The sequence below is a fragment of the Streptomyces sp. P6-2-1 genome (genome assembly GCF_050613165.1).
Classification (GTDB): domain Bacteria; phylum Actinomycetota; class Actinomycetes; order Streptomycetales; family Streptomycetaceae; genus Streptomyces.
This window is the reverse complement of the sequence record NZ_CP192513.1, coordinates 4,872,381-4,929,125: the sequence shown is the minus strand read 5'-3', so window position 1 is coordinate 4,929,125 and position 56,745 is coordinate 4,872,381. Positions and strand designations below refer to the sequence as shown.

Sequence of the window (56,745 nt, the reverse complement as noted above, 5' to 3'; positions counted from 1 at the left end):
GCCGCGCCACCGCGCCGCGAGGCGCGCTCCAGGCGCGCGGGCCACCGCGTCCCGTTCCACAGCTCCCACAGCGCCTCCTCCGCCGTGCCGCCCTTCGCGAGCAGCGCGCGCGTGTCGGCGAGCAGCACGCCGAGCGCGCGCGCCGCCCGCGCGTAGGCGGCGTCGTGCGCGACGAGCCGCTCCGGCTCGGCGAGCGCGCGCGCGAGGAGGACGTCCGAGGGCGGCGGTACGGGGTTGCCCGCCGCGCGCTCCTCGGCGCGCAGCGCCCGCCCGAGCCGCCGCAGATCGGCGGCGTCCATGCCGCACAGGGGCGAGGCGAGGAGGTCGAGCGCGGTCTCGGTCCCGATCCAGGACGGCTGCGGTACGGGGGCGCCCTCCGCCCCACGTACGGGCTCGGTCCCCGCCTCGCGTACCGGCTCGGTCCCCGCCCCGCGTACCGGCTCCCCCTCCGCCTCGCGTACAGGCTCCGGCTCCTGCTCCCGTACGGGCTCCGCCCCCGGCTCCCCTGCCGCATCCGTCTCGCCGCGTGCCTCCGCCTCCGCCGTCACGCGCAGGGCCGTCAGGAGGGGCTGGACCGCCGGTTCGAGGCGGAGCGGGAGTTCATCGCCCGCCGTGTCGATGGGGACCCCGGCGGCCGTGAGGGAGCGGCGCAGCGCGGGAATGCGGGCGCTCGCGCGGAGCAGGACGGCCATGTCGCCCCACGGCACGCCGTCCTCCAGGTGGGCGCGGCGCAGGAGGTCGGCGACGTGGTCGGTCTCGGCGCCGGGGCTCGGGCACGTGAAGACCTCGACGCTGCCGCCCTCGCGGGTGGGGAGTTGTTCGCGGTGGGCGCGGACCGCGGCCGAGGGGAGGCGCGTGAGGGGGATGCGCAGGGTCAGGGCGCGGGTCGCTTCGAGCACGCGGCGTGCCGCGCGGCGCGCGGTGGGCAGGACGGCGACGGGGGCCGGGGCACCGGCCGCCGTGCGGAAGGTGCCGGGGAAGTCGAGAATGCCGTTCACATCGGCGCCCCGGAAGGCGTAGATGGACTGGTCGGGGTCGCCGAAGGCGAGGAGCGTGCGGCCCTGCCCGGCGAGGGCTTCGAGCAGCCGGACCTGGGCGGGGTCGGTGTCCTGGTACTCGTCGACGTAGACGGCGTCGTACGAGGCGGCGAGTTCGCGCGCGACGTCGGGGCGGCGGGCGAGCAGGTCGGCCCGGTGGACGAGTTCGGCGTAGTCGATGACGCCCTGGAGGTCGAGCACGTCGAGGTACTCGGCGAGGAAGGCGGCGGCGGCCTGCCAGTCGGGGCGTCCTGTGCGGCTCGCGAAGCGGTGCAGGGCTCCCGGGTCGAGGCCGAGTTCGCGGCTGCGGGCGAGCACGGCGCGTACTTCGTCGGCGAATCCGCGCGTCGTGAGGCAGGAGCGGAGCCGGTCCGGCCAGCGGACCCGGCCCCTGCCCTCGGCGGCGAGGGCGATCTCGCCCTCCAGGAGTTCGCGCACGGCGAGGTCCTGCTCGGGCCCGGAGAGCAGCCGGACGGGGGAGCCGTCCGGGCCTGCCTCCTGGTGGGCGCGGACGAGGGCGTAGCCGTAGGAGTGGAAGGTCGTGGCGCGCGGGGCGGCGGCGGGGCCGATGCGCAGGGCCATGCGGTCGCGCAGGGCGACGGCTGCCTTGCGGCTGAAGGTCAGGACGAGGAGGCGCTCGGGGTCGGCGCCCGCAGCGACACGGGCGGCGACGGACTCGACGAGCGTCTCGGTCTTGCCGGTCCCCGGGCCCGCGAGGACGAGGAGAGGTCCGGTGCGGTGCTCAACCACGGCCCGCTGATGCGCGTCCAGAGGGACGGGGCCCGGCGGGGTCCGCGGGGTGCGCACCAGCCGGTAGCCGCCCGCGGCCTGCCGCCCGGCCCGTGGGCGTGCGGAGTGCGGCGATGTGCGGGAGGAGGTGCTCACTGTGGTTGGCCGGTTCCGGTGGGGCGGGTGGGGGTTCGACGCTACGTCGCCGCGGGGCGCGGGGCGAGGTCGTGGGGCGGGGACGGTGGTGTGCGCGCACACACGGGTGGTGGCCTCAGCCCTCCACTCCGTGCCACCTCGCCCTCTTCACGTCGATGCGCGGGACGTGGTCCTCGCTCGCCGAGGGGCGCAGCGGGGTGCCCTCCGCGTGGTAGTGGGCGAGGGCGCGGAGTTCGTGGCCCGGCAGGAGGGTGCCGTCGGCGCGGACGACGCGCCACCAGGGCGCCTCGTCCCCGTACAGGGACATGACGCGGCCGACCTGGCGCGGGCCGACGCGGCGCGGGGGCTCGCCGGGGAGGCCGAGGTCCTCGTGCTCGCGGCGCTCCTCCTCCAGCCAGGCCGCGATGTCCCCGTATGTCATGATCCGTCCGGTGGGGATGCGCGCGGCGACGTCGAGCACCCGGTCGACGTACGGAGGCGGGACCGGGGGGCCGGGGTCGTGCTGCTCGCTCATCCCGCCCATCCTGCCGCACGCCTCCGACAGCCGCGCACGGCGCCGACACGGCGCGCGGGAGGGTGTCCCGGGGTGCGGGCCCGGCTGCGTACGCTCCCGAATTGCACCCTGATGCCCCAGGGTGCTGTCAGGCCGTGCCACCATCGTGCGGGCGGTGACAGGTGATCCCGAACCGACACGTACAAGAGACTTCCGAGACCCCGAGGCGGCAGAGCGTGCGATCCGAAGAGCCGGACAGCTCTGCCGGCGTGTCTCCCCGCGAGGACCGCGCCCCGCACGAGCCCGCCCCGCACGATTCGGCCCCGCACGAGCCCGCCACGCACGAGCCCGCACGCGAGCCCGGGCAGCCCGGCGGTGGCGCGGACGCGGAGGACACGCGGGACGCGGAGGACGCGGAGGACGCGGAGGACGCGGACCGCCCCGCGCCCGTGCACCTCGGCAAGGCCCCCGCCAAGGAGCACGCGCCCCCCGCCGCGGGCGCCCACCCCTCCCCGGCCCCCGGGCCCGAGGTCGTGCACGCCGACCAGGTCGAGGGCGACGAGCCGCTGCTGCCCGCGCGCGTGCACCGCCCGCTGGACCTGCTGCGGCTGTGCATCGGCGTGCTCGCGCTCGCCGTCGTGCTCGGCGTCGCGGCCTTCGCGCACGGGACGACGTCCGGGCTCGAACAGGACATCAACCGGGGCACCGGCGAGGCACCCGATCTGCTGATCAAGTTCGCCGGGCTCGCCTCCAGCATCGCCGTCCTTCTCGTGCCCGTCGCCTTCGCGATCGAACGGCTCGTCAAACGGGACGGGCTGCGCATCGCGGACGGCGTGCTCGCCGCCGTGCTCGCGCACGGCGTGACGCTCGCGACGGACCTGTGGGTCGCCGACTCCGCGCCGCAGTCGATCAAGGACGCGCTCACGCAGCCGTCCCCCGCCGACATCCACGTCCTCACCGACCCCGTGCACGGCTACCTCGCCCCCGTCATCGCCTACATGACGGCCGTGGGGATGGCGCGCAGACCGCGCTGGCGCGTCGTGCTGTGGGTGGTCCTGCTCCTCGACGCCTTCGCGATGCTCGTCGTCGGCTACACCACGCCGTTCTCGATCGTCCTGACCGTGCTCATCGGCTGGTCGGTCGCGTACGGGACGCTCTACGCGGTCGGCTCGCCGAACGTGCGCCCCACCGGGCGCACGCTGCTCGCCGGGCTGCGCCACGTCGGCTTCCACCCGGTCTCGGCCGCGCGCGCCGCCGAGGACGCCGAGGAGGCCGAGCGCGGGCGGCAGTACTTCGTGACGCTGGAGGACGGGCCGCCGCTCGACGTCACGGTCGTCGACCGCGAGCAGCAGGCGCACGGCTTCTACTACCGCGCCTGGCGCCGCCTGACCCTCCGTACCGTCACCACCGGCCGCAGCCTCCAGACCCTGCGCCAGGCCCTCGAACAGGAGGCGCTGCTCGCCTACGCGGCGATCGCGGCCGGTGCCAACGCGCCGCGCCTCATCGCGACCTCCGAGCTGGGCCCCGACGCCGTCATGCTCGTCTACGAGCACACCGGGGGCCGCAGTCTCGACGCGCTGCCCGACGAGGCGATCACCGACGCGCTCATGCGCGACACCTGGCGGCAGGTCCAGGCGCTCCAGTCGCGGCGCATCGCGCACCGCAGGCTCACGGGCGAGGCGATCCTCGTGAACCAGGCGGGCACGGTGATCCTCACCGACCTGCGCGGCGGCGAGATCGCCGCGGGCGACCTCGTGCTCCGGATGGACGTCAGCCAGCTCCTCACCACACTCGGGCTGCGCGTCGGCGCCGAGCGCGCGGTCGCCACGGCCGTCGACGTGCTCGGCCCCGACAAGGTCGCCGACGCGCTGCCCCTGCTCCAGCCCATCGCGCTCTCGCGCTCCACGCGCGCGACCCTGCGCCGCCTGAGCCGCGAGCGCGCGCAGCGCGAGCGGGAGGCGGTGCTCGCGGCCTCGGAGGCGCGCAAGAGGGCCCGTACGGAGGCCGGGGAGGCCGTGGAGAGCGGGCGCAAGGCGGTCCGCGCCGCGAAGCAGGCCGAGAAACGCGCCCTCGACGAGGCCCTGGACGAGGCACGCGAGGAGGACCTGCTCACCCAGATCCGCCACGAGGTGCTGCGCATCCGCCCCCAGGCCCCGGTCGAGCCGGCCCGTCTGGAACGCATCAGGCCGCGCACGCTCGTGACGTTCATCGCGGGCGCCATCGCGGCGTACTTCCTGCTCGCCCAGCTCAGCAAGATCAACTTCAGCCAGATCATCGACAACGCCCAGTGGGGCTGGATCGTCGCCGCCGCCGCGTTCTCCGCGCTCAGCTACGTCGCCGCGGCGATGAGCCTGCTCGGCTTCGTGCCCGAGCGGGTGCCCTGGCCGCGCGCCATCGCGGCACAGGTCGCCGGGTCCTTCGTGAAGGTCGTCGCGCCCCCGGCGGTCGGCGGGCTCGCCCTCAACACTCGCTTCCTCCAGCGCGCGGGCGTGCGCCCCGGGCTCGCGGTCGCGAGCGTCGGCGCCTCGCAGCTCTTCGGGCTCGCCTCGCACATCCTCCTGCTGCTGCTCTTCGGCTATCTGACGGGGACGGAGAACGCGCCGACGCTCTCGCCGTCCCGCACCGTGATCGCCGGTCTGCTCACGGCCGCCGTGCTCGTCCTCGTCGTCACCGCCGTACCGTTCCTGCGCCGCTTCGTCGTGACGCGGGTGCGCTCGCTCTTCGCCGGGGTCGTGCCGCGCATGCTCGACGTGCTCCAGCGGCCGTCGAAGTTGTTCACCGGGATCGGCGGGATGCTCGCGCTCACCGGCTGCTTCGTGCTGTGCCTGGACGCCTCCATCCGGGCGCTCGGCGGTTCCTCGACGCACGTGAGCCTCGCGAGCGTCGCCGTCGTCTTCCTCGCGGGGAACGCGGTCGGCTCCGCCGCGCCGACGCCGGGCGGGGTCGGCGCGATCGAAACGGCGCTCTCGCTCGCGCTCGCCGGACTCGGCGTACCGCTGTCGATCGGTCTCCCCTCCGTCATCCTGTTCCGCCTCATGACCTTCTGGCTGCCGGTCCTGCCCGGCTGGATCTGCTTCAACCAGCTCACCAAGAAGGGCGCCTTGTAACGGAGCGCCCGTCACGAAAAGGGGCGGCACGCGGGAGGTACCCGGCCCCGTACGGGCTCACCCGCCCGGCCCCCGCCCCGCGCGCCACCCCCGTACCACCCCCAGGATGGGTCCCATGCCTCACTCCCTCCCGCCCCGCCGCCCCTCCCGCCGCACCCGGCCGCGCGCGGTGACCGCCGCCCTCCTCGGGCTGAGCCTCGCCGTGTCCCTCGCCGCCTGCTCCGGCGACGGCGGCGACGACGGACCGGCCCACGGCGCGAGCGGCAGTGACCCGCGCGGCCAGTCGCTGAGCTGGAAGAGCTGCCCGGCCCCCGACCAGGCGCAGGGCACCGGCGACAAGCCGTCCCCGCTCCCCGGCGGCACGCAGTGGCAGTGCGCGACGATGCGCGCGCCGCTGGACTGGAAGGACCCCGAGGGCCGGTCGTTCGACCTCGCGCTCATCCGCGCCAAGGCGAAGGACCAGGGCAAGCGCATCGGCTCGCTCGTCTTCAACTTCGGCGGCCCCGGCGGCTCGGGCGTCGCGACGCTCCCGGCCTTCGGCGACACGTACGAGACCCTGCGCACCCGCTACGACCTCGTGAGCTTCGACCCGCGCGGCGTGGGCCGCAGCGCGCCCGTCGCGTGCGAGAACGACAAGCAGCTCGACCAGTACTTCGCGCAGGACAACACCCCCGACGACGAGGCCGAGCGCAACGAGTTCGTCACGGGGACCAAGAACTTCAACGCCGCGTGCGAGAAGAACTCCCGCGCGATCCTGCCGCACGTCTCGACGACCGACGCCGCGCGCGACATGGACCTCCTGCGGCAGGTGCTCGGCGACAAGAAGCTCCACTACTTCGGCATCTCGTACGGCACCGAGCTGGGCGGCGTCTACGCCCACCTCTTCCCGAAGAAGGTGGGCCGTGCCGTCTTCGACGCCGTCGTCGACCCGACCGAAAACAGCGAGCAGGGCTCCCTCGGCCAGGCGAAGGGCTTTCAGCTCGCGCTCGACAACTTCGCCGACGACTGCGTCAAGCAGGGCGAGGACTGCTCCATCGGGAACAGCCGTGACGCGATCGAGAAGCGTGTCGCGAAGCTTCTGAAGGACCTCGACAGCAAGCCGCTGCCCGGTCTCGGCGACCGGGAACTGACCCAGTCGGCAGGCACCGGCGGCATCGCGCAGGCCCTGTACTCCAAGGACTACTGGCCCTACCTGCGCGAGGGGCTCCAGCAGGCCTACGACGGCGACGGACGCGTCCTCATGGCGCTCTCGGACGCGATGAACGGCCGCAACGAGGACGGCAGCTACTCCAACATCACCGCGGCGAACGTCGCGATCAACTGCGCCGACGACAAGGAGCGGTACACGATGGCGGACGTCGAGAAGAAGCTGCCCGCGTTCCGCAAGGCGTCCCCGCTCTTCGGCGACTTCCTCGCCTGGTCCCTCGTCAGCTGCACCGACTGGGCCGTGCCGGGCGCCGCTTCGCACCCCGACGTCTCGGCCCCCGACGCCCCGCCCATCCTCGTCGTCGGCAACACGGGCGACCCCGCGACCCCTTACGAGGGCGCGGCGCGCATGGCGAAGGAGCTGGGCAAGGGCGTCGGCGTCGAGATCACGTACAAGGGCCAGGGGCACGGCTCCTACGACAGCGGCGACGCGTGCGTGCGCAAGGCGGTGGACGGCTACCTCCTGAACGGGACGGTGCCGAAGTCGGGGACGGTGTGCGGGTGACCTTCGGAGTGTGACGTCCCGCTGACTGTCGGTGGCGGCTCGTACGATGGCGGGCACTGCGTCAGGGCGGCGCGGTGCCCGCCGGGTCGTCGCGCGGGAACGGGGAAGGGGAGCGGTACGTGCGGGGTGCGGGGGCGGTACGGCGGTACGGGGACGGCGCGGCGCTTCGGGGCGGGGCGGGCGCGGCGCTTCGGCGGGCGGCGGGCGGGCGGCGCGGGGGGCTCGTGGCCCTCGTGCTCGCGCTGCTCCTGGTGCTGAGTGGCTGCTCGGGGGGCGGCACGCGGGGTGACCGGGGGAACGCGGGGCCGGGCTCCCCTTCCGCGTCGCCCGCCCCGTCCCCCTCCCCCACCGGCTCCGCGTCGCCCGGGCTGCCCCGCGCGCTCACGGGGCAGAAGCTCGCGTGGAAGGAGTGCGGGGCGACCGAGGGGTACGCGGCACCGGGGCGCGCGTGGCGGTGCGCGCGGCTGACGGTGCCCGTGGACTGGGCGGAGCCGGAGGGGAAGACACTACGGATGGCGGTCATCCGCAGCGCGGCGACGGGCGAGCGGCGCGGCTCGCTCGTCTTCAACTTCGGCGGCCCCGGCGGCTCGGGCGTGAGCCTGCTGCCGCTCTTCGCACCTGGGTACGGGACACTGCACCGCGCGTACGACCTCGTGAGCTTCGACCCGCGCGGGGTCGGCGGCAGCGCGCGGGTGGACTGCCGGGACGACGCGGCCGTGGCCCGCGCCGAGCGCACCGTCGACCTCACCCCGGACACCCCTGCCGAGGAGCGCGCCTTCCTCGCCGACGCGAGCGCCTTCGGCAAGAGCTGCGCGCGGACGACGGGGGCGCTGCTCCCCCAGCTGACGACGGCGAACACCGCACGCGACCTCGACCTGCTCCGTACGGTCCTCGGCGAGGCGAAGCTCGACTACTTCGGCGTCTCGTACGGGACGGAGCTGGGCGGCACGTACGCGCACCTCTTCCCTGGGCACGTGGGCCGCATGGTGCTGGACGCGGTCGTGGACCCGGCGGCGGACACGGTGGAGCACGCGAAGGGGCAGGCGCGCGGCTTCCAGCGCGCCCTGAACAACTACTTCCGCTCGCTCGACGAGGACCCGAGGACCGGCACGGCGAAGGTCGCCGGGCTGCTCAAGACGCTCGACGCGCACCCGCTGCCCGCGGGCAGGGGCCGCGCGCTGACCGAGTCCCTGGCCGTCACCGGGCTCGTCTCCCCCCTGTACAGCGAGGCCTCCTGGCCCCAGCTCACCCGGGCGCTCGACGCCGCGTACGCGGGCGACGGCGGACCGCTCCTGGCGCTCGCCGACTCCTACAACGACCGCGACCCCGACGGCCACTACGGCAAACAGGCCCAGGCCCAGCGCGCCATCTCCTGCGCCGACGACAGCACCCGGCCCACGGCGGCCCAGGCCCGCGCCCGGCTCGCCGAGTTCCGCGCGATCTCCCCGGTCTTCGGGCCCTTCCTCGGCTGGGACACGGCGGGCTGGTGCCACGACTGGCCCGCCGAGGGCGAGCGCACCACCCCCGAGGTCTCGGCGCCCGGCGCCCCGCCGATCCTGGTCGTCGGCAACACGGGCGACCCCGCGACGCCCTTCGAGGGCGCGGCCCGCATGGCGAAGGAACTCGGCGAGGACGTCGGCGTCGAGCTGGTGTGGCACGGCGAGGGCCACGGGGCGTACGGCAGCGGGAGCGCGTGCGTGGACGACACGGTGGACGCGTACCTCGTCCGCGGAAAGGTCCCCGCGGCGGGCAAGGAGTGCCGCTGACGCGCGGCACCGCCCCGGGGCGGTGCCGGTGAGCCCGCGACGCGAAGCGCCCCCCGCCCGCCTTGAGGGCGGAAGGGGGGCGCCTGGTCGGTCGCGTCCGGGGTGACCCGCTCCCGGTCAGTAGACGGGCTTCTCCGGCTCGATCGCGTTGACCCAGCCGATGACGCCGCCGCCCACGTGGACCGCGTCGGCGAAACCGGCGGACTTGAGGACCGCGAGAACCTCCGCGCTGCGGACGCCTGTCTTGCAGTGCAGGACGATCTTCTTGTCCTGCGGGAGGCCCTGGAGGGCGTTGCCCATCAGGAACTCGTTCTTCGGGATCAGCCGGGCGCCCGGGATCGAGACGATCTCGTACTCGTTCGGCTCGCGGACGTCGATGATGTCGATGTTCTCGCCGTCGTCGATCCACGCCTTGAGCTGCTTCGGCGTGATCGTCGAGCCCGCGGCCGCCTCCTGCGCCTCGTCGGAGACGACGCCGCAGAACGCCTCGTAGTCGATCAGCTCGGTGACCGTGGCGTTCGGGCCGCAGACCGCGCAGTTGGGGTCCTTGCGGACCTTGACCTCGCGGTACTTCATCTCCAGGGCGTCGTAGATCATCAGGCGCCCGACGAGCGGGTCGCCGATGCCCGCCAGGAGCTTGATGGCCTCGGTGACCTGGATCGAGCCGATCGAGGCGCACAGCACGCCGAGGACGCCGCCCTCGGCGCAGGAGGGCACCATGCCGGGGGGCGGGGGCTCCGGGTAGAGGCAGCGGTAGCAGGGACCGTGCTCGGACCAGAAGACGGACGCCTGCCCGTCGAAGCGGTAGATCGAGCCCCAGATGTACGGCTTGTTCAGCAGCACACAGGCGTCGTTGACGAGGTACCTGGTCGCGAAGTTGTCGGTGCCGTCGACGATCAGGTCGTACTGGCTGAACATGTCCATCACGTTGTCGGCTTCGAGCCGCTCCTCGTGCAGGATCACGTTCACGTACGGGTTGATGCCCTTGACCGTGTCGCGCGCCGACTCGGCCTTCGAGCGGCCGATGTCGGCCTGGCTGTGGATGATCTGGCGCTGGAGGTTGGACTCGTCCACCTCGTCGAACTCGACGATGCCGAGGGTGCCCACCCCGGCGGCCGCGAGGTACATCAGGGTCGGCGAGCCGAGACCGCCCGCCCCCACGGCGAGGACCTTGGCGTTCTTGAGCCGTTTCTGTCCGTCCATCCCGACGTCCGGGATGATCAGGTGGCGCGAGTACCTGCGGACCTCATCGACGGTGAGCTCAGCGGCTGGCTCGACCAGGGGTGGCAGCGACACGGCAACTCCGTTGGTCGGTTTTTCGGAAGACTGCTTCTGTCCGTAACAGTGCCACGGCGCTTTTCATTCCGAGACACCCCGTCCGGTCCGCGAGACGATTTCGTCCCAGTAGCCGGGCAGGGCCGCGAATACCCCGATTCCTCCCTCCTCTTGGGGCTCGGGCGGGCAGCGGTCGGTGACCGCCACGGTGCCCGCGCCCTGCCAGCGGGCGAGCCGCAGCGCCTCCTCGACGCGGGTCGCCGGGACCGAGTGGACGAGGTGGCAGAAGCGCTCGGCGGGCAGCTCGGCGGTCCACTCGGGGGGCCGCGACCAGCGATAACGGCTCCAGGGCCCGGTAAAGGTGACGAGTTGGGCCGCGAGGTCCGCGTAGCCGGGGTGCGGGGGGACGCCGTGGCCGAGGACGACGTGGGCGGGGCCGAGCGCCCGCACCCGGGCGAGCAGGCGTGTCACGGCGGGCAGCCACCGTGCGTCGGCCGGACAGCGGTGCACGTAGTAGCCGTCGACGCGGTACCAGTCACGCCAGGCGCGGGCCTGGGCGAGGACGAGGTGCGGGTTCGTCGCCCCGTACGCGAGGTCGAGCCGCCCGAGGACGAGCGCGGAGCCCGGCCCGCGCCGCCTGCCCGCGTTGCTGATCCGCCCGGCGGCGAGCAGGCAGTCGGGATCGGGCCGCTGCCCCGGCCCGTTGTCCACGTCGAGGACCGCCCAGTGGACGGCCGCGTCCTCGCGCAGCGGCTCGGCCCACTCGCCGGGCGCGAGGAGCGGGTGCGGGAGCGCGGGCAGCGCGAGGCGCACGGGGACGCGGGCCGGGGCGGGCACGGCCGGGTGCGGGGCCACGGCGGGAAGGGCGGGGACGGGGAGCGCGGGGGCGGGGGGCGGCGCGCCCTGGGGGTCGGCGGCCGCCGCCGCGCCCTGGGGGTCGGCGGGGGGCGGCGGGCCCTTCCGCACGAGGGGCGCCGTCCCGCCCTGGCGCCGCTCGCCGTTCACCGGGGGCTTCGCGGGAGCGGTCCTGGGAGCGCTGGCCGGAGCGGCCCTCGGAGCCTTCGCCTGAGCACTCCTCGGACCGTTGGTCTGCGCACTCCTCGGACCGTTGGTCTGCGCACTCCTCGGACCGTTGGCCACCGGGCCACTCCTCGGAGCGTTCGCCGGGGCGCCCCCCGGTGCCTTCCCCTGCGCCCCCTCCCCCGCGACCTCCGCAGATACGTTTCGGCGCGCGTGCCGACCGCGCACGTCCCTCCGCTCGTTTTTCACGCGACCGCCCCCTCCCCCCGGGCGGAGCCACCGGCGCGCGCGCCGCTGGGTTCCTGCCCGGGGGAGACGGTCCGGCCCGCGAAAGGATTCGGGCCGGTCACATCCGGCATGCCGCCTCCATCCAGATGTCGGCGAGCGATTCCTCCAGGTTGATGCGGGGGCGCCAGCCGAGCCGGTCGCGCGCGGTGCGTACGTCGGCCTGCTGCCAGGGCCCGCAGCCGTCCGGGTAGGGGTGGGGCGCGGCGGGCGCGGAGAGGGTGTGGTCGGAGTCGCCGCGCGGGTGGCCGATCGCGGGCCGAAGCGGCCCGTGGCCCGCGTGGTGCTCGCGGATCGGGAGGCCGGGGCCGAAGCCGGGGGGCGAGTCGAGTTCGTGGAGCGTGCCGTTGAAGCCGGCGACGCGGGCGAGGATGCTCGCCGCCTCGCGCAGCCGTACGGCGCGCCCCGAGCCGATGTTGACGACGCCCTGCGCGGCCGAGAGCGAGGCCGCGTGGACGGCGCGCGCGACGTCCCGTACGTCGACGAAATCGCGCTGCACACCCAGCCCGCCGAGCTTCAGCTCGGTGTCCCCCGACTGCATGGCGCGCCGCATCGCCTCGGCGAGCCGCCCGAGCGGCGAACCCGCGGGGGTGCCGGGGCCCACCGGGGAGAAGACGCGCAGGACGACGGCGTCGAGCCCGGAGCCGAGGACGAGTTCGGTCGCGGCGAGTTTGCTGACACCGTACGGACCACCGGGACGCGGCACCGCGTCCTCGGCGGTCGAGGAGCCCGGCTGGCTCGGCCCGTACTCGGCGCCGCAGCCGAGCTGGACGAGGCGCGCGCCGCAGCCGCTGCGCCGCAGTGCCTCGCAGATCGTCGCGACGGCGACGGTGTTGTGCCGGGTCAGGTCGCGCGCCCCGCCCCGCACCGTACCGGCGCAGTTGACGACGACGCCGGGATGGACGGCGTCGAAGAAGCGGGTGAGCGCCCCCGGGCTGCCCGTCGCGAGGTCGAAGCGGACGTCGGCGTCGTCGCCGCGGCCGAGGACGGTGAGCTGGACGGCCGGGTCGGCGAGAAGGCGGTCGGCGACGAAGCGGCCGAGGTAGCCGCCGGCTCCGATCAGCAGGACCCTCATCGGGCACCTCCGGTGGTGGTGAGGGTGGGGCTCATGACGCGTTCTCCTTCGGGCGTGGTGCCGTGGGTCGGTTCGGCCCGCGGTGTCGGCGCCGCGGGAGGGGGAAAGGGCTGAGGGGTCACCGGAGTTCTTCCCGCGCGCAGGCGTCCGCCGGGGCGGCGCTTCGCGCGTACGCGGAGGCGCGGGAGAGGGCGGGGACCGTGCGGACGAGGAGCGTGAGGACCGCGAGCGAGCAGGCGAGCGCGGGGACCGCGCCCGTGCCGCCGAGCGCGGTGAGGCGTTCCACGGGCGTCGCGAGCGCGGCGGCGCCGGGGAGCCGGGAGGCGAAGAGCGAGGCGAGCGCGAGGAACTGCCCCGCGCAGGCGATGAGGAGCGCGGTGCGCGCGGCCTCGGCCCTGCCGTGCTGGACCATGAGCCTGGCGAGCAGCAGGAGCGCGCCGAGGCTCCCCGCCGAGAGGAGTCCCGTGGCCTGGTGCAGGGTCGCCGCGCTGACGCCGAGGAGGCCCCACAGGGTGCACAGGTAGAGGGCGAAGAGCGCGAGCAGGAGCGGCCACACGGAGGCGGCGAAGTCGTCGAGGCTGCGGCTGCTGCCCAGGCGCCTGCGCGCCCCGCGCCGGAAGGCGCGCACGCAGGCGGCGGCGGGCACGAGCGAGGCGAGCAGCGCGAGCAGCGGGGCGGTGCGCGGGGCCCAGGCGCCGTCGGGGCCGCCGCTGAGCGCCTGCGAGATGAGCCCTTCGCCGTAGAGGGCGGCGGCGAGGAGGAGCAGGACGTACGCGGCGGTGCCCGGGGCCGCGGGGAAGCGGCTGCCGAGCGGGCCCCTGCGCAGGCAGGCGCGGAGCGCGAGGAGGACGGCGGCGCCGGTGCCGACGGCGAGCGCGAGACGGGGTCTGCCCGCGGTGTGCGGCCAGGCGGCGAGCCCGGCGGCGGCGAGGAGCGCGGGGAGCGGGAGGAGGAGCAGCCTGGCCGGGGTGCGGGGAGCGCGGGTGCGGGCGGCGGCGGCCGGGGGGTGGAGTTCGGCGGCGGCGTGGTCCTCGGTGTGCGGGACGCGCGCGTACATCTCCTCGGCGAGGGCGAAGACGTCGCGGTGGCGGTAGGCGCGCGCGGTGCGTTCCGTGACGCCGCGCGCTTCGAGTCCCGCGGCGATCTCCAGCGGGTCGACGGCGTCGGCGCACAGGTCGTGGTGGATGAGCATGAGGCTCTTGACGGGGTCGACGGCGGAGGACATGGGCTCCGGCTCCTGGGGTGCGGGCGTGTCGTCGGCCGTGCCCGTCGGTGTGCGGGTCGGGCTGCTCATCGGGTGGTCTCCATAGCGCGCTCGGTCGTGGTCAGGTCGCCCGCGGCCCAGGACGCGGTGCGGGCGCCGGGGACGGCGAGGAGGGGCGGGGCGGGGTGCGGTGGTGCGGTGAGGTCGTGGTAGATCGCGCGGAAGGCGGCGATGTTCTGCTCGACGGTGAAGAGTTCGAGGGCGCGGGCGCGGGCCGCAGCGCCGAGCAGGGCGCGGTGCTCGGGGTCGCGGAGCAGGCCGAGGCAGGCGGCGGCGAGCGCGGCCGGCTCGCGGGGCGGGACGACGACGCCGGTGCCGCCGACGACTTCGAGCACGGCGCCGACGTCGGTGGAGACGGTGGCGCGGGCGCAGAACATGGCCTCGACGAGGCTGATGGGGAAGCCTTCGGCGGTGCTGGAGAGGACGACGGCGTCGGCGCCCGCGTAGACCTCGGCGAGGTCGGGTCCGAAGCCGGGGCCGCCGCCGGACTCGCCGCCGGGGCCGCGGTCCGTGCCCGCGTCCGTGCCCGCGTCCGTTCCCGCGTCCTTCGCCCCCGTGTCCCCCTCCGCGTCCGCTTCCGGCACGGCGAGGTCGAAGCGGACGGGGCAGGGGCGGCCCTCCGGGTCGGCGGGGAAGAGCGTGGCGGTCAGGGCACGGCAGGAGTCGAGGTAGGTGCGGGCCGCTTCGTCATCGGCGGTCCCGACGAGGCGCAGCGTGGCGCGCGGCTCGGCCTCGTGCACCGTCGTGAAGGCGCGCAGGAGTGTGTGCAGGTCCTTGGCGGGCTCGATCCGCCCGACCCAGACGAGGTCCCAGCCGCTGCGCTCGGTGCCGGTCCGTGCGGGCGCTCCGGGCGGCGGTACGGGGGGTGTCCCGGGCTCCGGCGCCGCGTCGGCGCGGGCGTAGGCCCGCCCGAGCACGGGTGCGCGCCGCTCGCCCGCGTCCCCCGTGCCCCGGAACGGGCGTGCGGGGCGCCCGCCGAGCGGCTCGACCTCGCCCGGCACGTACGCGATCCGGACCTCGACGGCCTCGGCGGGGCGCGTCTCCGTGCCGGAGGGGGTCGCGTCGGCTCCGGGGGCGGTCTTCCCCGTACGGGCGGAGGCGCCCGTACCCGCCGCGGCGCGGCCCGCGTCCGCCGCCGTGCCGCCCGCGTCCGCCGCGGTGCCGGCCCCGTCGCCCGTGTCCGCCGCGGTGCCGTGCGGCGACGCCCCCGCGACCCCGGCGAAGCGCTCGGCGTCCATCCCCGGGTACACGGTGCGCAGCTTCTCGGGGTCGGCGCCGCAGCGCTCCTGCCAGCGGCGGGCGTGGGCGTTGCCCGGGGTGATGAGGGAGGCGGCGCGGTAGACGTCGGCGGCGAGGGCGCGGTGGAAGCCGCCGAGCACGGCGCGGACGGGGGCGCCGAGGGTGCGGGCGGTGGTCCTCTCGTCCTCGTCGAGGTGGCGGGCGCCGTCGAGGTAGAGGGTGCGCAGGCGGACGCCGTACTCGGTGACGAGGAGCGGGACGCCGTGGAGGTGGTGGGCGAGGAGGCCGGGGAGCGCGGCGATGCCGCCGGTCGTGGCGTGGCACAGGCCGACGCCGCCGAGTCCGTCCGCGTCGTACCAGTCGAGGGCGAGCGGGCGCAGCGCGCGTTCGACGAGGTCGGCGATGAGGAGGAGGTCGGGGACGCGGGCGCGGCGGGCCGCGGGGACGGCGCCCGTGGCGCGGCAGGCGCTCTCCAGGACGCGGACGGCGGCCTCGGAGCGCAGCAGTCCGGAGAGCGGGCCGTGTTCCTGGGCGAGCGCGGTGAGGCCGAGGAGCGCCTCGGCGAAGGGGCTCGTCACGGGCGGTGCGGGCGCGGGGGGCCCGGCGGGGGCGGTGGACGATGTGGCGGCGATCCCGGCGAGCGCGGTGAGGCCGAGGAGGCCGCCGGGTGATGTCGCGGGGGGCGGGGCGGCCGGCGCGGGGAGCGGGGGCGGGGTCGTGGCCGCGCACGCGGTCGTCGCGAGCGCCGCGAAGTGCTCCAGGGCCTCGCGGCGCACGCGGCGACCGGGGCGCGGCCCGTCGTCGGGGGCGTCCCACAGCGCGGCGGTGCGGACCCGGTGGACGTGCTCGGGCAGGCGGACCCAGCCCAGGTCCTCCTGGCGGCTGCCGCGGCTGAAGGCGTAGACGTCGAAGGCGTACGTGCCGAGACCGCGCACGAGGCGGTCGCACCAGAGTCTCGCCTCGCCGTTCACGTACGGATAGCCGCCGTCGGTCAGCAGTCCTATGCGCACGAGCGCGCACCCCCGATCTCCCGTTCACGGGGCCGCCCTTCGGTCGGCGACCCACAGCGGGACGAAGGTATGCGCAGGTATGGGGGGTCCGGCGGACGGTTGTCCGTCGGACCACCGGAAGGGGTGAAGAGTCGTAACCATTCCCGGGCGGGGGCGTTTTAGGGGCGCGAAAGCGGGGGTACGTGCGCGCGAGGCCCGGCGCGAGACCCCGCGGGCGCCCCTCGCGAGGCGCCCGCCACTGCTCCGTTCGGCGGCGTACGGCGACGTCCGCCGCCCCGGCGCGGGGTCAGACCGCCGCGGCCTCCTCCGCGTGCCCTCGCGCGCGCTCCGCGCGCCTTCGCGCCCGCCGTCGCGCCGCGTCGGCCGGGTCCAGGACCGGGACCGCGTCGAGGAGCCGGCGCGTGTACGGGTCGGCCGGCTCGCCGTAGACGCGGGAGACCGGGCCCTCCTCGACGAGCTTCCCCGCGCGCAGCACGAGGACGCGTTCGCTGACCTGGCGGACCACGGCGAGGTCGTGGGCGACGAAGACGAGGGCGAGGCCGAGTTCCTGGCGCAGTTCGTCGAGCAGCGCGATGACCTGGGCCTGCGTCGTGACGTCGAGCGCCGAGACGGCCTCGTCGGCGAGGAGGACGGCGGGTTCGGGCGCGAGGGCGCGGGCGATGCCGACGCGCTGGCGCTGGCCGCCGCTGAACTCGTGCGGGTAGCGGTCGTACTGGGCGGGGTCGAGGCCGACGCGGGTGAGGAGCCCTTCGACGCGGGCGCGGATCGCGGCCTCGTCGCGGTCGCCGCGGGCGCGCAGCGGGTCGGCGATGGACTCGCCGATGCCGCGGCGCGGGTTGAGCGAGGACGCGGGGTCCTGGAAGACCATTTGCACGGCGGGGCGGCGCCCTTCGCGCGCGGCCGCCGCGCCCCCGTACGACACCGTGCCCCCGCTCGGTTCGAGGAGCCCGACGAGCATCCGCCCGAGCGTCGTCTTGCCGCTGCCGCTCTCGCCGACGATGCCGATGCTCTCGCCGGGCCGCACGGTGAGCGAGACGCCTTCGAGCGCGGTGACCGCGCGCGGCCCCCGCCCGTACACCTTGGTCAGCCCGCGTGCGGTGAGGAGTGGTTCGCCCTCGGATTCGAGACTGCGGGCGACCGGCCCGTCGAGCCTGGGGACGGCGCCGAGCAGGGCGCGCGTGTAGGGCGCGCGGGGCGCGCCGAGTACCTCGCGCACCGGTCCGCGCTCCTCGACACGGCCCTGCTTCATGACGATGACGTCGTCGACGCTGCCCGCCGCCACGCCCACGTCGTGCGTGACGAGGACGAGCCCGAGCCCTTCGTCGGTGCGCAGTTCGTGCAGCAGGTCCAGGATCTGGGCCTGCACGGTGACGTCGAGCGCGGTCGTCGGCTCGTCGGCGACGAGGAGCCGAGGGGCGCAGGCGAGCGCCATCGCGATGAGGGCGCGCTGCCGCATCCCGCCGCTGAACTCGTGCGGCCTGGAGCGGGCGCGCCTGGCCGCGTCGGGGATGCCGACCCGGTCGAGCACGTCGACGGCGCGGGCGCGCGCGGCCCGCCGCGAGGCGCCGCTGTGCAGCCGGGCGACCTCGGCGATCTGGTCGCCGATCGCGTGGTACGGGTCGAGCGAGGACAGCGGGTCCTGGAAGACCATCGCGACGGTGCCGCCGCGCAGTCTCCGCACGTCTCCGTCGGAGGCGGTGAGTACGTCGGTCCCGGCGACCCGTACGCTGCCGCCGACCTCGGCGCCCGTACCGCGGTGCAGGTCCAGGAGGGCGTACGCGGTCGCGCTCTTGCCCGAGCCGGACTCCCCCACGATGCCGAGCGCGCCCCCGGCGCGGAGGCTGAAGGAGACGTGGTCGACGGCGCGCAGCGCCCCGAAGTCGACGGTGAGGTCGCGTACATCGAGCAGAGGCTCGTCGGAGACGGTCATGCGAGGGTCACCCGTCGGTCGGCCACCACGTACAGGACGTCCGCGACGGCGTTGGCCAGGACTACGAAGAAGCCGATCACCAGGACGGCGCCGACGACGACCGGCAGGTCGGAGACCTGCACGGCCTGGACGAGGGCGCGCCCGAGCCCGGGGATGCCGAAGAGCGATTCGGTGAGGGTCGCGCCGCCGAACATCGTGCCCACGTCGAGCGCGCTCATCGCGATGACGGGGGCGAAGGCGCCGCGCAGCGCGTGCCGCACGACGAGGGAGCGCTCGCTGACGCCGTAGGCGCGGAAGGTGCGCACGTGGTCCTCGGCGAGGGTCTCCAGCATCGCGCTCCGCGTGAGGCGCGCGTACTTCGCCGACTCGATGAGCGCGAGCGAGAACCAGGGCAGCACGAGGTTCCACGCCCACTGCTCGGGGTCCTGCGAGAACGGTACGTACGTCGGGAAGGGCAGCCACTGGAGCGTCGAGCAGAAGATGATGATGAGCACGAGCCCGATCACGAAGACGGGCGTCGCCGTCCCGGCGAGCGTGATCCCGGTGAGGACGCGCTCGGTGGGCCGCCCGCGCCGCCAGGCGGAGAGAATCCCGGTCCCGACACCGAGAATCAGCCACAGCACGAAGGCGCCGACGACGAGCGAGCCCGAGACGGGCAGCTTGTTCGCGATGAGCGTCGTGACGGGCTGTCCGCTGCGGTACGACATGCCGAGGCAGGGCGCGCCGCAGTGCTCGCTGCCGGTCCCGGTCGAGTAGTCGCGGCCCGCGAAGATGCCCTGGAGGAAGTGCCAGTACTGGGCCCATACGGGATCGCCGAGCCCGAGCCTGTCGTGCACCTGCGCGACCTGCGCGGGCGAGCAGCGCGGGCCGCAGATGGTCTGCGCGACGTTGCCGGGGATGACGTAGAAGAGGGCGTAGACGAGGGCGGAGAGCAGGAGCAGCACGAGGAGCGCGCCGACGAGCCGCCGGATCAGGAAGCGGGTCATCGGGCGTCACCTTCGTCGTCGCGCGGGGCGGGTACGGCGGCGGGCGCTGCGGTACGGGGGGCCCGGGCCGCGTCCTTCGTACGGTCGCCGCGCAGCCGGTTCCGCAGCTTCCGCGTCCCCGTCGCGAGCCGCGACTCGGCGCGCGGGTCGAGTGCGGTGCGGACGCCCTCGCCGAAGACGGTGAGCGAGAGGACCGTGAGGAAGAGCAGCCCGGCGGGGAGCAGCAGGTAGGTGGGCGCGGCCTGGTACCACGTGTTGGCGTCCGTGATCATCTGCCCCCACGAGGGTGTCGGCGGGATGATGCCGACGCCGAGGAAGGAGAGCCCGGCCTCGGTGATGATGTTGCCGGGGAAGAGCAGCACGGTGTAGCCGATGACCGGCGCGGCGAGCGAGGGCAGCAGTTCGCGGCGCGCGATGCGCCACGTGCGCCAGCCGCTCAGGCGCGCGGCGGCGACGTAGTCGAGCGCGGCGAGCGACTTGGCCTGCGCGCGGACGATGCGCGAGGTCCCCGTCCAGCCGATGAGGCCCATGATGAGCGCGAGGAGCACCGCACGGGGCAGGAAGCCGGGGGCCACGGCGAGCAGGGCCAGCGCGAGGATGTTCATCGGGAGGGCGACGGTGATGTCCGTGACGCGGCTGATGAGCTGGTCGACGAGCTTGTTGCCGAGGGCGGCGGCGAGGCCGAGCCCGACGCCCAGTACCACCTGGATCGTGGTCGCGAAGAAGGCGATGCCGAGCGAGACGCGGGCGCCGTAGACGAGGCGCGCGAAGAGGTCGCGGCCGGTCTGCGGTTCGACGCCGAGCCAGTGGCTGCCGCTCACGCCGCCGAAGGAGCCGATCGGGACGCCGCCGGTGGCCGAGTCGACGAGCGAGGGGTGGTACGTCGTCGGGTCCTGGCCTTCGAGCGCGGTGAGCAGCGGGGCGAGGACGGCGACGAGGACGAGGAGGAGGACGACGCCGGCGGCGAGGAGCGCCGAGCGGCGGGCGCGCAGGCGTCGCCAGAAGGTGCGGGCCCCGGGCGCGGGCCCGGCGGGGGCCCCGCCGCCACCGGCGGTGAGGAGTGCTTCGGACATGGTGAGGGGTACCGCCGTGAGGGGGGATCGGGGGCCCGGGCCGGGTGGACGGACCGGGGCGGGGGACGGGTCCGGGGGCGGTACGGACCGGTCGCGCCGGTCCGTACCGCCCCCGCGTGCGGCCTTACTTGACCGCGACCTGCGAGATGTCGAGCACGCCCGTCCAGTCGCTGATCACGACGTTCTTGACGTCGGTGCCGACGAGCCGCTTGTAGACGGGGTGGAAGAGCGGCACGGTGAGGGCCTGCTCGCCGATCTTCTTGTCGAGCGCGCCCCAGCGCTTCGCCGCCTCGTCGAGGTCGGTGACCTTGTTGATCTCGTCGATCTCCTTGTTGACCGAAGGATCGTTCAGGCGGCCGGAGTTGAAGTTGTAGCCGTCCTTGACGATCTGGCGGCCGTCGAAGATCGGGCCGAGGAAGGGCCCGCCGGAGGGCCAGTCGGCGCCCCACCCGGCGAGGAAGGCGCCGGGCTCGGTCTTCACGCTGTAGACGGTGTCGCTGTAGTCGCTGGAGTCGAGGCCCTTGAGCGTGACCTTGATACCGGCCTTGGCGAGCGCGTCCTGGAGCGCGGTGGCGACCTCGGGGCTCGTCGCGAAGTTCTTCGCGTTGTTGTGGTAGAGCGTGATGGTGAGGCCCTTGGGGTAACCGGCCTCCTTCAGCAGCTCCTTGGCCTTCTGCGGGTTGCCGCTGTCCCCGGCGGGGAAGGGGTCGTACTTCGTGTAGCCGAAGGACTTCTGGTCGGGCAGGAAGGTCGTGGCGGGCTCGGCGAGCGCGGAGCCACCGGCCGCGTTGACGACGGAGGTGCGGTTGACGGCGTAGGCGACGGCCTCGCGGACCTTCGGGTTGTCGAAGGGCTTCACCTTCGGGTTGAAGGCGAGGTAGTTCGTGTAGCCGAAGTGCCCGGTGCCGACGCGCGAGGCGAGCTTCTTGTCCCCGGTGACCTTGGCCAGCTCGGCCGGGCCGAGGTTGGTGTCGGTCGTGATCGCGGCGGCGTCCTTGCCGACACTGGCCGAAAGTCGCTGGTTGATGACGGCCGAGTCGAGGCCGGAGCGGACGTCGATCTTGTCCGGGTAGGCCTTGCGCTGGTCGTCGGTGGCCGCGGACCAGTTGCTGTTGCGCGCCAGGGTGATGCGCTCGCCGTCGTTCTCGTTCGTCACGACCTTGTACGGGCCCGAGGAGACGGGGTGGTTCTCGTACTTCGTGCCGGTGTCCTTCGCCTTGGGCACGGGCGCGAACTGCGTCTGCGTGGCGAGGAAGGGGAACTCGCCCTCGGGCTTGTTGAGGTGGAAGACGATCGTGAGGTCGTCCGGGGTCTCGATCGAGTCGAGTCCCTTGCCGCTCTTGTCCTTGTAGGGGCCCTGGTAGTCCGCGCCGCCGATGAGCCAGTCGCGCAGGTACGGGGCGCCGCCGGACAGCTCACCGGCGAAGGAGCGCTCGATGCCGTACTTGATGTCGGCGCTCGTGATGGGCGAGCCGTCCTCGTACTTCAGGCCCTTCTTGAGGTGGTACGTCCACACCGTGGCGTTCTTGCTCGGGGTCCCGGTGTCCGTCGCGAGGTCGGGCACGACCTTGGAGCCGGCGGCGCCGTTCTCGCGGGCGCGCGTGGTGAGGGTGCGGAAGACGAGCGAGGGGATGTTGCCGCCGCCGGAGGTGTAGAGCCTGGCGGGGTCGAAGTCGGTGGTGGGCTGCGCGTTGAGGACGGTGAGGGTGCCGCCCTTGTGCGGGGCGCCGCTCGCCCCCGTACCGCCGCTCTTGGCGGTGTCCGAGGAGCCGTTGTCGTCGGGGCCGCAGGCGGCGAGGCCACCGGCGAGGACGAGGCTCACGACGAGCGCGGCGGCCCCGCGCGTACGGACGGATCTGCGGGCGGAGCCGGGCAGGGGGTGACGGGACATGCGGAATTCCTTGAACGAGCGGCACGCACGACGGGCCGGAGTGGGGGCGCTCCGGGGGTGGTTGCGAGCGGCCGCGCGCCCTGGCACGGGGCAGGGCGACGGGGGTGCGACCCGGAGCGTTGCGAGAGAAGCCGGCGCGGGGCCGCGGAAGGGACGGCGGGCGCCGGGGGAACGCTGGGGTCAGCTACAGATGATGTCGGCCACGCACAGCGCGGTGACACCGATGAGCGCGAGCTCAAAGGCGTACTGCGGCGTGATGCGGGCGTTCGACATGCGAAAAAATATGATCGATAGACGAACGGGTGTCAAAGCGAGAACGGTCACATTCGGGCCACCCCGGGCCGGGCGCCCCACCTGCCCCCGGTCAACTCTTCGGGTAGGGCCAGGGGTTGGGCAGGCAGGTGATGCCGTCGTGATCGAGGAATTTCGTCTGCTGCTGCATGACGGGCGCGAGCTGTCCGTTCCGGGTGCAGCTGACGTGGTTGTGCCCGAGCCTGTGCCCCACCTCGTGGTTGATCAGCATCTGCCGGTACGGGTGGATCGCGTCGCCGTACGTCGTCGAGCCCTGCGCCCAGCGGTAGGCGTTGATCATGACGCGGGGGGTCGCTGCCGAGTCGCAGGAGACGTTGTCGACGGTCGTGTCGAGGCCCGACTTGGCGCACCAGTCGGCGGTCGTGCCGGGGCTCGCGAGGGTCACGACGAAATCGGGCCTGCCCTTGGAGATCCGCTGGAAGGCGCGTTGTTCCTGGTGGGCCCAGCTGCGGTCGTCGTTGAGGGTCTTCTGCACGGCGTCGGCGAAGAGCTGTCCGTCGAGCCCGAGCCCGTCCTCGACGTCGACGCGGTAGCTGAGCAGCTGCGCGCCCTTGCGCGGGGCCCGCGCGCTGCCCGGCACGGTCGTGAAGGTGCCCGGCCCCTTGGCGTCGGCGGCGAGCGGGTACGTGCGGCCCATGAGTTCGTCGTACGTGGGCGGTGCCGACGGCGAGGGGCGCTCGCTCGGCACGGAGCGCTTGGCGTCCACCGAGGGGTGCGCGGCCCGCGCCTTCGCGTCGAGCGGCGCGGCGCCCTCGTGGTGCTGCCCCGAGACGACGACGGCCAGACCGAGCGTGAGCACGGCGGCGCAGGCCCCGGCGATGAGCCGCCCCCTGTGGCCGCCGCTCCCGGTCCCCGGCGCGGGCGCGGGGGGCTCGCCCTCGCCGTCACCGGAGGCGGCGCCGGGGGACGGCGGGGCCGCGGGCTGCGGGGTGCTGGGCTGCGGGGCTTTGGCGCGCGGCGTGAAGAGGTCGACGTCGTCCTCGTCGCCCGCGCGGGGCGGGGCGCCCTCGGCGCGGGCGGGGGTGGCGGGCGCGCCGAAGGGCCGGTCGAAGGCGTCGAGGTACTCGCGCCGGGGGCCACCGCCGTACGTGTCCCCCTGCTCCCCCGCGCCGAGCAGCCCCTCGCTCGGCCCTGGCCGCGCGGACTCGCCGGCCTCGGGGTGCGGGCCGCGTGCGTGCGGGACGGCGGGCGGCAGGGGCTGACGCAGGCCCGCGCCACCGGTCGCCGGGCGCTCCGCGGCCCCGGGTGCCGGTGGCCGCGCGGGCTCGGGGGCCTGTGCCCGCCGCGCCGCCTCGGGCGCCGGTCGCCGCGCGGCGACCGGGGCGCTCCGCTCGGGGGCCTCGCGGGGCCGCGCGCGCGGGACGTCGGGGGCAGGCGCGGCGGGTGCCGTGCCCGGCGTGCGGTCCTGCGGGTTCGGCGGACGGCGGTGTCGTCCCACGCGGTCCCTCGGCTTCCTGTCTCGCGCTGTCGTCTCGCTGTGTTCCCCGCCCGGCACCCGTGCCCGGCGTTCTGCCACCTCGTCCGGCGGTCCGTCCGCGGAGCGCCCTGCTCCCCCGCAACCTACGCGCCCCCGCCCGCCTCGTCCGCCCCGCTCAGGGCAACGTACGCGCCGTACGGGGCGAAATCGCCGTATTCACGGAAAGCTCCCCCCGCCCGGCAGGGAGCACGCTACCCGGCGCGTTCAGTCGGCCCGCCCGCTCCGTGCCACGTGCTCACGGATCGCCCCCGCGACGGCCTCGGGGTATTCCATCATCGCGACGTGCCCCGCGTCGGGCAGGGTCAGCAGCCGGGAATCGCGGAAGGCCCTGACCGCCTTGCGGGCCATGCGGTACGAGACGAGCTGGTCCCTGCCGCCGTAGACGAGGAGCGTGGGGGCGAGGACGCGCTCGGCCTGCCGCCACAGGTTGTACTGCCCGCCGAGCGTGTACGCGTTGACGATCGCGCGTGCCGAGCGGGTCATCGCGTCCCAGAAGTACGGGAGCGTCAGGCGCCGCTCCATCTCGGCGACCGCCTGCCGGAACCCGGCCTCGTCGACGCGCCGGGGATCGCCGTAGCAGAGCGCGAGCACGCCCCGTACCCGGTCCTCCGCCGTCCAGTCGCGCGAGAGGCGGTTGAAGAGCGCGGTGACACCGGGGACCGCGAGGAGCCCGGTGGGCACGGCGGTGCGCTGCACCCGTATCTCGGGCAGCGCGGGCGAGACGAGCGTGAGGGTGCGCACGAGGTCGGGGCGGGCCGCGGCGACCCGCGTGACGATGGCGCCGCCCATCGAGTTGCCGACGAGGTGCACGGGACCGCGCCCGCGCGCCTCCAGGAGCGCGACGACGGAGCGGGCCTGCGCCGAGATGCCGTAATCGCCGTCGTCGGGCGGCGGGGATTCCCCGAAGCCCGGCAGGTCGAGCGCCTCGCCTTCGAGGTCGTCGCGCAGCAGCCGCAGGAGCGCCGACCAGTTGAGCGAGGAGCCGCCGAGCCCGTGCACGTACAGGGCGGGCGGCAGCCCCTCGCGCGGGGGCGGCACGGAGCGCACGGCGAGCGTGCGCCCCGGCAGGTCGAGGGTGCGCAGCTCCTCACCGGGGGCGAGGGGGACGGAGCCGACCCGGGGTTCGGCGGCTGCGGGCAGGGAAGACGGTTCCGGGGACACGCGGTCATGTTACGAGAGGGTCACGCACCGGGAGCCTGTGCGGGCGGTCACACCCGGGTACGTAAGGGACGTACCCTGACAACCAGGACGAAGCACCGCGGTCCGTGCTCCGCCCGCCCCGTGCCACCCCGGCCCGAAAGGCGAGTGCCATGACGATCGATCCGCAGGACCTGGGCGCCGAGGAAACTCCGGCCGACCCGGAGGAGCCCGAGACGTTCGAGGAGGAGTACGACCCCGAGGCCGTCGTCGACTCCGACGTGCCGGCGGAGGCGGAGGAGGCCCGCTCGCCGCTGGAGCGGAGGGAGGGCGAGCCCGTGGACGAGGGGGACCGCGTGGAACAGGAGCTGATCGTGGAGGAGGACGAGGAGGAGTACCGCTGACGGCGCCGCCCGCACCGGGAACGCCCGGGCGGGCCCCCGCCACGACAGGCGCCGCGCGTCCCCGTACCGCCGTACCCTGCCCAAACCCGTCCGTACTGTTCCGACACCGCCCTGACCAGCACGAACCCCGTGTCCGACTGGTGAAAAGCTGCCGCAAGGCGCGCACAGGGCGGTTACCGAAAAGTACGATGGCGGGCGCGGGCACCGTTCCGCGAAGGCAACGATCCTGGGAGGCGGCGTGAGCGCCATCGAGCAGACAGAGGCAGCACGCCCGAGGGGCACCCGGCTGCCGCGCCGCGCGCGCCGGAACCAGCTCCTCGGCGCGGCGCAGGAGGTCTTCGTCGCGCAGGGCTACCACGCGGCGGCGATGGACGACATCGCCGAGCGCGCCGGGGTGAGCAAGCCGGTCCTCTACCAGCACTTTCCCGGGAAGCTCGACCTGTATCTCGCGCTGCTCGACCAGCACTGCGAGGCGCTGCTCCAGGCGGTGCGCACGGCGCTCGCCTCGACGACCGACAACAAGCAGCGCGTGCGGGCGACGATGGACGCCTACTTCAGCTACGTCGAGGACGACGGCGGCGCCTTCCGGCTCGTCTTCGAGTCGGACCTCACCAACGAGCCCGCGGTGCGCGAGCGCGTGGACCGCGTGACGGTGCAGTGCGCCGAGGCGATCTGCGAGGTCATCGCCGAGGACACCGGGCTCTCGCGCGACGAGTCGATGCTGCTCGCCTCCGGGCTCGGCGGCCTCGCGCAGGTCGTGGCCCGTTCCTGGCTGCACAGCGACCGCAGCGTGCCGCGCGACACGGCGGTCCAGCTGCTCGCCTCGCTCGCCTGGCGCGGCATCGCGGGCTTCCCGCTGTACGGGAGCGAGCAGCAGGCGCAGGGCGACTGAGGGGGCGCGGCGGCGCGGCACGCACGGCGCGACGCCGCGCGCGCCGCGCGTGTTCGCTCAGGGCGTGCCGGGCTCCGCTCAGCGGGGTCCCCTCGCCGGGCTAATGTGGGGCGCGTACGGCGCGCTGTGTCGCGCACATCGGTGACCGTCGGAGGGACATAGCCGTGGAGGTCAAGATCGGCGTGCAGCACGCGCCGCGCGAGATCGTTGTGGAGAGCGGGCAGAGCGCCGACGAGGTCGAGAAGGCCGTGGCCGACGCGCTCGGGGGCACGTCCCCGCTGCTGAGCCTGGAGGACGACAAGGGCCGCAAGATCCTCGTCCCCGCCGCGAAGCTCGCGTACGTGGAGATCGGCGAGTCCACTCCCCGCAAGGTCGGCTTCGGCGTGGCCTGAGCCCGGAGCGCCCCTCGGCGGGCGTGACAAAGGCGGTCCCCCACGGGGGGCCGCCTTTCTGCGTGCTGGGGGGCGCCCCCCGTGCGATCGGTCGCCGTGTGCCCCGGCGGGGTACGCGTCAGGATCGAGGCGTTCGCGGTCGACGGGCTCGACGACCCGGTCCGCCGTGGCACCGCCCCGCTGCCGGCCCGCCTCCCGCACGCCCGGCCGGGCCGCGAAGGGACGGGGATCATCGACGCGGTAGGCGCCGGTGCGACGGCGGCCGCGTGCTTCACCGGGACCCTCGTCACCGTCGGCCGGCTCGACCCGCGCCCGGCCCCCGCCCGTCCGGCCCGGTCGCGGGGCACCGGTGCACGGGCTTCGGGCACCCGCTCGGCCCGGCCGTCGACAGGCGGTTCCCGCTGGACGACGTCGTCGCGGCCGACCGCTCCCCGGCAGCGGCGCAGCAGACCCGGGGAAGAACGTCGGGACCGGGTCGGCCTCCGCCCGGCGGGCGACTTCTCGAACCCCTGTTCCCCGAGGCTTCACGCGGTTGGGCCCTACCCGCGGGGGTAGGACGGCTTCGACCGAATTGCCCTGTCGCCACCGGGAGGACCGGATGATCGTGGAAGCAGTGGGGGCCGCCGCGCTGGGCCTCGTGCTCGCCGCCCTGACGCTGCACCGGCTGCCCGGGCGGCTGCCGCATCAGGCGCTCGTGTACGCGACGGGCGGCGTGGGCGGCCTCTTCGGCGCCTTCGTGGCGCACAGCTCCCTCGGCCCAGGGCACCTGCCGCTGACTCTCCTCGCGGCGACCGCGCTCACCGCGGCACTGCTCTCGCTCCTGCCCCGCCCCGAGTCCCTCGCCGCCGAACGACCACGCGAGGGCGCCCCCGCCTGAGCGGCCGGAAAATGGCCGAAAACCGTCAGGAGGGCGAGGCCGTCGCCCCGCCCGGGGTCCCTGCCTTCACGCTCTCGCCGCGCCCGTCCTCAGGACGCCAGCCCCAGCGCCGCCATCCGCTTCGTGTGCGCCTCCGTGATCCGCGAGAACATGCGGCCCACCTCCGCGAGGTCGAAGCCGTCCGCCAGTCCGCCGACGAGCATCGTCGAGAGGGCGTCGCGCTCGGCGACGACCCGCTGGGCCTGCGAGAGCGCCTCGCCCATCAGGCGGCGCGCCCACAGGGCGAGCCGGCCGCCGACGCGCGGGTCCGCCTCGATCGCCGCGCGGACCTTCTCGACGGCGAAGTCCGCGTGCCCCGTGTCGGCGAGGACCGTGAGCACGAGGTCCTTCGTGTCCGTGTCGAGACGCACGGCGACCTCGCGGTAGAAGTCGCTCGCGATCGAGTCGCCCACGTACGCCTTGACGAGGCCCTCCAGCCAGTCCGAGGGCGCCGTCTGCTGGTGGAAGGCGTCGAGCGCGGTCGCGAAGGGCTGCATCGCCTCGGCGGGCTCGGCGTCGATCTCGGTGAGCCTGTCGCGCAGCTTCTCGAAGTGGTGGAACTCGGCGGAGGCCATCTTGGCCAGCTCCGCCTTGTCCTTCAGCGTCGGGGCGAGCTTCGCGTCCTCGGCGAGGCGCTCGAAGGCGGCCAGCTCGCCGTAGGCGAGGGCGCCCAGGAGGTCGACGACCGCGTCCCTGTAGTGCGGCTCGACGGAGCTCGCGGCCCAGTCGCGGGCGGTGGTCGCGGCGGCGGTGTCTGGCGTCTCCATGAGCGCACAATAGCCCGCCCCAGGGGGCGCGCACCCGGGCGGCCGACAGGTGTGATGACCACTACGTGTGGCCTTCGGCCGACACGCCTGCGGGCTTTGGGGGTATGGTGGTAAAGGAGCCCGCCGAATATGCCCATATGTTCAGCGGGTGTACCGAGGATGCCCGGTCGGTGGCCCGATCGGCTCCGACCCGACAGCCCTCCCGGCCGCTCGCGCCCCCGGCGCGCACGACTGTCGAGGGGCCCTCAGCGGTATGAGCGCTGTGAGCGTGGGCAGAGGTCCCGCGACGCGACCCGGCCCGTCCCCGTTACACGGCCGGCGGTCCGCGGCACGGTCAAGACCCCTCATGCTTCCTCGTACCGCCTTAACGAAGAGGCAACATCCTGACTACGCAGACTTTTCGGGACCTGGGGATTCTCCCCGAGACGGCCGAGGCGCTGGAAGCCGTCGGCATCGTCTCCCCCTTTCCCATCCAGTCACTGACCCTGCCCGTCGCCCTGTCCGGCTCCGATGTGATCGGCCAGGCCAAGACCGGGACCGGCAAGACGCTCGGCTTCGGCCTCCCGCTCCTTGAGCGCGTGACCGTGCCCGCCGACGTCGAGGCCGGCCGCGCGACCCCGGACAAGCTCAGCGAGGCCCCGCAGGCCCTCGTCGTCGTGCCGACCCGCGAGCTGTGCACGCAGGTCACCAACGACCTCCAGACCGCCGGCAAGGTGCGCGACGTGCGCGTCCTCGCCATATACGGCGGCCGTGCCTACGAACCGCAGGTCGAGGCGCTCAAGAAGGGTGTGGACGTCGTCGTCGGCACCCCGGGCCGTCTCCTCGACCTCGCCGGTCAGCGCAAGCTCGACCTCAGCAAGGTGCGGGCCCTCGTGCTCGACGAGGCCGACGAGATGCTCGACCTCGGCTTCCTGCCCGACGTCGAGAAGATCGTCGCGATGCTGCCCGTCAAGCGGCAGACGATGCTCTTCTCCGCGACGATGCCGGGTGCCGTCGTGGCGCTGGCGCGCCGCTACATGTCGCAGCCCACGCACATCAACGCGACCTCGCCCGACGACGAGGGCGCCACGGTGGCCAACACCGAGCAGCACGTCTACCGCGCGCACTCGATGGACAAGCCCGAGATGGTCGCGCGCATCCTCCAGGCCGACGGCCGCGGGCTCGCGATGATCTTCTGCCGTACGAAGCGGACGGCCGCCGACATCTCCGAGCAGCTCCAGCGCCGTGGTTTCGCCGCGGGCGCGGTGCACGGCGACCTCGGCCAGGGCGCCCGTGAGCAGGCCCTGCGCGCCTTCCGCAACGGCAAGGTCGATGTGCTCGTGTGCACCGACGTCGCCGCGCGCGGCATCGACGTCGAGGGCGTCACGCACGTCATCAACTACCAGACGCCCGAGGACGAGAAGACCTACCTGCACCGCATCGGCCGTACGGGCCGCGCGGGCCGCTCGGGTACGGCTGTCACGCTCGTCGACTGGGACGACATCCCGCGCTGGCAGCTCATCAACAAGGCGCTCGGCCTCGGTTTCCCCGACCCCGCCGAGACGTACTCGACCTCACCGCACCTCTTCGAGGAGCTGAAGATCCCGGCCGGCACGAAGGGCGTGCTGCCGCGCAGCGAGCGCACCCGTGCCGGGCTGGACGCCGAGCAGGTCGAGGACCTGGGCGAGACGGGCGGCCGCGGCAAGCGCGGTGGCTCCGCTCCCGCGGGCGGTCGCGGTGGCGCCCGTACGGAGGGCCGCAAGGACTCCCGTACGGAGGAGAAGGCCGAGGAGGAGCGCGAGCCCAGGGCCCCGCGCCGTCGCCGTCGCACCCGCAACGGCGAGCCCGTCGCCGCCACCACGGGCGAGCAGGGCACCGAGGCCGCCGGTGACGGCGGCGACGAGGCGCCGCGCAAGCCGCGCCGCCGCCGTACCCGCTCGGCCGCCACCGCCGTCGCCCGCCCGGGCACCGAGGTCCCCGAGCAGAAGCGGGCGGCTGAGCCTGTCGCCGCGGCCGCCGCCACGGAGTCCGGCGAGGGCGCGGGCGCCGCGCGCAAGCCGCGCCGCCGGACGCGTACGCGCCGCCCCGCGGCCGATACCGCCGAGGACTGAGGCGGGCGCACGGCCGGAAGACCGTGACCGCACGAACGACCCCGGGACCTGCGCGAAGGTCCCGGGGTCGCGTGCTGTCCGCGCCGGGCACGCCTCCCCCACCGGCCCGCGACAAGCCGGGCGCCGCCCGCTAGCCTCCGTCCCATGAGCAGGCCGCCGACCTTCGTCCCTCCGCCCGGCACAGAGCGTCTCGTCCTCGCGACCGCGCGCGGGGACTTCGCCGCGCTCGCGACCGGCGAGGCGCGGGCGCCCGCGGCGCTGCTGCTGCCCGGCTTCACCGGGAGCAAGGAGGACTTCCTGCCGCTCCTGCCCGCGCTCGGCGCCGGTGGGTACCGGGTCGTGGCGGTCGACGGCAGGGGGCAGTACGAGACCGAGGGCCCCGACGCGCCCGAGGCGTACGCGCCCGAGGAGCTGGCCGCCGACGTGCACGCGCTCGTGGGGGCGCTCGGCGGCCGTGCGCACCTGCTCGGGCACTCGCTCGGCGGGCTCATCGCGCGCGCCGCCGTCATCGCCGAGCCCGCCCTCTTCGCGAGCCTCACGATCATGTCCGCCGGGCCCGCGGCGACCTCGCGGGGGCAGATCGAGAAGCTCGCGCTGCTCTCGCAGGCGCTCGGCGCGATGGAGAAGGGCGCCGTGTGGGAGGCGATGGCGGCCCTGGAGTCGCCGGAGGCCGCCGAGGTCGCCGCGCGCCCGGTCACCGAGCGGGACCAGCGGATGCGGGAGCGGTGGCTCCGGACGCGTACCGTGCAACTCCTCACCACGGGAAAGCAGTTGGCGACGGAGCCGGACCGGGTCGCCGAGCTGGCGGCGAGCGGCGTCGCGGTGCACGTCGTGTCGGGCGAGAGCGATGACACGTGGCCGGTGGAGTGGCTGGACGCGATGGCGCTGCGGCTCGGGGCGCGCAGGACCCGCGTCGCGGGCGCGGGGCACTCGCCCAACACGGACCGCCCGGAGGAGACGGCACAGGCGCTGCTCGCCTTCTGGGACACGCACTCCGCGGCATGACCTCCGGGACGCGCACCCGACGACGTGACCTCCGGGACGCTCACCCGACGACGTACCTTCCGGGACACGCGCCCGGCGGCGTGAGGCGTATCCCCGCCGCCCCGCGCCTCAGCCCCGCACCCCCGTCTCGGGTCCGCTGTCCGGCGTCGGGAAGAGGGTCCGCACGTGCTCCCAGAAGCCGTCACGCAGGGCGCGGCGCAGGTCCGGCTGGGCGCGCAGGGAGTACTGGAGGAGCGCCTCGGCCTCGATGAGGAGGTCCTGGTCGACCGGGCCGGGGAGGTAGGGCCCGGGCAGGAGCGCGGCGAGGGCCTCGGGGCCCTTGGTGCTGTACCAGGTGACGGCGACGCGCTTGCCGACGAAGTGGACGTCGTCCCAGGTGGGGCGGGGGACGACGGCGTCGTCGAAGGTGACGACGGTGCGGCGGTTCACGTACGGCTTGAGGAAGGCGAGGTCGAGGGTGCGCTGTGTGTCGACCTCCCACAGGAGCGGGTCCGCCTGGTTGCGCAGGCCCTCGGGGGCCTCGATGCCCCACAGGTGGACGCGCGCGCCGAAGTCCTGCGCGGCCTCGACGGCGGGGACGAGGTCCTCGTCGCCGCCGAGGAGGACGGCGTCCCCGATGGCGCGGTGCCGGGCGAGGGATTCGAGGTCGCCGCGGATGAGGGAGTCCACGCCCTTCTGCTGGTTGTTGGCGTTGAGATTGCCGAGACGCACCTTGACGTCGGGCAGCTCGGCGATGGACTGTTGTTCGGCGGTGTGGATACGGCGCCGGGCGCCGTCGTACCAGTAGACACGCAGGAGTCTGCTGTGCGGGAAGACGTGGCTCGCGCAGTCGACGAGCGCGTCGATCAGGCCCTGGGCGTCGAGTTCGAAGCCCTTGCGGTCCTCCGTACCCGCGGCGAGCCGTCCGGCAGCCGCGTAGAGATAACCGGCGTCGACGAAGATCGCGTGCGTCGCGGCCCCGGCGAGTTCGCCCGCGATCTGGGCGAGGAGCCGGTCGATACGGTCGATTCGGGCGCCGATGTCCACGGATTCCTGGTTCATAGGGGGCTCATTGTCCCGATCGGCGCGGGGCGCGCACAACCGCGCGGGGTGGTGCACAGGTGCGCGCGGGGAGCGAGGAGACGTGACGGCTCCGCCTGTCAAGTACTTAGGGCGCTGAAAGTTTTCCTTAGCCAAGGGAATGTTTGCTCAGGGCAACTCGTTGTACCCATTCGGAGCGGGGTTACCTCAGTTCTCGCAATCCACTCGTAACGGACGGGCAACTCCCGCTTCCGCGTACGAGGGCGAAACTGGGTCCAGACCCTCGCATCACAGTTCTCCGTTGGAGGATCACCCGGACGAAGGGAGAAGCCCCATGCGCTTCGAGATCATGCGCCTCGACGACGTGAACGGTTCCGCAGTGGACAGCACGATCGTGGACGCGGCCTCCGTCAACCGGATCGTTCAGCAGGCGGCCGAGATCGGTCAGCGGCTCTACATCCGCCCGGCAGAGGCTCCGGCTTCGTAACGCCGTTTTCCCGCGACGGCCTCCGCACGGCCGCCGCACCTTCGATGATGACTCGGGGCCCCCGCCCGGCAAGCGCCGGACGGGGGCCCTCGTGCGTACGGGGGCTCAGGCGCCCTTGATGACCTGCGTGACCCCGTTGATGATCTGCTGGACGGCGATGGCCGAGAGCATCATGCCCGCGAGGCGGGTCACGAGGACGACGCCGCCGTCCTTGATGATCCGGATGATGACGAGCGAGTACCGCATCGTCGCCCACAGCACGAGGTGCATCGCGACGATCGCCGACCACACCGAGATCTGGGTGCTCACCGAGTCGGCGTGCTGCACGGCGAGGATGACCGAGACGATCGCGCCGGGGCCCGCGAGGAGCGGCATGCCGAGCGGGACGAGGGCGACGTTGACGTCCTTGGTCTGCTGGGGCTCGTCGGTCTTGCCGGTGAGCAGGTCGAGCGCGATGAGGAGGAGCAGCAGTCCGCCCGCGATCATCAGCGCGGGCACCGAGACGTGCAGGTAGTCGAGGATCTGCTGCCCGAGGATGCCGAAGACGACGATGACGCCGAAGGCGACGCACACCGCCTGGAAGGCCATGTGGCGCTGCATCTTGGCGGGGCGCCCCGCGGTGAGGGCGAGGAAGATCGGCGTGATCCCGGGCGGGTCCATGATCACGAAGAGGGTCAGGAAGAGGGAGCCGAAGACGGCGAAGTCGAACACGTGGGGCCTTGCGGGAGGTTCCCCGGCGCGCTTCGGGCGCGGCGGGGGCGGGTGTACGGGGGGGTGGTCGGGCGTGCGAGGGGCGCGTACCAAGCACCCTGAACCATGACGAAGCGCACGCCCCGCGACGCGCCGCCGGGCCCCGCCCCGTACGGCTACGGGTGCGGGGCCGGGTGGCGGCGCGCGCGGAGGCCGGCCGCGCCCGGGCGGGACGGCCGGAAGAAGGGGGGTGGTTCAGGCGGTGCGGGCGGCTCCGCCGGCACCGGGGACGGGGAAGGCGCCCGTGGAGCGGCGGATGATCTCGCCGTAGACCTCGGGGTCGGTCGTGCGGGCACCGAGCGCGAGGGGCTTGCGGGTGCCGTGGTAGTCGCTGGAGCCGGTCGCGAGGAGGCCGAGCCGGTCGGCGAGCGCGTGGGCGCGCGCGGCGGTCGCCGGGTCGTGGTCGGGGTGGTCGGCCTCGATGCCGTCGAGCCCGGCGGCGGCGAGGCCCGCGATGGCCTCCTCGCTCAGGGTGCGTCCGCGCGAGGCGGCGAGCGGGTGGGCGAGGACGCTGACGCCGCCCGCGGCCTTGACGAGGCGGATCGCGTCGGCGGGGTCGAGTTCGGCCTTGGGCGCGTAGGCGCGGCCGCCGTCGCCGAGCCACTGGGGTGTGAAGGCGTCCGAGACGGTGTCCACGACGCCGAGTTCGACGAGTGCGGACGCGAGGTGCGGGCGGCCCACGGAGCCGCCGTCGGCGATGCGCGCGACCTGCTCCCAGGTGATCGGCACGCCGAGCGCGCGCAGGCTCTCGACCATCGCCTTGGCGCGCGGCACGCGGTCGTCGCGGATCAGCTCGCGGGCGGCGAGCAGCTCCGGCTCGTCGGGGTCGAAGAGGTACGCGAGGAGGTGGACGCCGATGCCGTCGAGGCGGCAGGAGAGTTCCGCGCCGGGGACGAGCGTGAGGGGGCGGTCGAGTGCCGCGAGCGCGGCGGCGGCCTCGGCGTGGCCGCGTGTCGTGTCGTGGTCGGTGAGCGCGAGGACGTCGAGCCCGGCGGCGGCGGCCGCGGCGACGAGTGCGGCGGGGGTGTCCGTGCCGTCGGAGGCGGTGGAGTGGGTGTGCAGGTCGACACGCACGGCACGGGCTCCTTCGGGGCGGGTTCGGTACCGGCGGGCGGGCCGGTACCGGGGAAGCGGGAAGCGGGCGGGCCCGGGATCGCCGGGCGCGTTCCAGGATAAAGCCCGCGTGAGGGGTACGAGTCCGCAGCGGCCCGCTCGGCGGGCGCGGCCCCCGCCCGCTCAGGGGCGGGGCCCCTCCAGGAGGGAGCCCGTGAGCGCCCCGTACGGCAGGAACTCCAGTTCGGACGCGGCTTCGCGGAGGTCGGCGAGGACGAGTTCCTCCGGGTTGAGCGCGGCGGTGCCCTCGGGCCGCGTGATGAGCCACAGGCGGGTGTCGCCGGCGTCGCCGATGAGGACCGTGCGGTCGGGCGGGGCCTCGGCGAGGCGCCACAGGGTGACGGCGGCCCCGGCGGCGAGGGCGGTGCCCGCGGCGGGTTTTCCCTCGTCGGCGGCCGCGGCCGTCACTCCGGCGAGGTGGGCGCCGAGGCCGAGCCCGGGACGCTCGGCGACGAGGAGGAGTTCGCTCGTGCCCTGCGGGCCCGGGCCCGCGCAGGCGAGGACCGTGGCGAGGGCGCCGGTGCGGGCGTCGCCCGCGGAGGTCGCGCCCGTGTAGAGCCAGCCGACGGGCAGCGGCCACGGCATCCACACCGGGACCTTCGCGCACCGCAGCACGGCGGCGAGTTCCTCGGGTCCCGGCGGCAGCGCGGGGCGCAAGGGGGGCACGGGGCCGTGCGCGGGGCAGCACCAGTCATCGGCGAAGAGACCGGGCGCGCTCACCCGGCCACCGCACCGCGGACAACGGACGTCCCCCCTCATGCGGCCCACGGTCCCCGCCGCACGTGCCTCCGTCAAGGTCCGAGGTCGTGACCCGGCCACTCGCGGACGGGGGTGCGGCAAGCGTGGGCGCGGCTGTCGCGGGCCCGGCGGGGCCGCGGCCGCCGTACGGATACGAGGGCGAAGCCCCGCGCGCCCGCGCAGGGCGGTCCGTTCAGTCCAGCGGTACGCCGCCCCGCAGCGGGTCGCGCAGGTCCGTGCCGTGCGCGAGCCACTTCTCCTGGAGGGCCTGCGCGCCGTGGACGCGTTTCCAGGCGGCCTCGTGGGGGGTCATGGGGAGGAGGGGGAGGAAGGCGACCGGATCGTAGGGGGCGTCCAGGTCGAGGGTCGCGACGAGGCCGCCCGGCTCCGCGACGAGCACCGAGGTGAAGGGGGCGCCCGGCCACAGCGGTTCGCCCACGTCGAGCGAGGCGCCCGGCGCGATCACGACACCCTCGACCTGCGGCGAGGCGGCGAGCACCGCGAGGGGCCGCAGGACCTTGTCCGTGTCGGCCCGCCCCGCCCGTACCGAGAGGACGAGTTCGGCGCGCGGGCCCTTGACCGGGTCGGCGAGGAAGGCTGCGGGGTCGTTCATCGGCGCCGCGGACATCCCGAGCGTCGCGTACCGCACGAGCGGTGCGGCGGCCTCGTGCGTGTCGAGGAAGCGCAGCACCTCGATGCGTTCCGCGCCGAGGAAGGTGATGCCCGCGCGCGCGTCGCTCGCGCCGAGCGCGCTGCTCAGCCGGGCCTCCACCAGGGCGCGTACGTCGGTTGCCATGCCCGCGACTGTACGCGGCGGGGCGGCGCGCACGCCGGGTGGGCGGGCGGGAAAGGGCAGGTCGGCGGGTGGGAAGGAGCGGCCGGGCGGGCAGCACGGAGCGGCCCGTCGCGTAAAGGCCGCGTAGGCAAGGCGTATCGCGCGGGCAAAACGGGGATTGACAGGGCAGCCGACTGCTAGGCTTGGCCGCTGGTCAGGGCAGCGCGCAGAAGCACGCTCTCAGCCCGGCCGCTGTACTCCCGGAGTATCGGGTCACCCGTCCCTTACGAGGGACCGGCCGGAGGAGGTGGGGCTCATGGACCGAAGTCGACCGTGCAGTACCACCCGCTCTTCCGTTTGACGGTGCCGCGGCCCTCTCCTGGGGCCCGGCCCGGAACTTGAGGCCGTACATACCCGGGTCCCACGGGGGTAAACGCCTCTTCCCCTTCCGTTCTCACCGCTGATCGCGGGGCACACGGAAGAGCACTTCGTCACCGCCTGATCCCCCCTCCCGCCCGCCCGGGAGACCCCATCAGCAGCGCAGACCGCGCACCGCTTTCTCGCGGTGCTCCCCGATGTGCGGACGTGCCCGGTGCGGCGCACGTCCCCGTTTCGGGAGGTTCCGCCCGGCTCGCCCGGTCGCGCACGAAGGAGCAGCACCATGTCGATGATCCCCAGCCTGCGTGCCGTGGTCCGCCCCTCCGCCCGAAAGGTGCCCGCCCCCCACGAGACGGACCGTCACCCCCAGGTGCCCTCGGCCGTCGTGGACTGCGCCGTCTACCGCGAGGGCCGCCGGGTGCCCACCCCGCACACCCTGACCCCGCACGCGGCCGTCGAACTCGTCCGGCTCGGCGGCGGCTTCGCCTGGATCGGTCTGCACGAGCCGAGCGAGGCCGAGTTCGCGGGCATCGCCGCCGAGTTCGGGCTCCACCCGCTCGCCGTCGAGGACGCCGTCCACGCCCACCAGCGCCCGAAGCTGGAGCGCTACGACGACACGCTCTTCACCGTCTTCAAGACCGTGCACTACGTCGAGCACGAGGAACTGACAGCGACGAGCGAGATCGTCGAGACCGGCGAGATCATGTGTTTCACCGGGCGGAACTTCGTGATCACCGTGCGGCACGGCGGCCAGGGCTCGCTGCGCGGCCTGCGCCACCGCCTCCAGGGAGACCCCGAACTCCTCGCGCACGGCCCCTCCGCCGTCCTCCACTCGCTCGCCGACCACTGCGTCGACGGCTACCTCGTCGTCGCCGACGCGCTCCAGGACGACATCGACGAGGTCGAGACGGAGGTCTTCACCGCGCCGGGCAAAGGAGCCTCGCGCGGGGTCGACGCGGGCCGGATCTACCAGCTCAAGCGCGAGATCCTGGAGTTCAAGCGGGCCGTCGCCCCGCTCCTGCGGCCCCTGCACCTGCTCAGCGAGCGCCCCATGCGGCTCATCGACCCGGACATCCAGAAGTACTTCCGCGACGTCCACGACCACCTCGCCCGCGTCCACGAACAGGTCGTCGGCTTCGACGAACTCCTCAACTCCATCCTCCAGGCGAACCTCGCCCAGGCGACCGTCGCGCAGAACGAGGACATGCGCAAGATCACCTCGTGGGCGGCGATCATCGCGGTGCCGACGATGATCTGCGGCGTGTACGGGATGAACTTCACGCACATGCCGGAGCTGCGCTGGACCTACGGCTACCCGATGGTCCTCGGCGCGATCCTCGTCATCTGCCTCGGCATCCACCGCACGCTGAAGCGCAACGGCTGGCTCTGAAGGCTTTGAAGGCTTTGAAGGCGAGGGGACGGGGGGCCGTGCGCGCGGTGGTGGCTACGCTGCTCGTATGACTGCCGCAGCCACCCCGCTCGACCGCGCCCTCGTCGAGGAAGCCGCGAAGAAGTCGTCCCTCGTGTGGGTGAGGGGCGAGGGCACGGACCCCGCCCGCGCGCTGTGGCACGTGTGGCACGAGGGCGCGGTGCTCCTCGTCGGGGACGGGCCGGGCGAGCAGCCGCTCCCCGGGCTCACGGCGGGCGGCGGCGCGGAGGTGACGGTGCGGAGCAAGGACAAGGGCGTACGGCTCGTGACCTTCCGGGCCGCCGTCGAGGAGATCGCCGCGGGCTCCCCCGCGTGGGACGAGGCGGTCGCCGAGCTGAAGGGCAAGCGGCTCAACGCGCCGGACGCGGAGTCGATGCCGGAGCGCTGGGCCCGCGAGTGCCGGGTGCTGCGCCTCGTTCCCGCGTACGAGGCGGGGACGCTGCCCGCGCCCGATTCCTCGCTCGCCGCTCCCCCGCCGCCGAGCCCCGCGTCGACCCGGGTCACCCGCCCGGCCCCGCTCCCGAAGCTCGTCTTCGGGCGGAAGCGGAAGAAGAAGTGACCACCCCGGCGTAGACACCCCGGGCCCGGCACGCCCACCGGCCCCGGGCACCCACCCGGCGGGCCACCCGGCGCGCCCGCCCAGCGGGCCACCCAGCGCGCCCGCACCGCCCGCACCACTCACCCCGCCCGGCCCGCTCACCCCGCCGCATCCCACTCGCCCACCCGACCAGGCGCCCTCCGCCGCCCCGCGTCCTCACGTCTGCGGCAGCAGCCCGTCCCCGTAGTCCACCGTCTCGTCGAGGCCGGGTTCCTTCAGGTCGAGCGCCGCGTTCCAAGCGCTCAGCGCCACCGTGCCCGCGTCGCCCGCCCTGCGCAGCTTCAGCGGGTAGGGCTCGCCTTCGAGCGAGACGTCGACGCGCGCGCCCGCGCCCTTGTCGCCCGCCACCCGTACCGTGCGGACCCCTCCGCTCTCGCCCCGCCCTGCCGTGACGAGTTCGCCGCCGAGCCCGAGCAGTCCGTCGAGCAGCGTCTTCTTGTCGGTGAAGAGGCTCAGCCGCTTGTACGAGGGGTCCTTGGGCGGGACCTTCACGTACTTCTTGTCGAGCTTGCCCGCCGCCGTCTTCGCGCTCCCGCCGCCCTTCGCGTCCTGCGCCTCGTGCTCCCAGAAGGCGGCGTCCGCGCGGAGGTAGAGGTGTTTCTCGACGCGCAGCAGGGAGAAGCTCGCGCCCTTGGTGCGGACCGTGCCCGTGCCGCCCGTCGCGGTCAGGCGCATGTCGAGCGTGTAGGTGTGGCCGCCGCTGATGAGGTTGCCCTTGAGCCGTACCGAGCGCGCGCCGTTCGCCGCGGCCGTGGTCTTGCGGTGGATCTGCTCGGCGGAGAGCTTGCCGACGCCGTTGGTGCCCTCGTCCGGGTCCTTGCCGCAGGCGCTCACCCCGCCGAGGAGGGCGGCGCACACAGCGCCCGCGAGTACGGTCCTGGTCGGTCGGGTCAGGGCGCGGGGGGTCACCGGAAGACGAGCCTCTCGTCGGGGGGCGGGGACACGGATCTTGGGCCCGCAGCGTACCGGGGCCGCCGGAGTCCCCCGTACCGGAGTCCCCGCGTCCGTCCGGCCCAGCGGTCCGGCGGCCGGGGACCGCAGCGGTTAGCCTGATTCCGCCCAGTAAATGATGACGTGTCGGGATGTGCGAAGGAGGTGGCCGGTGGCCGGTGGCGCTCCGCGGATCTTCGTCTCGCACCTCGCCGGGATGGCCGTCTTCGATCCGAACGGCGATCAGGTGGGCCGTGTGCGGGACCTCGTGGCCACGCTCCGGGTCGGGCGGCGCCCGCCCCGCATTCTCGGACTCGTCGTCGAGCTGCCCACACGGCGGCGGATCTTCCTCCAGATGACGCGGGTCTCGGGGATCGAGTCGGGGCAGGTCATCTCGACGGGCGTGCTCAATGTGCGCCGCTTCGAGCAGCGGGCGGCCGAGCGCCTCGTACTCGGCGAACTCCTCGACCGGCGGCTGCGGCTCGTCGAGACGGGCGAGGAGGTGACCGTGCTCGACGTCTCGGTGACGCAGCTCCCCGCACGGCGCGAGTGGGAGATCGACCGCGTCTTCGTACGGAAGATGGCGGCCGCGCGCGGCCGCCTCCCGTGGAAGGGGGCGGGGCGGCGCGGCGGCGAGACGCTGACCGTCGAGTGGTCGGCGCTCACCGGGTTCTCGCTGGAGGAGGAGGGGCAGGGCGCGGAGAACCTGCTCGCGACCTTCGACCAGCTGCGCCCCGCCGACCTCGCGAACGTCCTGCACCACCTGTCGGCCAAGCGCCGCGCCGAGGTCGCCGACGCGCTCGACGACGACCGCCTGGCGGACGTACTCGAAGAGCTGCCCGAGGACGACCAGATCGAGATCCTCGGCAAGCTCCAGGACGAGCGCGCCGCCGACGTCCTGGAGGCGATGGACCCGGACGACGCCGCCGACCTGCTCGGCGAGCTGCCCGAGGCGGAGAAGGAGCGCCTGCTCACGCTCATGCAGCCCTCGGACGCCGCCGACGTGCGGCGGCTCATGGCCTACGAGGAGCGCACGGCGGGCGGGCTCATGACGACGGAGCCGATCGTGCTGCGCCCCGACGCGACCGTCGCCGAGGCGCTGGCCCGGGTCCGCAACCCGGACCTCTCGCCCGCGCTCGCCGCGCAGGTGTACGTGTGCCGCCCGCCCGACGAGACCCCGACGGGCAAGTACCTCGGCACGGTGCACTTCCAGCGGCTGCTGCGCGATCCGCCGTACACGCTGGTCAGCGGGATGCTCGACGACGACCTGCTGCCGCTCGCGCCGCAGGCCCAGCTGCCCGAGGTGGCGGGGTTCTTCGCCACGTACGACATGGTCGCCGCGCCCGTCGTGGACGACTCGGGCGCGCTGCTCGGCGTCGTCACGGTCGACGACGTGCTCGACCACATGCTCCCCGAGGACTGGCGCGAGACGGAGTACCAGCTCTCGGGCGAGGTCCCCGAGGACCGTGCGGCGCGGACGGGCGAGGCCCCGGCCGCGCGGGCGGCGCGGGGCGGCGAAGGGGACACCGGGCCCGGGGAGGCGGGGCGGCATGGGTGAGCAGGGCGGCGCTGACCGGGACAGGGAGCAGCAGGTCGAGGCGGTGCGGGACCGGCTGCACGAGCTGCGCGAGCGGCGCGGGCAGGCGCGGCGGCGGCACGGCGAGGCGGAGGGGCAGCGGGAGCGGCGCGAGGGCGCGACCAAGGAGCGGCCCCCCGGGCGCGCGCGGCCCCGGCTCGACGTGCCGCGCGCGCCGCGCAGGCGGCTCCTGCCCGACTACGACCCCGAGTCCTTCGGGCGCGCTTCCGAGCGCATCGCGCGCTTCCTCGGCACGGGCCGGTTCATCGTCTGGATGACGGTCATCATCATCGTGTGGGTGGTGTGGAACATCGCGGCGCCCGACGCGCTGCGCTTCGACAGCTACCCCTTCATCTTCCTGACGCTCATGCTCTCGCTCCAGGCCTCGTACGCGGCCCCGCTGATCCTCCTCGCGCAGAACCGCCAGGACGACCGCGACCGCGTCAACCTGGAGCAGGACCGCAAGCAGAACGAGCGGTCCATCGCGGACACCGAGTACCTCAGCCGCGAGATGGCGAGCCTGCGCATGGGGCTCGGGGAGGTCGCCACGCGGGACTGGATCAGATCGGAACTCCAGGACCTCATGCGGGACTTGGAGGAGCGCGGGGCGATCGAGGAACGGACGGCGGACGAGGCGGAGCGCGAGCGGCGCTGAGCAGGGGCGGCAGGGGGCGCGCGGGCGGGGCCGTACGTGGCGCGTGGAGTGGGGCCCGTACGCGGGCGCCGGGCAGGACCGTACGGCGGGGCGGGGCCCGTCCGGGAGGGCGCCGCGCCCGGCCCGTGTTCCCGTACCGCCCGCCCCCCGCCGCCTGAGGTGACGAAGGCGACGCGAGGCCCTGTCGGGCGGGCCCGCGCGGCGCCGTACCATCGGGTACATGGCTTCCGACACGCCCACACTGCCGAGCGAGGACGCGATCCAGGCGGCGCTCGCGACGGTGAACGACCCCGAGATCCACCGGCCCCTGACCGAGCTGGGCATGGTCAAATCCGTGGAGATCGCGCAGGACGGCGCCGTCGCGGTCACGGTCTACCTGACCGTCTCCGGCTGCCCGATGCGCGACACCATCAACGAGCGGGTCACGGCGGCGGTCGGCGCGGTCCCGGGGGTCACCTCGGTCACCGTCGGCCTCGACGTCATGAGCGACGAGCAGCGCAAGGAGCTGGCGACCGCGCTGCGGGGCGGCCAGGCCGAGCGCGAGGTGCCCTTCGCGAAGCCCGGTTCGCTCACCCGCGTCTACGCGGTCGCCTCCGGCAAGGGCGGCGTCGGCAAGTCGTCCGTGACGGTGAACCTCGCGGCCGCGATGGCCGCCGACGGCCTCAAGGTCGGCGTCGTGGACGCGGACATCTACGGCCACAGCGTGCCCCGCATGCTCGGCGCCGACGGGCGTCCCACGCAGGTCGAGAACATGATCATGCCGCCGTCCTCGCACGGCGTGAAGGTCATCTCGATCGGGATGTTCACGCCGGGCAACGCGCCCGTCGTGTGGCGCGGCCCGATGCTGCACCGCGCGCTCCAGCAGTTCCTCGCCGACGTGTACTGGGGCGACCTCGACGTCCTCCTCCTCGACCTCCCGCCCGGCACGGGCGACATCGCGATCTCCGTCGCGCAGCTCGTCCCGAACGCGGAGATCCTCGTCGTGACGACCCCGCAGCAGGCCGCGGCCGAGGTCGCCGAGCGGGCCGGTTCGATCGCGGTGCAGACGCACCAGAAGATCGTCGGCGTCGTCGAGAACATGTCCGGGATGCCGTGCCCGCACTGCGGCGAGATGGTCGACATCTTCGGCACGGGCGGCGGTCAGCTCGTCGCCGACGGCCTGACCCGTACGACGGGCGCGCAGGTGCCCGTACTCGGCGCGATCCCGATCGACGTGCGCCTGCGCGAGGGCGGCGACGAGGGCAAGCCCGTCGTCCTCTCCGACCCCGAGTCCCCCGCGGGCAGCGCGCTGCGCACGATCGCGGGCAAGCTCGGCGGGCGTCAGCGCGGCCTGTCGGGGCTCTCACTGGGCATCACGCCGCGCAATAAGTTCTGAGCGCCGCCGGTGGTACGGGAACGGGGCGCCCTCCGCACGGAGGGCGCCCCGTTCCCGTGTCTCACAGGTACGCGTCCAGGTCCTCGACGCGGCTGAAGGCGAGCCCGTACGCGCTCATCCCGCGGCCGTAGGCACCGAGATGGACGCCACTGTCCCCGGCGGTCCCGGCGAGGACCCAGCCGTACTCGGACTCGCGGTAGTGGAAGGGCGTCGGGCGGCCGTCGACGGGCAGGGTCAGGCTCGACCAGACCTCGCCTTCGAGGTCGTCGGCCAGCTCCCAGGCCGCCTCCGTCTGCTGCTCCAGCCAGTCGTCGCGCAGCGTGTGGTCGATCTGGCCCGGCCAGGTGACGGTGAGCAGCCCGGCGCCGGCGAGCCAGGCGGCCGACGAGACCGTCGTGGCCTCCAGCATCCCGGTGCCGTCGGCCGTGCGGCGTCCCTCGTGGGCGGCGACGGTGACGACCGCGGCGAAACGTTCCTTGTCCGCTCCGCCCTCGGTCCGTACCGAGGGCTCCTCGCCGTGCCCGAGCGAGCCGTGCTCGACGGCCCCGTCCCCCGCGACCGCCGCCTGCATCAGCCAGCGCGGCCCGGTGTACGCGGCGTCGAGGCCGTACCAGGGGAAGGCCGCCCTGCGGTAGAGCGCGTCGTCACGCCGGGATGCCGGTCGCGAGGGGCGTGCGCCCTCCGTGCCCTGTGGCTGTCCGTCCACCTGACTCGTGGTCTCCATCGTCGTGGCCGCCTCCTCGCTGTTCCCGGGGCAACAACCCCGACACGGCAGGATAGCCACCCCTCGCCGCGCGCACGTCACACGGCGGAGCGGAACCACGCGGGCGGCGGATGCGGGGACCGAGGGGCGGGGCGAGGGCGCGGCGGGCGCGGGGGCCGCGAATGGCGGTACGGGGTGCGGCGGGGCGGGGGACGGCACGGCACGGCGTGGCGCGGTACGGCGGGCCGGGTGGCGGCGGTGACGGCGTACGGCTCAGCGGCCGTGGGCGGCTCACCGGCCGTGGGCGGCTCAGGTGGCGTCGATGTCGTACGGGGGCGGGGTCGCGGCGGCGGGCTCGGGGCGCTTCGTCAGGTCGGCCTTCGCCGGGCGCTTGGTGAGGTCCGTCCTGTTGCCCGGCTCGGCCTTCTTGCTCAGGTCGGTGAGCGAGCGGCTGTCCTTGGCGACCTCGTCGTCGTCCTCGGCGTCCCGGCCGTGGACGGTGTCCGCCAGCTCGTTCATCTCCTTGCGGAAGTCGAGGCTGGAGCGGATCTCGGAGAGGCCGTACTCGTCCTCGCCCTTCGCGAGCTGCTTGCGCACGAAGTTCTTCGGGTGCAGGTCCTCGAACTCGAAGTCCTTGAACTCGGGGCCCAGCTCACTGCGGATGTCGTTCTTGGCGCTGTCCGTGAACTCCCTGACCTTGCGCAGCACGCGCATGCCGTCCTGGATCATCTTCGGCAGCTTGTCCGGGCCGAAGATGATCACGCCGAGCACGACGATGGTCAGTACCTCGAAAAACCCCACGTCATTGAACACCTGAGAACTCCTCGCGCCGTCCCCGGCGAGCGGCGCGTCCACCGCACGTCCCCGGGCCTGCTCCACGGTACCCGGCGCCTCCGGCGGACGGTACGGTGCCGCCGCCCCCGTTTGCCGCTGTGGCCCCAGGAACCCCCCGGGGTTCGCGGAAGCTTGGCCGAGGCTTTGCCCGGGCGCCCTTGCCGGTGACCGGGTCAGTCGCAGGTGACCGGGTCAGTCCTCCGCCTCCAGCGTGAGCGTCACCTCATGCGCGCGTCCCTCTCGCACGTACGTCAGGCGCAGGCGGTCGCCCGGGCGGTGGGCGCGGACGCGGACGATCAGGTCCTCGGTCGACGTGACCGGTTTGCCGTCGGCCGCTGTCACCAGGTCGCCGGGGGCGAGGCCCGCGCGGTCCGCGGGGCCGCCGGGGGTCACCGCGTCCTCGTCGCTGCCGATGAGGGCGCCGTCCTTGTCCTCGCGGGAGTCCAGCGCGACTCCTATGACGGGGTGGGCGACGCGGCCGTGGTCGAGGAGTTCGCCCGCGACCCAGCGGGCCTGGTTGACGGGGATCGCGAAGCCGAGCCCCACGCTGCCCGCCTGTCCCTCGCCCGTGCCGCCCGCGGAGCGTATGGCGCTGTTGACGCCGATGACGTGCCCGGTCGCGTCCAGGAGGGGGCCGCCGGAGTTGCCCGGGTTGAGCGGGGCGTCGGTCTGGAGCGCGTCGACGTAGGAGATGCCGCCCTGTTCGCCCTCGCCCGCCGCGGTCACGGGGCGCTCCTTGGCGCTGATGATCCCCGAGGTCACGGTGTTGGGCAGGTCGAAGGGGGAGCCGAGGGCCACGACGGGGTCGCCGACCTGCACGCCCTCGGAGTCGCCGAGCGCGAGCGGGGTCAGGTTCTTCACGCCGCGCACGCGGACCACGGCGAGGTCGTAGCCCGCGTCCCTGCCGACGACTTCGGCGCGCAGGGTCTGGCCGCCCGAGAAGGTCACGGTGAGCGCGCCCCCGTCGGCCGCCGGGGCGACGACGTGGTTGTTGGTGAGGATGTGGCCGCGCCCGTCGAGGACGAAGCCGCTCCCCGTCCCGGCCTCGCCCGCGCCCGAGGCGCGCAGCGTCACGACGCCGGGCAGCGAGCGCGCAGCGAGATCGGCGACGCTCCCGGCGGGCCGCTCGGGCCCGGCCGCGGGATCGGGCAGGACGAGCGTGCGGGCGCCGCCGTCGCGTTCGTACCGCGCGCCGAGGTAGCCGCCGAGCGTCCCCGTGACGAGCGCGGCGAGCGCGACGGCGACGATCACGCCGCGCCGCCGGGCCCGCGTACCGGGCTCGGCGGGCTGCTCGTACGGGGACTCGGGGGCGGTCCCCCACGGGTCGTACCTGGCCCAGGGCTCCACCGGGCCACCGTCCGCACCGGCACGGCCACGCTCACCGAGATCCATGCTCTCCCGCATCTCCACCCACCGGCCGCTCCCTCCACCGGGACCGGCGCACAAGGAAATTGAACCAGGTCGGAGGGCCCCCGAACGGCCCCGAGAACGGACACCCCCGAGCACCCCATCACCCCGCCCCCCGAACGCCCCCGGCCCCGCCCGGAGAAGACGCCCCACCCTCTGGGGCCGACAGGAGCACCCCCGGGGCCCGGGGAGAGGACCGGGGCGGGGGACGGGGCTCGGGCCCGGGGAGGGGACCGGCGGGGGCGACGGGCTCGGACCCGAGGAGGCAGCCGGGCCGGGGAGACCGGCTCGCGGCCGAGGAAGGAACCCGGGCCGAGGAGACCGGCGCGGCGAGGGGACCGGGTTCGGGAAGAGAAGACAGGCACTGCCCCGGGGAGGGAGCCGGGCCGGGGGGACAGGCTCGGGCTCGGGCGGCGGGTCGGCCCGTAGGCGACGGGCTCGGCTTCGCGAAGACGGGCCCGGCCCACGGGCGGAGGGCACCGGGACCCCGCGGGGCCGTGCCACCAGGCGTGCGGGGGACGTGGCACCGGTGGTACGGGAGCCCCCGTGGGCACGCGGGGCCTGGCGCCGGACGCAGATCGCACCCGCCCGCAGTACGCACCAGGCGGGAGCCGACCACCGGCCACCGGCCGTGGGGCGCGGGGCGGGCCGTTCGCCGGAGGGTGCCACCCCGGCAGGGCGGCTTCCGCTCCCGCAGGGCGGGGCGGCGAACCGGCCGGGGGGTCAGTCGTCGGCCGCTGGGCGTTGCGGGGAGGGCTGCGGGAACGGGTTCCTGTTGGTGGCGCGGGCCAGGAGGGGGCTCGGGAGTGCCGCGCCGCCCTGCGGGAGCGCGAAGGCCGAGTAGGGGGCCGCGACCGGGAGCGCGGGGGTGCCGGGCAGGAGGGGGGCCGCGAGGAGGAGGGGACGGACGGGACCCGTACCCGTACCGGAGCCGCCCGCGCGGTTGCCGAGGAGGCCCGTGGCACGGCGGCGCGCGGACTCGCCGGGCTGCCCCACCGCGCTCGGTGCGCGCTGCGGGGTGACGCTGCTGCCGCGCGCCTCGGGCACGTCCCCGGTGGGGGCGCCCGAGGAGACCCCGCCGAGGGCGAGCGCGGCGAGCGAGACGGCGCCCGCTGCCGCGTAGGCGAAGCGGCGCCCGCGCGAGGACGTACGGGTGCTCTCGCCGCGCAGCGGGGAGGACACGGGGAAGGGCGCGACGGGGCTCAGTACGGGGGCGAGCGCGGGCCGGGTCAGGGCGGCGACTGCGGCGCGTCCGGCCGTGGGGCCGAGCCGTCCGGCCGCTCCTGCGGATTCCGCGGGGCCCGTGGGGCCTTGGGCGAAGCCGAATCCGGTTCCCCGGCCGCTCGCGAAGGGCGAGAAGCCGCCGGGTCCGTGTTCGTATCCGTGGTCAGGGCCTCCGGGAAGCCCTTGAAGACGCTCCAGAAGAGCGGGCGGCAGCGCGGGGGCGGCCGCCTGGGCGAAGGCACTCTTCAGCCGCCGCTGTTCATCGGCATCGGCCTTGCACCGGGGGCAGGTGGCGAGGTGGGAGAGGACTCGCTCACGGGCATCGTGATCCAGCTCACCGTCCACGAAGGCGGCGAGGCGGTCACCGAGGTGCTGCTCGGAGAGACAGCGCCGGGCGGCTGGGGGACGTGATCCGCTCACGCGCTCGCGCTCCCCCCTCCCAGCGCGGGCACCGGGCTCCTCAGCAGCCCGCGCCGCTCGGCGCGCGCCTCGGGGGAACGGTGCTTGAGGGCCTTGCGGAGCTGGGAGCGGCCCCGGTGGATACGGCTCCGCACGGTGCCGAGCTTGACGTCGAGGGTCGCCGCGATCTCCTCGTACGACAGCCCCTCGATGTCGCACAGGACGACAGCGGCCCGGAACTCGGGGGCGAGGGTGTCGAGCGCCTGCTGCACGTCGGCGTCGAAGTGGGTGTCGTGGAGGACCTGCTGCGGCGAGGGCTCACGGCTCGGGAGCCGCTCGGCCGCGTCGTCGGCGAGGGCGTCGAAGCGGATGCGCTGCTTGCGGCGGACCATGTCGAGGAACAGGTTCGTCGTGATGCGGTGCAGCCAGCCCTCGAAGGTGCCGGGGGTGTACGTGGACAGCGAGCGGAAGACGCGGACGAAGACCTCCTGCGTGAGGTCCTCGGCGTCGTGCTGATTGCCCGTGAGGCGGTAGGCGAGGCGGTAGACGCGGGCGCTGTGGGTGCTGACGATCTCCTCCCAGGTGGGTGGCGTCCACGCCTTCGATTCCGCGTCGGCGGCGAAGGTCGCGGTGCGTACGGAATCGTCGGTGGGGCCGCCCTCACGGGCCGCGCGGGCCTGCGGAAGGGCTCGGTCAGCGGTGTCGGTCACGGATTTCGGCTTGGCGGGCGCTCCGGGACGCCAGGGCGGCGCCGGGTCACCAGCCGCAGCCGCACCTCCCCTGTCAGCTCTGGTGGTGTCCAGTGGAGCACCCACCATAGCCATACGGACCGTTAGCTCCGGATAAGCGATTTTGCCGGGATTGACCTCGGCATCGCCGCTGGTCATCCCGTACGCCCGTGCTCCGCCGAGCACCGCGCTCGCGGCCATCCTCCACCTCCCGCACCGGCCTGGGACCTGACTTCCCGTGCGGCCCGGCGGCGGGGGCACTGCCCGCGACCGGCGCACACCCTCTTAACGTCCGGTCCCATCTGCGGGTTCCCTTGGCCAACGGATACAGTCACGGCCAGGCAACTACGGGGCAAGGAGAGGCTCATTACCGGCAACCGGGAGACGGGCTGGGCGTTCGCCGACGCCTTCGTCGCCGAGGACGAGACGCTGTTGTGGGCCCGGGAGCGGGCGCGCGAGGCGGGCCTGCGTCCGGTGTCCCCCGCCACCGGAGCGGCGCTCGCGCTGCTCGCCGCATCCGTGGACGCGAAGGCGGTGGCCGAGATCGGCACGGGCACCGGCGTCTCGGGGCTGTACCTGCTGCGCGGGATGCGCCAGGACGGGGTGCTCACGACGGTGGACCCGGAGCCGGAGCGGCAGCAGTTCGCGCGGCAGGCCTTCCGCGCGGCGGGCTTCGCGGGGAACAGGGCCCGTTTCATCCCCGGCCGCGCCCTGGACGTGCTGCCGCGCCTCGCCGACAACGGTTACGACCTCGTCTTCTGCGACGGCGACCGGATGGAGTGCCTGGAGTGCCTGGAGGAGGCGCTGCGGCTCCTGCGTCCGGGCGGCGCGGTCTGCTTCGAGGGCATCTTCGCCGACGGCCGTACGTACGCGGCGGGCCCCCAGCCGGTCGAGGTGGTGCGCCTGCGCGAACTCGTCCGCGCGATACGCGAGCACCCCACCCTCGTACCGTCCCTGCTGCCGGTGGGGGACGGACTGCTCAGCGCCGTCGCGCGCTGACGTCGCCGCGGCTCCGCCCGGACCGCCCCCGGACACACCCCGGCCCCCGCCTCGTTCAGCGAGACGGGGGCCGGGGTCGAGTGGTGACGTGCTCGGCGGTCACGTGGACATACGTGTGACAGGCCGTGCGGGAGATTTCGTCAGCCGACTACCTTCTTGAGGGCGTCGCCCAGGGCGTCCGCCTCGTCAGGGGTCAGCTCGACGACGAGTCGACCGCCGCCTTCGAGCGGAACGCGCATGACGATGCCCCGCCCCTCCTTGGTCACCTCGAGCGGGCCGTCGCCCGTTCGCGGCTTCATGGCCGCCATGCTCGTTCCCCTTCCTGAAACCAGCTCATCGCAGCCGGCGGCCCCGTCACAGGCGCTGCCTCACCGGCATCGAACACATTGCTTCCGCTGTCATTATCCCGCATGCGGGGGCTTGGTGACCAACATCGGGCGGACTCATCTGCGCAACGCGCTCGTTCAAAACCACTCATTCCGGCGATGTGACTGGAATACTGCCCCACTTCACCCCACGCCCGGACCCCGGTTTTGTTGACGCAGATCACAGGGACGGGAGGAATGCGCGGGTCGGAAGGGGCCCGCCGTGATCTCGGTCATGCCGGTATCGGGCGCTCGCGAGGATGATGGGACGGTTGCCCGTCCGCCCGGCAGCGGAGCCCGGCGGAGGGCTGGATCAGAGGGGATCTCCTTCATGGCCGACTCCGTCCTGTACGACGTGACCGACGCGCTCGCCACGATCACGCTCAACCGTCCCGAGGCCATGAACGCCCTCGACACGGCGACGAAGGAGGCACTGCGGGACGCCCTCCAGAACGCGGCGGCCGACCCGGAGGTGCGGGCCGTGCTGCTCACCGCGACGGGGCGCGCCTTCTGCGTCGGCCAGGACCTCAAGGAGCACGTGGCCAACCTCCAGCGGGACAAGGAGACGGGCGACGGCGGCACGATGAGCACGGTGCGGGAGCACTACAACCCGATCGTGCGGGCGATCACGGCGATGCCGAAGCCGGTCGTGGCGGGCGTGAACGGGGTCGCGGCGGGGGCCGGTTTCGGTTTCGCGCTGGCGGCGGACTACCGCGTCGTCGCGGACACGGCGGCGTTCAACACGTCCTTCGCCGGGGTCGCGCTCACCGCCGACTCGGGCCTCTCCTTCACGCTCCAGCGGGCCGTCGGGCACAGCAGGGCGAGCGACTGGCTCCTCTTCCCGCGCAACATCAGCGCGCAGGAGGCGTACGAGCTGGGCCTCGTGAACCGCCTCGTCCCCGCCGCCGAGCTGGCGGAGACGGCCCTGAAGGTCGCGCGCACGCTCGCGGAGGGCCCGACGGTCGCGTACGCGTCCCTGAAGGGCTCCCTCGCCTACGCGGCCTCGCACACGCTCGACGAGGCGCTCGACAAGGAGGACGAACTCCAGACGGTCGCCGGCACGTCGCAGGACCACGTGATCGCGGTGGAGGCCTTCCTGAAGAAGGAGAAGCCGAGGTACGTGGGCCGCTGACCCAAGCGGAGGGCGGCCCGCCCGGTGAGCGCGTGGGGGCCCGCCAGGGTGAGGCGAGGCGGCGGGGCGCGTGCCGACGCGGCGCGGATGAGGCCGGCCGACACGGCGCGGGGCAGGGGCGGGGCGGCGCGTGGCGTCCCGGCGGCCCGGGGCAGGGACCCACGTGGCTCCGTTCCGGCCGCCCGGAGCAGGACGCGATCGGCCCGGGAGACGCCCCGCCCCGTCCGTACGGATCACGGGAGGGGCCGGGCCGGGGCGCAGGACCGGCCTGTCGGCGAAGGGCGGCGCGCGGGCCGCGGGCGCCCGCCCCGTCCCCGCGGTCGCCCCTTCGGCGTGCGCGGGAAACGCGTCTCCTCAGTCCGCGCGCCCCGCTCCCGGCCGGGCCGCGCGGCCCTTGCCGCGTGCGGTGCAGGCCACGAGATGGTCGTCGACGAGGCCGCAGGCCTGCATGAGGGCGTAGGCCGTCGTGGGGCCGACGAAGCGGACGCCGTGCTTCTTGAGGCCCTTCGCGAGCGCCGTGGACTCCTCCGTCACCGCGGGGACGTCGGCGACGGTGCGGGGCGCGGGGCGGGTCTCGGGCGCGAAGGACCAGATGTACCGGGTCAGTTCGCCGGGCGCCCAGGCCGCCAGGAGGCGGGCGTTGGCGAGGACGGCGTCGATCTTGCGGGCGTTGCGGATGATGCCCGCGTCGGCGAGGAGACGGGCGCGTTCGGCGGGGCCGTACGCGGCGACCGCGGTGAGCGCGAAGCCGTCGAAGGCGGTGCGGAAGGCGGGCCTGCGGCGCAGGATCGTGATCCAGGAGAGCCCCGACTGGAACGCTTCGAGGCTCAGCCGTTCGAAGAGCGCGTCGTCCCCGGCCACCGGCCTGCCCCACTCCTCGTCGTGGTAGGCGAGGTAGTCGGGGTCGCTCAGGCCCCAGGGACAGCGGAGTCTGCCGTCGGGACCGGGCACGGCGCCCCTCGCGGTCACGGCCGCTCCCCCTCCTCGGCCACCCGCGCGGGACGGCTCGCGAGCGCGGACTCCAGGTCGGCGATGCGGGCCTCGCGTTCGTCGAGTTCGGCGGCGAGCCGGGCGAGGGCCTCGTCGACGTCGCCCATGCGGTAGCCGCGCAGGGTCTGCGGGAAGCGGAGCGCCTCGATGTCGGCGCGGCGCACGGGCCGCTCGGCGGGGAGCGGGTCGCTGAGCCGCTCGGGCGGGGCATCGGGCAGGGGCGCGCCCTCCCCGTGCCCGAGCACGGCGAGCGTGACGGCGCCGACCACCACGACCAGCGCGATGACCAGGAACCAGAACATCAGCATGCGTCTTCCCCAAGTCCCCGGGCGCGGTCCCCGCCCGGTGCTCTCCTCGTACGGCCCGCCCCGACGGCTGCGGTGCGCGTGGCCACGATCGTGCCATGTCCGCGCGCGGGCTAGGGTCGCAGGCGGCCCGGGAGCCGTTGATCGCGGGTGACTGGTGGGCCCTTCGCGGCCCGGAAGGGGAGCGCTGGGATGTTGCGTCTGGGTCGCAGGGAGTTCGGCGAGCACGAGCCGGTGATCATGGCGATCGTGAACAGGACCCCGGATTCCTTCTACGACCGGGGGGCGACCTTCGCCGACGAACCGGCGTTCGACCGGGTCGAGCAGGCGGTCGCGGAGGGCGCGGCGATCATCGACATCGGCGGGGTCAAGGCGGGTCCCGGCGAGGAGGTGAGCGCCGCGGAGGAGGTACGGCGCACCGCGGGCTTCGTCGCGGAGGTGCGGCGGCGCTTCCCGGAGGTCGTGATCAGCGTGGACACGTGGCGGCACGAGGTGGGCGAGGCGGTGTGCGCGGCGGGCGCCGACCTGATCAACGACGCGTGGGGCGGCGTGGACCCGAAGCTCGCCGAGGTCGCCGGACGGCACGGCGCCGGGATCGTGTGCACGCACGCGGGCGGCGCCCGCCCCCGTACGAGGCCGCACCGCGTCGCGTACGAGGACGTCATGGCGGACATCCTGCGCGTGACGACCGCCCTCGCGGAGCGCGCCGTGTCGCTGGGCGTCCCGCGCGAGTCCGTCCTCATCGACCCGGGCCACGACTTCGGCAAGAACACCCGCCACTCCCTGGAGGCGACCCGCCGCCTCCCCGAGATGACGGCGACGGGCTGGCCGGTCCTCGTCTCGCTCTCCAACAAGGACTTCGTCGGCGAGACCCTGGACCGCCCGGTGAAGGAACGCCTCCTCGGCACGCTGGCGACAACGGCTGTCTCGGCGTGGCTGGGCGCCCGGGTCTACCGCGTCCACGAGGTCGCGGAGACCCGCCAGGTCCTCGACATGGTCGCTTCGCTCGCGGGATGGCGCGAACCGGCGGTGACGCGGCGGGGCTTGGCGTGAGGCGGACGCACGGCGCGGGGCGTTCGGCGACAGAACGCGGGCGGGCCGCGGCGGCCGGGCGTTCCCGCGTCCGGGTCCCGCCTCGTGAACCGACGCCGTCGGCGGTGCGGGCCGGGTGAGCGGGAGCAGGGACGCATGGGGCTCGACGTCGCTTCTCATGTGACAGAACATTCAACTGCCCTTATTTTTACAGGGTTTACTTGCAGTTGTTGCTGATCCGCAGGAGCAGGGCGGCGGATCGTGGTCCATGAGGAGGGGCATGAAGATCGTCATCACGGTGGACGGCGGCGCCGTGGACACCGAGGATCTTCGCCAGTGGCTCGGGAAAGACCCGGCGTTGCGGGGCAGAGTCCGCAGGGCCGCCGACCCGACCCCTCGCGGGGGCACGATGGGCCTCGCGGCGGACGCCGTACTGGCGCTGCTCGCTCCCGGCGGTGTGGCGACGGTACTGGCAGGGGCCGTGATCGCCTGGTTGCAGACCAGGAAGGGCAGCCGGACCATCACGATCACTCGCCCCGACGGGACCGAGATCAGCGTGACGACCGCCCAGGTGGAGACAGCGGACGCGGGCCACACCGAAAGGCTGGTTCAGCGCATCGCCGCCCAGCTCGACGCGGCTGCGAACTCGGGGCACCGGGGCGGCCCTGCGGAGCCGGACACGGCCGGGGACCCGGAGACGCCCCGGCAGCCCGGGGCCTCCGCACGTGAGTAGCCGGGAACGGCCGCGAGACCGTCCCCCGGCCTCCCCACCCGCCACCGACCTGGCCTCGCCCGGTACGCGCGCCGTACTCGTGGGCGCGGACAGCCACGTCTCCGCTTCCGGCCTGCCCTCCCTGCCCAGCGTCGCGAGCACCTTGGACGATCTGGCCCGGGCGCTGCACGACCTCTGCGGTATCGCCGCGGAGCACATCCATCGGGTGCCCCCCGACGCGGCGGCACCGGATGTCCTCGCGGCGGTCGAGGAGGCGGTCGACCAGGCCACCGGCGTCGTGCTGTTCTGCTACGCCGGTCACGGGCTGCTGGGGCCCGCCGACGAGTTGTACCTCGCCACGCATGACTCCACGTCGGCGGACCGGGTGGCGCAAGCGGTTCCCTTCCGCACGGTCCGGGACCTGCTCGCCCGGGCGACGGGCGGCAGCGTCGCACTGCTCGACTGCTGCTTCTCCGGGCGCGCGGCGCTCCCGGGCAATGTCATGCGTCGTGACCCTTTCGTCTCCGCCCGCCCCGACGGAAGCTTCCTCCTCGCCTCGGCCTCCTACTTCGCGCCGTCCTTCGCGCCGGAAGGAGAGGCGCACACGCTCTTCTGGGGGCGCTTGCTGCGCGTACTGGAGGAGGGTGACCCGAGCGGCCCCCCACGGCTGACCCTGGACAGCCTGCACGTCCGCCTCGACCGGATGTCGGCCGCCGGTCCCGCCCGCCCGTACCGGCAGAGCGCGGGGGACCTGGGGAGTCTCGTCGTGGCACCGAACAGGGCTTACCGTCCCCGGTCCGTCACCGAGGCGGAGCCGCCGGCCGATGTGCCCTGCCCGTACCCCGGCATGGAGCCGTTCCAGCCGCAGGACAGCGACTGGTTCTTCGGCCGGGAGGAGGAGACCGAACGGCTGCTGAGCGCGGTGCGTGATCCCCTCGCCGAGACGTGTCCGGTCATCCTGGTCGGGGCATCGGGCACGGGAAAGTCGTCGCTTCTGCGCGCGGGCCTGCTGGCCGGAGTGGAGCGCGCCCAGGAGGCGCGCGACAGCGTCGCGTGGCCCGCGCTGCTGCTCACGGCGCCCGGCCCTCGTCCCTTGCGCGCGCTGGCGGACCTCTGGTCGCGGGCGTCCGGGCGCGATGTGCCCGAGGTGGAGCGGGAACTGGCCGGGGGCACGTTCCCGGCCCCCGCGGCGGGACGTCCCGTGTGCCGTCTGTTGGTGATCGACCAGTTCGAGGAGATCTTCACCCGCTGTTCCGACCCGGCCGAGCGGGCGCGGTTCATCCGCGCGCTGTGGGGCGGTACGGCCCCGGGTCGCGACGGCACACGCCCGCGCGTCGTCATCGCCGTGCGGGCCGACCACTACGGCAACTGCCTGGCGTACCCGGAACTTCGCCAGGCGCTGGACACCGCCGGTCCACTGAACCTGTCGCCACTCGGCCAGCGGGCGCTTCGGGCCGTGATCGAACGTCCGGCAGCCGATGCGGGGCTTCTCCTCCAAGACGGCCTGTGCGACCGCGTTCTCGACGACCTGAACCGGTCGGCCGACCACGTCGAGCCCGATGACGCGCACACCCCGGCCGCGGCGCTGCCGTTCCTCGCCCATGCCCTGCGCGAAACGTGGCTGCGCAGATCCGGTGCCGTCCTGACCCTGGCCGGGTATCAGGCCACCGGAGGGATCTGGCAGTCGGTGACGACGTCTTCCGAGCGCCTCCACGAGGAACTCGGAGCGGTCGAGCGGGACGCCCTGCGCGATCTGCTGCTCCGGATGGTCCATCTGACCCCGGGCGGCGATCCCGTGCCGCGCCGGATCGATCTGGCGGACATGTACGCGGGGCGCGGCGGCGAGGACCGGGAACGCCTCGCACGGCTCTGCGACCGGCTCACCTCACTGCGTCTGATCACTGTCGACGCGGACGGGGCCAGGATCAGTCATGAGGCCCTGCTGCGTGCCTGGCCCCGGCTCCGCTCGTGGATTCTCGACGCCAGGGCCGAGCTGATCGCGTATCAGCGGCTGGCCGAGGCCGCGGCCGCCTGGGTGGAGCACGGCCGTGCGCGGGAGTATCTCCTGGTCGGCAGCCGCCTTGCCGCGGTCCGTCCGTGGCTGAGCGAGGAGCCCGGCGCGGGCATCGTGCTCGGCGCGTCCGAGCGGGACTTCCTCCGCGCCTGTGTGAGTGCGCGCAGGCGAGGCCGGATCGTACGAGCCGTGGTCACCGGAGGAGTGCTGGCCCTGGCGCTGTCGCTCGTGGCGGCGAGCACCGTCGCCTTCACCGAACGCCAGCGGTCCAGGGAACGAGCCGCGGAGCTGGCGTCGAAGCGGCTCGCGGCGCAGGCGGATGTGCTCGGGCCGGAAGACCCGGTGGCGGCTCTCGACATGAGCCTGGCCGCCTACCGCATGATGCCGACCGTCGAGGCCCGGACGAGCTTGCTGCGAGCGGCGATGGCACCCGTCCACGTGACGCTGAGCGGGCACCGCGGCCGGATCAACGATCTCGCCTACCGCAAGGACGGCGCGCTTCTGGCCAGCTCCTCCCGTGACGGCACGGTCCGCCTCTGGCACACCCGCGATCCGTACCGTCCCCGGCCCGGAGCGATCCTGCGGCCCGGAAGCGCCGCGGGTCTCGGCTGGAGCCCTGACGGCCGGTATCTCACCGC

50 protein-coding genes (2 of these 50 running past the window's edge) are annotated in these 56,745 nt (G+C 74.3%); 21 read left to right on the top strand and 29 right to left on the bottom strand.

Going from position 1 to position 56,745, the window contains the following annotated elements; translation table 11 throughout:
• Together ACQYWQ_RS21160 and ACQYWQ_RS21155 are read right to left on the bottom strand one after the other, a co-directional pair.
• Positions 1-1,922, bottom strand: the 5' portion of a protein-coding gene (locus ACQYWQ_RS21160) for a UvrD-helicase domain-containing protein (protein WP_431036640.1). 1,498 nt of this gene lie to the left of the window's left edge; only the first 1,922 of its 3,420 coding nucleotides appear in the window; it begins with the start codon at positions 1,920-1,922; the stop codon falls past the left edge of the window.
• Between the two features lie 115 nt (positions 1,923-2,037).
• Complete coding sequence (locus ACQYWQ_RS21155) at positions 2,038-2,436, bottom strand: MGMT family protein (protein ID WP_431036639.1); 399 nt, start codon at positions 2,434-2,436, stop codon at positions 2,038-2,040.
• A gap of 215 nt (positions 2,437-2,651) precedes the next feature.
• Here ACQYWQ_RS21155 and ACQYWQ_RS21150 point away from each other — a divergent pair, with 215 nt between their 5' ends.
• The 3 genes from ACQYWQ_RS21150 to ACQYWQ_RS21140 all read left to right on the top strand — a co-directional run bounded on the left by ACQYWQ_RS21150 (position 2,652) and on the right by ACQYWQ_RS21140 (position 8,999).
• Positions 2,652-5,522 (top strand): lysylphosphatidylglycerol synthase domain-containing protein, encoded by a 2,871-nt coding sequence (locus ACQYWQ_RS21150; RefSeq protein WP_431036638.1) that lies wholly within the window; start codon positions 2,652-2,654, stop codon positions 5,520-5,522.
• A gap of 115 nt (positions 5,523-5,637) precedes the next feature.
• Positions 5,638-7,233, top strand: a complete 1,596-nt coding sequence (locus tag ACQYWQ_RS21145) for an alpha/beta hydrolase (RefSeq protein ID WP_431036637.1) — start codon at positions 5,638-5,640, stop codon at positions 7,231-7,233.
• 224 nt (positions 7,234-7,457) lie between these two features.
• Positions 7,458-8,999, top strand: a complete 1,542-nt coding sequence (locus tag ACQYWQ_RS21140) for an alpha/beta hydrolase (RefSeq protein ID WP_431036636.1) — start codon at positions 7,458-7,460, stop codon at positions 8,997-8,999.
• Between the two features lie 117 nt (positions 9,000-9,116).
• On the opposite strand, the gene moeZ is transcribed toward ACQYWQ_RS21140, so the two are convergent.
• The 12 genes from moeZ to ACQYWQ_RS21080 all read right to left on the bottom strand — a co-directional run bounded on the left by moeZ (position 9,117) and on the right by ACQYWQ_RS21080 (position 24,997).
• Positions 9,117-10,295: an adenylyltransferase/sulfurtransferase MoeZ gene (gene moeZ, locus ACQYWQ_RS21135; protein WP_431036634.1), complete on the bottom strand. Its 1,179-nt coding sequence runs from the start codon at positions 10,293-10,295 to the stop codon at positions 9,117-9,119.
• A 63-nt stretch (positions 10,296-10,358) separates the two neighbouring features.
• Entirely contained in the window at positions 10,359-11,129 is a 771-nt protein-coding gene (locus ACQYWQ_RS21130) for a spherulation-specific family 4 protein (protein ID WP_431039279.1), read from the bottom strand.
• Positions 11,130-11,640: 511 nt separating this feature from the next.
• Complete coding sequence (locus tag ACQYWQ_RS21125; protein WP_431036632.1) at positions 11,641-12,654, bottom strand: NAD-dependent epimerase/dehydratase family protein; 1,014 nt, start codon at positions 12,652-12,654, stop codon at positions 11,641-11,643.
• Positions 12,655-12,772: 118 nt separating this feature from the next.
• On the bottom strand, positions 12,773-13,948 hold the full coding sequence (locus ACQYWQ_RS21120; RefSeq protein ID WP_431036631.1) for a hypothetical protein: 1,176 nt from the start codon (positions 13,946-13,948) through the stop codon (positions 12,773-12,775).
• On the bottom strand, positions 13,945-16,167 hold the full coding sequence (locus ACQYWQ_RS21115) for a DUF3492 domain-containing protein (RefSeq protein ID WP_431036630.1): 2,223 nt from the start codon (positions 16,165-16,167) through the stop codon (positions 13,945-13,947). Before ACQYWQ_RS21115 ends, ACQYWQ_RS21120 begins: the two co-directional genes overlap by 4 nt.
• A gap of 286 nt (positions 16,168-16,453) precedes the next feature.
• A complete protein-coding gene (locus tag ACQYWQ_RS21110; protein ID WP_431036629.1) occupies positions 16,454-18,097 on the bottom strand; it encodes a dipeptide ABC transporter ATP-binding protein in 1,644 nt (547 codons plus the stop codon).
• Complete coding sequence (locus tag ACQYWQ_RS21105) at positions 18,094-19,083, bottom strand: ABC transporter permease (RefSeq protein WP_431036627.1); 990 nt, start codon at positions 19,081-19,083, stop codon at positions 18,094-18,096. Before ACQYWQ_RS21105 ends, ACQYWQ_RS21110 begins: the two co-directional genes overlap by 4 nt.
• Positions 19,080-20,156, bottom strand: coding sequence for an ABC transporter permease (locus ACQYWQ_RS21100; RefSeq protein WP_431036625.1), 1,077 nt, complete (start codon positions 20,154-20,156; stop codon positions 19,080-19,082). The genes ACQYWQ_RS21105 and ACQYWQ_RS21100 overlap by 4 nt, the downstream gene beginning before the upstream one ends.
• 124 nt (positions 20,157-20,280) lie before the next feature.
• Entirely contained in the window at positions 20,281-22,047 is a 1,767-nt protein-coding gene (locus tag ACQYWQ_RS21095; protein WP_431036623.1) for an ABC transporter substrate-binding protein, read from the bottom strand.
• Between the two features lie 180 nt (positions 22,048-22,227).
• The gene (locus tag ACQYWQ_RS21090) at positions 22,228-22,320 is read right to left on the bottom strand and encodes an Ms4533A family Cys-rich leader peptide (protein WP_431036621.1); all 93 of its coding nucleotides are present in this window, start codon (positions 22,318-22,320) and stop codon (positions 22,228-22,230) included.
• 91 nt (positions 22,321-22,411) lie between these two features.
• Positions 22,412-23,797, bottom strand: a complete 1,386-nt coding sequence (locus ACQYWQ_RS21085) for a DUF3152 domain-containing protein (RefSeq protein ID WP_431036620.1) — start codon at positions 23,795-23,797, stop codon at positions 22,412-22,414.
• A 243-nt stretch (positions 23,798-24,040) separates the two neighbouring features.
• Complete coding sequence (locus ACQYWQ_RS21080) at positions 24,041-24,997, bottom strand: alpha/beta fold hydrolase (protein WP_431036618.1); 957 nt, start codon at positions 24,995-24,997, stop codon at positions 24,041-24,043.
• A gap of 149 nt (positions 24,998-25,146) precedes the next feature.
• Between ACQYWQ_RS21080 and ACQYWQ_RS21075 the strand changes: the two genes are divergently transcribed.
• The 5 genes from ACQYWQ_RS21075 (at position 25,147) to ACQYWQ_RS21055 (ending at position 27,538) form a co-directional block, all read left to right on the top strand.
• Positions 25,147-25,377: a hypothetical protein gene (locus tag ACQYWQ_RS21075; protein WP_431036617.1), complete on the top strand. Its 231-nt coding sequence runs from the start codon at positions 25,147-25,149 to the stop codon at positions 25,375-25,377.
• Positions 25,378-25,615: 238 nt separating this feature from the next.
• Positions 25,616-26,269: a TetR/AcrR family transcriptional regulator gene (locus ACQYWQ_RS21070; protein WP_431036616.1), complete on the top strand. Its 654-nt coding sequence runs from the start codon at positions 25,616-25,618 to the stop codon at positions 26,267-26,269.
• A gap of 164 nt (positions 26,270-26,433) precedes the next feature.
• Positions 26,434-26,661, top strand: coding sequence for a DUF3107 domain-containing protein (locus tag ACQYWQ_RS21065; protein ID WP_030999696.1), 228 nt, complete (start codon positions 26,434-26,436; stop codon positions 26,659-26,661).
• Positions 26,662-26,742: 81 nt separating this feature from the next.
• On the top strand, positions 26,743-27,216 hold the full coding sequence (locus tag ACQYWQ_RS21060) for an alcohol dehydrogenase catalytic domain-containing protein (RefSeq protein ID WP_431036614.1): 474 nt from the start codon (positions 26,743-26,745) through the stop codon (positions 27,214-27,216).
• A 43-nt stretch (positions 27,217-27,259) separates the two neighbouring features.
• Positions 27,260-27,538 (top strand): hypothetical protein, encoded by a 279-nt coding sequence (locus ACQYWQ_RS21055; protein ID WP_431036613.1) that lies wholly within the window; start codon positions 27,260-27,262, stop codon positions 27,536-27,538.
• Positions 27,539-27,627: 89 nt separating this feature from the next.
• Here the strand turns inward: ACQYWQ_RS21055 and ACQYWQ_RS21050 are convergent, their stop codons facing one another.
• A complete protein-coding gene (locus ACQYWQ_RS21050; protein WP_431036612.1) occupies positions 27,628-28,344 on the bottom strand; it encodes a ferritin-like fold-containing protein in 717 nt (238 codons plus the stop codon).
• A gap of 512 nt (positions 28,345-28,856) precedes the next feature.
• On the opposite strand from ACQYWQ_RS21050, the gene ACQYWQ_RS21045 reads away from it, so the two are divergent.
• Entirely contained in the window at positions 28,857-30,434 is a 1,578-nt protein-coding gene (locus ACQYWQ_RS21045; protein WP_431036611.1) for a DEAD/DEAH box helicase, read from the top strand.
• 144 nt (positions 30,435-30,578) lie between these two features.
• On the top strand, positions 30,579-31,439 hold the full coding sequence (locus ACQYWQ_RS21040; RefSeq protein ID WP_431036609.1) for an alpha/beta fold hydrolase: 861 nt from the start codon (positions 30,579-30,581) through the stop codon (positions 31,437-31,439).
• Positions 31,440-31,547: 108 nt separating this feature from the next.
• Here ACQYWQ_RS21040 and ACQYWQ_RS21035 read toward each other — a convergent pair whose 3' ends face one another.
• Complete coding sequence (locus ACQYWQ_RS21035) at positions 31,548-32,480, bottom strand: NYN domain-containing protein (protein ID WP_431036607.1); 933 nt, start codon at positions 32,478-32,480, stop codon at positions 31,548-31,550.
• A 313-nt stretch (positions 32,481-32,793) separates the two neighbouring features.
• On the opposite strand from ACQYWQ_RS21035, the gene ACQYWQ_RS21030 reads away from it, so the two are divergent.
• A complete protein-coding gene (locus ACQYWQ_RS21030) occupies positions 32,794-32,946 on the top strand; it encodes a hypothetical protein (RefSeq protein ID WP_431036606.1) in 153 nt (50 codons plus the stop codon).
• A 105-nt stretch (positions 32,947-33,051) separates the two neighbouring features.
• On the opposite strand, the gene ACQYWQ_RS21025 is transcribed toward ACQYWQ_RS21030, so the two are convergent.
• The 4 genes from ACQYWQ_RS21025 to ACQYWQ_RS21010 form a co-directional block, all read right to left on the bottom strand.
• Entirely contained in the window at positions 33,052-33,657 is a 606-nt protein-coding gene (locus ACQYWQ_RS21025; protein WP_431036604.1) for a MarC family protein, read from the bottom strand.
• 234 nt (positions 33,658-33,891) lie between these two features.
• Complete coding sequence (locus ACQYWQ_RS21020) at positions 33,892-34,770, bottom strand: PHP domain-containing protein (RefSeq protein WP_431036602.1); 879 nt, start codon at positions 34,768-34,770, stop codon at positions 33,892-33,894.
• A 162-nt stretch (positions 34,771-34,932) separates the two neighbouring features.
• Complete coding sequence (locus ACQYWQ_RS21015) at positions 34,933-35,568, bottom strand: DUF6758 family protein (RefSeq protein WP_431036601.1); 636 nt, start codon at positions 35,566-35,568, stop codon at positions 34,933-34,935.
• A 172-nt stretch (positions 35,569-35,740) separates the two neighbouring features.
• Complete coding sequence (locus ACQYWQ_RS21010) at positions 35,741-36,343, bottom strand: suppressor of fused domain protein (RefSeq protein WP_431036600.1); 603 nt, start codon at positions 36,341-36,343, stop codon at positions 35,741-35,743.
• Positions 36,344-36,983: 640 nt separating this feature from the next.
• Here ACQYWQ_RS21010 and ACQYWQ_RS21005 point away from each other — a divergent pair.
• The gene (locus ACQYWQ_RS21005; RefSeq protein WP_431036599.1) at positions 36,984-38,090 is read left to right on the top strand and encodes a magnesium and cobalt transport protein CorA; all 1,107 of its coding nucleotides are present in this window, start codon (positions 36,984-36,986) and stop codon (positions 38,088-38,090) included.
• Between the two features lie 67 nt (positions 38,091-38,157).
• Entirely contained in the window at positions 38,158-38,688 is a 531-nt protein-coding gene (locus ACQYWQ_RS21000) for a hypothetical protein (RefSeq protein ID WP_431036598.1), read from the top strand.
• Positions 38,689-38,883: 195 nt separating this feature from the next.
• On the opposite strand, the gene ACQYWQ_RS20995 is transcribed toward ACQYWQ_RS21000, so the two are convergent.
• Positions 38,884-39,621 carry a hypothetical protein gene (locus ACQYWQ_RS20995; RefSeq protein ID WP_431039278.1) on the bottom strand — a complete coding sequence of 246 codons (738 nt, stop codon included), beginning with the start codon at positions 39,619-39,621 and terminating at the stop codon, positions 38,884-38,886.
• A gap of 208 nt (positions 39,622-39,829) precedes the next feature.
• On the opposite strand from ACQYWQ_RS20995, the gene ACQYWQ_RS20990 reads away from it, so the two are divergent.
• From ACQYWQ_RS20990 to ACQYWQ_RS20980, 3 genes are all read left to right on the top strand, one after another.
• Positions 39,830-41,215, top strand: coding sequence for a magnesium transporter MgtE N-terminal domain-containing protein (locus tag ACQYWQ_RS20990; protein ID WP_431036596.1), 1,386 nt, complete (start codon positions 39,830-39,832; stop codon positions 41,213-41,215).
• Between the two features lie 64 nt (positions 41,216-41,279).
• A complete protein-coding gene (locus tag ACQYWQ_RS20985) occupies positions 41,280-41,888 on the top strand; it encodes a DUF1003 domain-containing protein (protein WP_431039277.1) in 609 nt (202 codons plus the stop codon).
• Positions 41,889-42,129: 241 nt separating this feature from the next.
• Positions 42,130-43,263: an Mrp/NBP35 family ATP-binding protein gene (locus ACQYWQ_RS20980; protein ID WP_431039276.1), complete on the top strand. Its 1,134-nt coding sequence runs from the start codon at positions 42,130-42,132 to the stop codon at positions 43,261-43,263.
• A gap of 61 nt (positions 43,264-43,324) precedes the next feature.
• Here the strand turns inward: ACQYWQ_RS20980 and ACQYWQ_RS20975 are convergent, their stop codons facing one another.
• The 5 genes from ACQYWQ_RS20975 to sigE all read right to left on the bottom strand — a co-directional run bounded on the left by ACQYWQ_RS20975 (position 43,325) and on the right by sigE (position 48,648).
• Positions 43,325-43,987, bottom strand: a complete 663-nt coding sequence (locus tag ACQYWQ_RS20975; RefSeq protein ID WP_431036595.1) for a hypothetical protein — start codon at positions 43,985-43,987, stop codon at positions 43,325-43,327.
• Between the two features lie 288 nt (positions 43,988-44,275).
• Positions 44,276-44,779, bottom strand: coding sequence for a sec-independent translocase (locus ACQYWQ_RS20970; RefSeq protein ID WP_431036593.1), 504 nt, complete (start codon positions 44,777-44,779; stop codon positions 44,276-44,278).
• A 213-nt stretch (positions 44,780-44,992) separates the two neighbouring features.
• Positions 44,993-46,687: a S1C family serine protease gene (locus ACQYWQ_RS20965; RefSeq protein ID WP_431036591.1), complete on the bottom strand. Its 1,695-nt coding sequence runs from the start codon at positions 46,685-46,687 to the stop codon at positions 44,993-44,995.
• 243 nt (positions 46,688-46,930) lie between these two features.
• Complete coding sequence (locus ACQYWQ_RS20960; protein ID WP_431036590.1) at positions 46,931-47,851, bottom strand: zf-HC2 domain-containing protein; 921 nt, start codon at positions 47,849-47,851, stop codon at positions 46,931-46,933.
• The gene (gene sigE, locus ACQYWQ_RS20955) at positions 47,848-48,648 is read right to left on the bottom strand and encodes an RNA polymerase sigma factor SigE (protein WP_431036589.1); all 801 of its coding nucleotides are present in this window, start codon (positions 48,646-48,648) and stop codon (positions 47,848-47,850) included. The genes ACQYWQ_RS20960 and sigE overlap by 4 nt, the downstream gene beginning before the upstream one ends.
• Before the next feature lie 210 nt (positions 48,649-48,858).
• On the opposite strand from sigE, the gene ACQYWQ_RS20950 reads away from it, so the two are divergent.
• Entirely contained in the window at positions 48,859-49,557 is a 699-nt protein-coding gene (locus ACQYWQ_RS20950; RefSeq protein ID WP_431039275.1) for an O-methyltransferase, read from the top strand.
• A 140-nt stretch (positions 49,558-49,697) separates the two neighbouring features.
• Here the strand turns inward: ACQYWQ_RS20950 and ACQYWQ_RS20945 are convergent, their stop codons facing one another.
• Positions 49,698-49,865 (bottom strand): DUF3117 domain-containing protein, encoded by a 168-nt coding sequence (locus tag ACQYWQ_RS20945; protein ID WP_003966491.1) that lies wholly within the window; start codon positions 49,863-49,865, stop codon positions 49,698-49,700.
• Between the two features lie 388 nt (positions 49,866-50,253).
• On the opposite strand from ACQYWQ_RS20945, the gene ACQYWQ_RS20940 reads away from it, so the two are divergent.
• Positions 50,254-51,054 carry an enoyl-CoA hydratase/isomerase family protein gene (locus tag ACQYWQ_RS20940; RefSeq protein WP_431036587.1) on the top strand — a complete coding sequence of 267 codons (801 nt, stop codon included), beginning with the start codon at positions 50,254-50,256 and terminating at the stop codon, positions 51,052-51,054.
• A gap of 354 nt (positions 51,055-51,408) precedes the next feature.
• On the opposite strand, the gene ACQYWQ_RS20935 is transcribed toward ACQYWQ_RS20940, so the two are convergent.
• Positions 51,409-52,023 (bottom strand): DNA-3-methyladenine glycosylase I, encoded by a 615-nt coding sequence (locus ACQYWQ_RS20935; protein WP_431036585.1) that lies wholly within the window; start codon positions 52,021-52,023, stop codon positions 51,409-51,411.
• Entirely contained in the window at positions 52,020-52,352 is a 333-nt protein-coding gene (locus tag ACQYWQ_RS20930) for a DivIVA domain-containing protein (protein WP_431036583.1), read from the bottom strand. The genes ACQYWQ_RS20935 and ACQYWQ_RS20930 overlap by 4 nt, the downstream gene beginning before the upstream one ends.
• Positions 52,353-52,541: 189 nt before the next feature.
• On the opposite strand from ACQYWQ_RS20930, the gene folP reads away from it, so the two are divergent.
• The 3 genes from folP to ACQYWQ_RS20915 all read left to right on the top strand — a co-directional run.
• On the top strand, positions 52,542-53,402 hold the full coding sequence (gene folP, locus ACQYWQ_RS20925; RefSeq protein ID WP_431036582.1) for a dihydropteroate synthase: 861 nt from the start codon (positions 52,542-52,544) through the stop codon (positions 53,400-53,402).
• Positions 53,403-53,661: 259 nt separating this feature from the next.
• Positions 53,662-54,114, top strand: coding sequence for an effector-associated constant component EACC1 (locus ACQYWQ_RS20920; protein WP_431036581.1), 453 nt, complete (start codon positions 53,662-53,664; stop codon positions 54,112-54,114).
• A gap of 79 nt (positions 54,115-54,193) precedes the next feature.
• Positions 54,194-56,745, top strand: the 5' portion of a protein-coding gene (locus ACQYWQ_RS20915) for a caspase, EACC1-associated type (RefSeq protein ID WP_431036579.1). 1,936 nt of this gene lie beyond the right edge of the window; 2,552 of the gene's 4,488 nt are visible here — the first part of the coding sequence; it begins with the start codon at positions 54,194-54,196; its stop codon lies beyond the right edge, outside the window.

Excerpts from the sequence above, each read along its gene's own strand:
- ACQYWQ_RS21155 (WP_431036639.1), bottom strand. The coding sequence starts at position 2,436 with ATGAGCGAGCAGCACGACCCCGGCCCCCCGGTCCCGCCTCCGTACGTC.
- ACQYWQ_RS21145 (WP_431036637.1), top strand. The coding sequence starts at position 5,638 with ATGCCTCACTCCCTCCCGCCCCGCCGCCCCTCCCGCCGCACCCGGCCG.
- ACQYWQ_RS21125 (WP_431036632.1), bottom strand. The coding sequence starts at position 12,654 with ATGAGGGTCCTGCTGATCGGAGCCGGCGGCTACCTCGGCCGCTTCGTC.
- ACQYWQ_RS21120 (WP_431036631.1), bottom strand. The coding sequence starts at position 13,948 with ATGAGCAGCCCGACCCGCACACCGACGGGCACGGCCGACGACACGCCC.
- ACQYWQ_RS21110 (WP_431036629.1), bottom strand. The coding sequence starts at position 18,097 with ATGACCGTCTCCGACGAGCCTCTGCTCGATGTACGCGACCTCACCGTC.
- ACQYWQ_RS21105 (WP_431036627.1), bottom strand. The coding sequence starts at position 19,083 with ATGACCCGCTTCCTGATCCGGCGGCTCGTCGGCGCGCTCCTCGTGCTG.
- ACQYWQ_RS21100 (WP_431036625.1), bottom strand. The coding sequence starts at position 20,156 with ATGTCCGAAGCACTCCTCACCGCCGGTGGCGGCGGGGCCCCCGCCGGG.
- ACQYWQ_RS21095 (WP_431036623.1), bottom strand. The coding sequence starts at position 22,047 with ATGTCCCGTCACCCCCTGCCCGGCTCCGCCCGCAGATCCGTCCGTACG.
- ACQYWQ_RS21090 (WP_431036621.1), bottom strand. The coding sequence starts at position 22,320 with ATGTCGAACGCCCGCATCACGCCGCAGTACGCCTTTGAGCTCGCGCTC.
- ACQYWQ_RS21075 (WP_431036617.1), top strand. The coding sequence starts at position 25,147 with ATGACGATCGATCCGCAGGACCTGGGCGCCGAGGAAACTCCGGCCGAC.
- ACQYWQ_RS21055 (WP_431036613.1), top strand. The coding sequence starts at position 27,260 with ATGATCGTGGAAGCAGTGGGGGCCGCCGCGCTGGGCCTCGTGCTCGCC.
- ACQYWQ_RS21050 (WP_431036612.1), bottom strand. The coding sequence starts at position 28,344 with ATGGAGACGCCAGACACCGCCGCCGCGACCACCGCCCGCGACTGGGCC.
- ACQYWQ_RS21040 (WP_431036609.1), top strand. The coding sequence starts at position 30,579 with ATGAGCAGGCCGCCGACCTTCGTCCCTCCGCCCGGCACAGAGCGTCTC.
- ACQYWQ_RS21035 (WP_431036607.1), bottom strand. The coding sequence starts at position 32,480 with ATGAACCAGGAATCCGTGGACATCGGCGCCCGAATCGACCGTATCGAC.
- ACQYWQ_RS21030 (WP_431036606.1), top strand. The coding sequence starts at position 32,794 with ATGCGCTTCGAGATCATGCGCCTCGACGACGTGAACGGTTCCGCAGTG.
- ACQYWQ_RS21015 (WP_431036601.1), bottom strand. The coding sequence starts at position 35,568 with ATGAGGGGGGACGTCCGTTGTCCGCGGTGCGGTGGCCGGGTGAGCGCG.
- ACQYWQ_RS21010 (WP_431036600.1), bottom strand. The coding sequence starts at position 36,343 with ATGGCAACCGACGTACGCGCCCTGGTGGAGGCCCGGCTGAGCAGCGCG.
- ACQYWQ_RS21005 (WP_431036599.1), top strand. The coding sequence starts at position 36,984 with ATGTCGATGATCCCCAGCCTGCGTGCCGTGGTCCGCCCCTCCGCCCGA.
- ACQYWQ_RS21000 (WP_431036598.1), top strand. The coding sequence starts at position 38,158 with ATGACTGCCGCAGCCACCCCGCTCGACCGCGCCCTCGTCGAGGAAGCC.
- ACQYWQ_RS20975 (WP_431036595.1), bottom strand. The coding sequence starts at position 43,987 with ATGGAGACCACGAGTCAGGTGGACGGACAGCCACAGGGCACGGAGGGC.
- sigE (WP_431036589.1), bottom strand. The coding sequence starts at position 48,648 with ATGGTGGGTGCTCCACTGGACACCACCAGAGCTGACAGGGGAGGTGCG.
- ACQYWQ_RS20945 (WP_003966491.1), bottom strand. The coding sequence starts at position 49,865 with ATGGCGGCCATGAAGCCGCGAACGGGCGACGGCCCGCTCGAGGTGACC.
- ACQYWQ_RS20940 (WP_431036587.1), top strand. The coding sequence starts at position 50,254 with ATGGCCGACTCCGTCCTGTACGACGTGACCGACGCGCTCGCCACGATC.
- ACQYWQ_RS20930 (WP_431036583.1), bottom strand. The coding sequence starts at position 52,352 with ATGCTGATGTTCTGGTTCCTGGTCATCGCGCTGGTCGTGGTGGTCGGC.
- folP (WP_431036582.1), top strand. The coding sequence starts at position 52,542 with ATGTTGCGTCTGGGTCGCAGGGAGTTCGGCGAGCACGAGCCGGTGATC.
- ACQYWQ_RS20920 (WP_431036581.1), top strand. The coding sequence starts at position 53,662 with ATGAAGATCGTCATCACGGTGGACGGCGGCGCCGTGGACACCGAGGAT.